42 protein-coding genes (1 of these 42 running past the window's edge) are annotated in these 57671 nt (G+C 72.5%); 19 read left to right on the forward strand and 23 right to left on the reverse strand.

Translation table 11 applies throughout. From position 1 onward, the window contains the following. Window positions 1-156 precede the first annotated feature (156 nt). A complete protein-coding gene (locus J5Y04_RS08910; protein ID WP_209411308.1) occupies window positions 157-1350 on the forward strand; it encodes an acetyl-CoA C-acetyltransferase in 1194 nt (397 codons plus the stop codon). 71 nt (window positions 1351-1421) lie between these two features. Further along, window positions 1422-2378: a methylmalonyl Co-A mutase-associated GTPase MeaB gene (meaB, locus tag J5Y04_RS08915; RefSeq protein ID WP_148642890.1), complete on the forward strand. Its 957-nt coding sequence runs from the start codon at window positions 1422-1424 to the stop codon at window positions 2376-2378. A gap of 120 nt (window positions 2379-2498) precedes the next feature. Here meaB and J5Y04_RS08920 read toward each other — a convergent pair whose 3' ends face one another. The 5 genes from J5Y04_RS08920 to J5Y04_RS08940 all read right to left on the reverse strand — a co-directional run bounded on the left by J5Y04_RS08920 (window position 2499) and on the right by J5Y04_RS08940 (window position 6414). After that, the gene (locus tag J5Y04_RS08920; RefSeq protein WP_148642889.1) at window positions 2499-3014 is read right to left on the reverse strand and encodes a MarR family winged helix-turn-helix transcriptional regulator; all 516 of its coding nucleotides are present in this window, start codon (window positions 3012-3014) and stop codon (window positions 2499-2501) included. Between the two features lie 166 nt (window positions 3015-3180). Then, the gene (locus tag J5Y04_RS08925) at window positions 3181-3963 is read right to left on the reverse strand and encodes an AIM24 family protein (protein ID WP_174315698.1); all 783 of its coding nucleotides are present in this window, start codon (window positions 3961-3963) and stop codon (window positions 3181-3183) included. Window positions 3964-4256: 293 nt separating this feature from the next. Continuing rightward, window positions 4257-4907 carry an AIM24 family protein gene (locus J5Y04_RS08930; RefSeq protein WP_148642887.1) on the reverse strand — a complete coding sequence of 217 codons (651 nt, stop codon included), beginning with the start codon at window positions 4905-4907 and terminating at the stop codon, window positions 4257-4259. Continuing rightward, window positions 4907-5545, reverse strand: a complete 639-nt coding sequence (locus J5Y04_RS08935; protein ID WP_209411310.1) for an AIM24 family protein — start codon at window positions 5543-5545, stop codon at window positions 4907-4909. Before J5Y04_RS08935 ends, J5Y04_RS08930 begins: the two co-directional genes overlap by 1 nt. A gap of 86 nt (window positions 5546-5631) precedes the next feature. After that, window positions 5632-6414 (reverse strand): DUF2127 domain-containing protein, encoded by a 783-nt coding sequence (locus J5Y04_RS08940; RefSeq protein ID WP_209411311.1) that lies wholly within the window; start codon window positions 6412-6414, stop codon window positions 5632-5634. A 358-nt stretch (window positions 6415-6772) separates the two neighbouring features. Here J5Y04_RS08940 and J5Y04_RS08945 point away from each other — a divergent pair, with 358 nt between their 5' ends. Next, a complete protein-coding gene (locus J5Y04_RS08945) occupies window positions 6773-7123 on the forward strand; it encodes a DUF3817 domain-containing protein (protein WP_209411312.1) in 351 nt (116 codons plus the stop codon). Window positions 7124-7231: 108 nt separating this feature from the next. Here the strand turns inward: J5Y04_RS08945 and J5Y04_RS08950 are convergent, their stop codons facing one another. Continuing rightward, on the reverse strand, window positions 7232-8845 hold the full coding sequence (locus J5Y04_RS08950; RefSeq protein WP_209411314.1) for a M4 family metallopeptidase: 1614 nt from the start codon (window positions 8843-8845) through the stop codon (window positions 7232-7234). A gap of 448 nt (window positions 8846-9293) precedes the next feature. Further along, window positions 9294-10931: a M4 family metallopeptidase gene (locus tag J5Y04_RS08955; protein ID WP_307853008.1), complete on the reverse strand. Its 1638-nt coding sequence runs from the start codon at window positions 10929-10931 to the stop codon at window positions 9294-9296. A 492-nt stretch (window positions 10932-11423) separates the two neighbouring features. Between J5Y04_RS08955 and J5Y04_RS08960 the strand changes: the two genes are divergently transcribed. The 3 genes from J5Y04_RS08960 to J5Y04_RS08970 all read left to right on the forward strand — a co-directional run bounded on the left by J5Y04_RS08960 (window position 11424) and on the right by J5Y04_RS08970 (window position 14295). Beyond that, the gene (locus J5Y04_RS08960) at window positions 11424-11951 is read left to right on the forward strand and encodes a MarR family winged helix-turn-helix transcriptional regulator (RefSeq protein WP_209411317.1); all 528 of its coding nucleotides are present in this window, start codon (window positions 11424-11426) and stop codon (window positions 11949-11951) included. A 122-nt stretch (window positions 11952-12073) separates the two neighbouring features. Then, the gene (locus J5Y04_RS08965) at window positions 12074-12415 is read left to right on the forward strand and encodes a DUF3817 domain-containing protein (RefSeq protein WP_209411319.1); all 342 of its coding nucleotides are present in this window, start codon (window positions 12074-12076) and stop codon (window positions 12413-12415) included. A gap of 194 nt (window positions 12416-12609) precedes the next feature. Then, window positions 12610-14295 (forward strand): methylmalonyl-CoA mutase, encoded by a 1686-nt coding sequence (locus tag J5Y04_RS08970; RefSeq protein WP_209411320.1) that lies wholly within the window; start codon window positions 12610-12612, stop codon window positions 14293-14295. A gap of 90 nt (window positions 14296-14385) precedes the next feature. On the opposite strand, the gene J5Y04_RS08975 is transcribed toward J5Y04_RS08970, so the two are convergent. Continuing rightward, entirely contained in the window at window positions 14386-15081 is a 696-nt protein-coding gene (locus tag J5Y04_RS08975) for a TetR/AcrR family transcriptional regulator (protein WP_307853009.1), read from the reverse strand. 366 nt (window positions 15082-15447) lie between these two features. Here J5Y04_RS08975 and J5Y04_RS08980 point away from each other — a divergent pair, with 366 nt between their 5' ends. The 4 genes from J5Y04_RS08980 (at window position 15448) to J5Y04_RS08995 (ending at window position 20021) form a co-directional block, all read left to right on the forward strand. Continuing rightward, entirely contained in the window at window positions 15448-16443 is a 996-nt protein-coding gene (locus J5Y04_RS08980) for a tetratricopeptide repeat protein (RefSeq protein ID WP_209411323.1), read from the forward strand. Window positions 16444-17213: 770 nt separating this feature from the next. Next, on the forward strand, window positions 17214-17879 hold the full coding sequence (locus J5Y04_RS08985; RefSeq protein ID WP_209411325.1) for a DUF6230 family protein: 666 nt from the start codon (window positions 17214-17216) through the stop codon (window positions 17877-17879). A 133-nt stretch (window positions 17880-18012) separates the two neighbouring features. Continuing rightward, the gene (locus tag J5Y04_RS08990) at window positions 18013-18627 is read left to right on the forward strand and encodes a DUF6114 domain-containing protein (RefSeq protein ID WP_209411326.1); all 615 of its coding nucleotides are present in this window, start codon (window positions 18013-18015) and stop codon (window positions 18625-18627) included. Further along, on the forward strand, window positions 18624-20021 hold the full coding sequence (locus J5Y04_RS08995) for a hypothetical protein (protein WP_209411327.1): 1398 nt from the start codon (window positions 18624-18626) through the stop codon (window positions 20019-20021). The genes J5Y04_RS08990 and J5Y04_RS08995 overlap by 4 nt, the downstream gene beginning before the upstream one ends. An 83-nt stretch (window positions 20022-20104) precedes the next feature. Here the strand turns inward: J5Y04_RS08995 and pyk are convergent, their stop codons facing one another. From pyk to J5Y04_RS09035, 8 genes are all read right to left on the reverse strand, one after another. Further along, window positions 20105-21532 carry a pyruvate kinase gene (pyk, locus tag J5Y04_RS09000; RefSeq protein ID WP_209411329.1) on the reverse strand — a complete coding sequence of 476 codons (1428 nt, stop codon included), beginning with the start codon at window positions 21530-21532 and terminating at the stop codon, window positions 20105-20107. Window positions 21533-21640: 108 nt separating this feature from the next. After that, a complete protein-coding gene (locus J5Y04_RS09005; protein ID WP_209411331.1) occupies window positions 21641-22855 on the reverse strand; it encodes an acetate kinase in 1215 nt (404 codons plus the stop codon). Then, entirely contained in the window at window positions 22852-24984 is a 2133-nt protein-coding gene (pta, locus tag J5Y04_RS09010) for a phosphate acetyltransferase (protein ID WP_209411333.1), read from the reverse strand. The genes J5Y04_RS09005 and pta overlap by 4 nt, the downstream gene beginning before the upstream one ends. Window positions 24985-25115: 131 nt before the next feature. Next, window positions 25116-25799, reverse strand: coding sequence for a hypothetical protein (locus J5Y04_RS09015; RefSeq protein WP_209411334.1), 684 nt, complete (start codon window positions 25797-25799; stop codon window positions 25116-25118). A 114-nt stretch (window positions 25800-25913) separates the two neighbouring features. Next, window positions 25914-28295 (reverse strand): 1,4-alpha-glucan branching enzyme, encoded by a 2382-nt coding sequence (glgB, locus tag J5Y04_RS09020; protein ID WP_307853010.1) that lies wholly within the window; start codon window positions 28293-28295, stop codon window positions 25914-25916. 226 nt (window positions 28296-28521) lie between these two features. Then, window positions 28522-30009 carry a phosphotransferase gene (locus J5Y04_RS09025; RefSeq protein WP_209411335.1) on the reverse strand — a complete coding sequence of 496 codons (1488 nt, stop codon included), beginning with the start codon at window positions 30007-30009 and terminating at the stop codon, window positions 28522-28524. A gap of 264 nt (window positions 30010-30273) precedes the next feature. Further along, the gene (gene treS, locus J5Y04_RS09030) at window positions 30274-31998 is read right to left on the reverse strand and encodes a maltose alpha-D-glucosyltransferase (protein ID WP_148642869.1); all 1725 of its coding nucleotides are present in this window, start codon (window positions 31996-31998) and stop codon (window positions 30274-30276) included. Beyond that, complete coding sequence (locus tag J5Y04_RS09035; protein WP_209411524.1) at window positions 31995-33950, reverse strand: alpha-1,4-glucan--maltose-1-phosphate maltosyltransferase; 1956 nt, start codon at window positions 33948-33950, stop codon at window positions 31995-31997. Before J5Y04_RS09035 ends, treS begins: the two co-directional genes overlap by 4 nt. Before the next feature lie 1088 nt (window positions 33951-35038). On the opposite strand from J5Y04_RS09035, the gene glgP reads away from it, so the two are divergent. Then, window positions 35039-37795, forward strand: a complete 2757-nt coding sequence (glgP, locus tag J5Y04_RS09040; protein WP_209411336.1) for an alpha-glucan family phosphorylase — start codon at window positions 35039-35041, stop codon at window positions 37793-37795. A 71-nt stretch (window positions 37796-37866) separates the two neighbouring features. On the opposite strand, the gene J5Y04_RS09045 is transcribed toward glgP, so the two are convergent. The 3 genes from J5Y04_RS09045 to glgX all read right to left on the reverse strand — a co-directional run bounded on the left by J5Y04_RS09045 (window position 37867) and on the right by glgX (window position 43863). Then, a complete protein-coding gene (locus J5Y04_RS09045; protein WP_209411337.1) occupies window positions 37867-39708 on the reverse strand; it encodes an ABC transporter ATP-binding protein in 1842 nt (613 codons plus the stop codon). After that, window positions 39705-41552, reverse strand: coding sequence for an ABC transporter ATP-binding protein (locus J5Y04_RS09050; protein WP_245204475.1), 1848 nt, complete (start codon window positions 41550-41552; stop codon window positions 39705-39707). Before J5Y04_RS09050 ends, J5Y04_RS09045 begins: the two co-directional genes overlap by 4 nt. A 97-nt stretch (window positions 41553-41649) precedes the next feature. Beyond that, on the reverse strand, window positions 41650-43863 hold the full coding sequence (glgX, locus tag J5Y04_RS09055; protein ID WP_209411341.1) for a glycogen debranching protein GlgX: 2214 nt from the start codon (window positions 43861-43863) through the stop codon (window positions 41650-41652). A 313-nt stretch (window positions 43864-44176) separates the two neighbouring features. Between glgX and J5Y04_RS09060 the strand changes: the two genes are divergently transcribed. The 4 genes from J5Y04_RS09060 (at window position 44177) to J5Y04_RS09075 (ending at window position 49059) form a co-directional block, all read left to right on the forward strand. Beyond that, window positions 44177-45415 (forward strand): Ig-like domain-containing protein, encoded by a 1239-nt coding sequence (locus tag J5Y04_RS09060; protein WP_209411342.1) that lies wholly within the window; start codon window positions 44177-44179, stop codon window positions 45413-45415. A 230-nt stretch (window positions 45416-45645) separates the two neighbouring features. Beyond that, window positions 45646-46923, forward strand: a complete 1278-nt coding sequence (locus J5Y04_RS09065; RefSeq protein ID WP_307853012.1) for an Ig-like domain-containing protein — start codon at window positions 45646-45648, stop codon at window positions 46921-46923. Between the two features lie 213 nt (window positions 46924-47136). Continuing rightward, on the forward strand, window positions 47137-48384 hold the full coding sequence (locus J5Y04_RS09070) for an Ig-like domain-containing protein (RefSeq protein ID WP_307853013.1): 1248 nt from the start codon (window positions 47137-47139) through the stop codon (window positions 48382-48384). A 117-nt stretch (window positions 48385-48501) separates the two neighbouring features. Beyond that, window positions 48502-49059: an ATP-binding protein gene (locus J5Y04_RS09075; RefSeq protein WP_374105972.1), complete on the forward strand. Its 558-nt coding sequence runs from the start codon at window positions 48502-48504 to the stop codon at window positions 49057-49059. A gap of 379 nt (window positions 49060-49438) precedes the next feature. On the opposite strand, the gene J5Y04_RS09080 is transcribed toward J5Y04_RS09075, so the two are convergent. Continuing rightward, window positions 49439-50167 (reverse strand): TetR/AcrR family transcriptional regulator, encoded by a 729-nt coding sequence (locus J5Y04_RS09080; RefSeq protein WP_209411346.1) that lies wholly within the window; start codon window positions 50165-50167, stop codon window positions 49439-49441. Between the two features lie 131 nt (window positions 50168-50298). Between J5Y04_RS09080 and J5Y04_RS09085 the strand changes: the two genes are divergently transcribed. Further along, complete coding sequence (locus J5Y04_RS09085) at window positions 50299-51798, forward strand: MFS transporter (protein WP_209411347.1); 1500 nt, start codon at window positions 50299-50301, stop codon at window positions 51796-51798. Window positions 51799-51873: 75 nt separating this feature from the next. Here J5Y04_RS09085 and J5Y04_RS09090 read toward each other — a convergent pair whose 3' ends face one another. Then, window positions 51874-53274: a helix-turn-helix transcriptional regulator gene (locus J5Y04_RS09090; protein WP_209411348.1), complete on the reverse strand. Its 1401-nt coding sequence runs from the start codon at window positions 53272-53274 to the stop codon at window positions 51874-51876. A gap of 207 nt (window positions 53275-53481) precedes the next feature. On the opposite strand from J5Y04_RS09090, the gene J5Y04_RS09095 reads away from it, so the two are divergent. From J5Y04_RS09095 to J5Y04_RS09105, 3 genes are all read left to right on the forward strand, one after another. After that, window positions 53482-54261, forward strand: coding sequence for a hypothetical protein (locus tag J5Y04_RS09095; protein WP_209411349.1), 780 nt, complete (start codon window positions 53482-53484; stop codon window positions 54259-54261). 113 nt (window positions 54262-54374) lie between these two features. Beyond that, the gene (locus tag J5Y04_RS09100) at window positions 54375-55106 is read left to right on the forward strand and encodes a trypsin-like serine protease (RefSeq protein ID WP_245204476.1); all 732 of its coding nucleotides are present in this window, start codon (window positions 54375-54377) and stop codon (window positions 55104-55106) included. 92 nt (window positions 55107-55198) lie between these two features. Continuing rightward, on the forward strand, window positions 55199-55405 hold the full coding sequence (locus J5Y04_RS09105) for a hypothetical protein (protein WP_245204477.1): 207 nt from the start codon (window positions 55199-55201) through the stop codon (window positions 55403-55405). A 71-nt stretch (window positions 55406-55476) separates the two neighbouring features. Here J5Y04_RS09105 and J5Y04_RS09110 read toward each other — a convergent pair whose 3' ends face one another. Further along, window positions 55477-56844, reverse strand: coding sequence for an L-serine ammonia-lyase (locus J5Y04_RS09110; RefSeq protein WP_209411351.1), 1368 nt, complete (start codon window positions 56842-56844; stop codon window positions 55477-55479). Window positions 56845-56989: 145 nt separating this feature from the next. Next, window positions 56990-57671, reverse strand: partial view of a serine hydroxymethyltransferase gene (glyA, locus tag J5Y04_RS09115; protein ID WP_209411352.1) — the 3' portion only. The gene runs 587 nt beyond the window's last position; only the last 682 of its 1269 coding nucleotides appear in the window; the start codon falls outside the window, past its right edge; it ends in the stop codon at window positions 56990-56992.

Consider the following 57671-nt stretch of genomic DNA (forward strand, 5'->3'; position numbering starts at 1 on the left):
GGTCGCGGCGGGGTTCACCCGGACCGGCTTGACACGGTGTTGACTGGACAGTGCCAGTGCGCTCGATCACACCGTCGCTCCGGTGACGGGCGGGTTACAGGTCAGTACATTGAGCGGCATCCACACCTGGCCACGACGTGCGAAGGGGCTCGTCCCATGACCAACACCACCTCTGTGATCGTTGCCGGTGCGCGGACCCCGATGGGTCGCCTGCTCGGTTCGCTCAAGGGCTTCTCCGGCGCCGACCTCGGCGGCTTCGCGATCAAGGCCGCCGTCGAGCGGGCCGGCATCGCGGGTGACCAGGTCCAGTACGTGATCATGGGCCAGGTGCTCCAGGCCGGCGCCGGCCAGATCCCGGCCCGCCAGGCCGCCGTCAAGGCCGGCATCCCGATGAACGTCCCGGCGCTCACCATCAACAAGGTGTGTCTCTCCGGCCTGGACGCCATCGCGCTGGCCGACCAGCTGATCCGCGCCGGCGAGTTCGACATCGTGGTGGCCGGTGGCCAGGAGTCGATGACCAACGCCCCGCACCTGCTGCCGAAGTCCCGCGAGGGCTACAAGTACGGCGCGATCGAGCTGCTGGACGCGATGGCCCACGACGGCCTGACCGACGCCTACGAGAACATCCCGATGGGCGAGTCCACCGAGAAGCACAACACCCGCCTGGGCATCCCGCGCGACGTCCAGGACGAGATCGCCGCCGCCTCGCACCAGCGGGCCGCCAAGGCGCAGCAGAACGGCGTCTTCGACGCCGAGATCGTCCCGGTCGAGATCCCGCAGCGCAAGGGCGAGCCGGTCGTCTTCAGCCAGGACGAGGGCATCCGCGCGGACACCACCGTCGAGGGCCTGGCCAAGCTGCGCCCGGCCTTCACCAAGGACGGCACGATCACCGCCGGCACCTCCTCGCAGATCTCCGACGGCGCCGCCGCCGTGGTCGTGATGAGCAAGGCCAAGGCCGAGGAGCTGGGCCTGACCTGGATCGCCGAGATCGGCGCGCACGGCAACGTCGCCGGCCCGGACAACTCGCTGCAGTCGCAGCCGTCCAACGCGATCAAGCACGCGCTGGCCAAGGAGGGCCTGACGGCCGCCGACCTCGACCTGATCGAGATCAACGAGGCCTTCGCGGCCGTCGCCCATCAGTCGACGAAGGACCTGGGCGTCTCCTCCGACATCGTCAACGTCAACGGCGGCGCGATCGCGCTCGGCCACCCGATCGGCATGTCCGGCGCCCGCGTGGTGCTGCACCTGGCGCTGGAGCTCCAGCGGCGCGGCGGCGGCGTCGGCGCGGCCGCCCTCTGCGGCGGTGGCGGCCAGGGTGACGCGCTGATCGTCAGGGTTCCGAAGGCCTGATCGTCCGACATATCTTCGGGGCTGCGGACCGCCACAAGCGGTCCGCAGCCCCGACTCGTAAGGAGATCCCGATGATCGATGTCGCGACGCTGGTCGAGCAGGCCCGGCAGGGCCGTCCGCGTGCCGTCGCCCGGCTGATCTCGCTGGTCGAGAACGCCGCCCCGCAGCTGCGCGAGGCGATGGCGGCGCTCGCGCCGTACACCGGCCGGGCCTACACCGTCGGGCTGACCGGGTCGCCGGGCGTGGGCAAGTCGACCTCCACCTCGGCGCTGGTCTCCGCCTACCGCCGGCTCGGCAAGCGCGTCGGGGTGCTGGCCGTCGACCCGTCCTCGCCGTTCTCCGGCGGTGCTCTCCTGGGCGACCGGGTCCGGATGCAGGACCACGCCACCGACCCGGAGGTCTTCATCCGTTCGATGGCCACCCGCGGCCACCTCGGCGGCCTCTCCTGGGCCGCCCCGCAGGCGCTGCGGGTGCTGGACGCGGCGGGCTGCGACGTGATCCTGGTCGAGACCGTCGGCGTCGGCCAGTCCGAGGTGGAGGTCGCCGCCCAGGCGGACACCACGGTGGTGCTGCTCGCCCCCGGGATGGGCGACGGCATCCAGGCCGCCAAGGCCGGGATCCTGGAGATCGGCGACCTCTTCGTGGTCAACAAGGCCGACCGGGACGGCGCCGACGCCACCGCCCGGGAGCTGAACCACATGCTCGGCCTGGGCGAGGCCCGCGAGGCGGGGGACTGGCGCCCGCCGATCGTCAAGACGGTCGCGGCCCGCGGCGAGGGCGTGGACGAGGTGGTCGAGGCGCTGGAGAAGCACCGCGCCTGGCTGGAGGAGCACGGCGAGCTGGCCGCGCGCCGACGCCGCCGGGCGGCCGACGAGGTCGAGGCGATCGCGCTGGCCGCACTGCGGGCCCGGATCGGCGACCTGCACGGCGACCGCCACCTGGTCACCCTGGCCGAGCGGGTGGTGGCCGGCGAGCTGGACCCGTACGGGGCCGCCGACGAGCTGGTCGCCGGGCTCACCCGGGGCTGAACGCACGCAGGAGGGCCGGTCCCCCGTCGGGTACGGGGGACCGGCCCCCAGGCGTTCCGGGCGTCCCCGGCCCCCGGCCCGGAGAGGGGCGGAAGGGGACGGAGAGGGACGGGGTGGCGGCTAGGAGCGGCCGCGCAGCCCGCGCAGGTGCTCGGCGACCGGGGCCAGCGCCTCGTACATCGCGTCCAGCTGCTCGGGCGTGAAGCGGTCGATGAAGTGCGCCCGGACGCTGCGCACGTGGTCCGGGGCGACCTTCTGCATGGTCGCCCAGCCCTGCTCGGTGAGGTGGGCGTAGAGGCCGCGCCGGTCGCCCGGGCACTCCTGCCGCAGGACCAGCCCGGCCGTCTCCATCCGGGTGATCTGGTGCGAGAGCCGGCTCTTGGACTGGAGCGTGGCGGTGGCCAGGTCGGTCATCCGCATCCGCCGCTCGGGCGCCTCGGAGAGCACGACCAGGATCTCGTAGTCGTTGATCGCGAGGCCGTGGGGCTGGAGTTCGCGGCCGAGCTGGTAGTCGAGCAGCTTGGCGACCTCCAGGTGGGCGCGCCACAGCCGCTGCTCCGTGGCGGTCAGCCAGGGAGTCTCCTCCTCGGGGCCCGGTGGGGAGACGTCCGCGGCGTCGGCTGTGTGCGTATCCATGGGAGACAGCATACCGCATTTAGTTAAATCTTGTACAACTTGCCGGGTCCGTCCGAGGCCGTCCGGGCTCGTCCGGCCCCACCGGCTCGTCCGGCCCGCGGACCCGTGGAGACCGGCGGACCCGTGGGGGCCACGGACCTGGACGGACCCGCGGGCCGGTGGAGGTTCACAGCCCGAAGCGCCGTCCGAGGTCGCCCAGGTTACCGAGACCCGGCACGTTGACGTTGGGCAGCTGGCTGCCGTGGCCGGATGCGTGCTGCGACGGCACCCCGCCCATCGGCACGCCCGCCTCGGCGTGCACCTGGCCGACCGCGCGCTCGGCCATCAGGACCTCGGTCGACTGCAGCAGCACCTGGCCGGCACCGATGAACTCGAACTGGTGCTCCTCGCCGGACGCCCCGCCCAGCCCGGTCAGCCGGCGGATGCCGCCGATCACCCCGTGCATGTAGTCGTGGTCGTAGTGGTGGCACGGCGCCGGGCAGTCGGCCCAGCCGACCAGTGCCTGCGGGTCGACCCGGATCGGCGGCTCGACGAAGTGCACCGGGCCGTTGGAGGCGGCCACGAACTTGCCGGTGCCGATCAGGGTCAGGAAGCCGGGGATGATCGACTGCTTGAGCCGCAGCGTCGGCTCGTACGCCAGCAGGTTGCCCGAACGGACGGTCAGGTTCCCCTCCTCCAGGTCGTAGGAGTTGAGGTCGAACGCCCGGTCGGCCAGCAGCAGCTTGCCCCGGCCCTCGGCGACCACCCAGTCCGCCGCGTGCATCGGCGAGTTGAAGTGCTGGCCGAGCATCCGGTCGATCGCGCCGGCGCCGACGCCCTTGAAGGAGATGTCGCCGTAGTAGGCGATCATCTTGCCCTTCTGCAGGAAGTACGACCCGTTCAGGTCCACCGAGAAGGCGTACGGGTTGACGTTGTCGTTGACCGGCAGGCTGTGCGCGTCGTGCACCACCGGACCGGAGCCGTCCTGCGCCTTGGGGAGCGGGGCCTGGGCGCCGCCGAACTGCTCCTGGGCGTACTGCTGCGGCGGCTGCGCCGGGTAGCCCTGCTGGGGATAGCCCTGCTGGGGGTGGCCCTGAGGCGGCGGCGGGTAGCCCTGGCCGGGCGGCGGGCCGTAGCCGGGCGGCGGGGCGGCCGGGAAGCCGGGCTGGGTGGGCTGGTTGTACGGCGACGGCTGGCCGTACGGCTGCTGCTGGCCGTACGGGTCGTTCGGCTGCCCGTACGGGGGCTGCGGCGGGTAGGACATCAGAGCTTCTCCTCGCTCGCCTGCACGAACACGGTGCCGTTGCCGGACAGCTCCAGCTGGAACGCCTCGCCGGAGCCGCGTCCGATCATGTCGCGCCACCCCAGCGCGGTGGACAGCTTGTTCTGGACCTGGCCGCGGTGCGCGACGTAGGCCTGGGGGTCGACGTGCACCGGCTGGTGCGGGGTGATGGGCAGCTCGAAGACGCCGCCGTGGGCCATCACCGCGACCGAACCGTGGCCGTCCAGCTTGGTGGTGAACAGGCCCTGGCCGGTCACCTGGCCGCGGACCATGCCCATCACACCGCCCTGCGAGCCCATGAACATGGTGGACTGCTGGAGCGACCCGTCGAAGGCCAGCAGCCGGTCCGCCTCGACGTACAGGGTGTCGCCGGCCAGCTCGATCACGTGCACGTGGTGGCCGCCGTGGCCGAACATCACGGTGCCCTGGCCCTCGACCGTCATCAGCGGGGTGTCCTCGTTGGCCACCCGGCGGCCGATCATCGACATGACCCCGCCCTGCCCGCCGGTGATGTTCGGCGTGAACCGGACCTCGCCGGTGTACGCGAGCATCGCGCCGCGCTGGCTGAACAGCCGCTGCCCGGGGACGACCCGGGCCTCGATCATCTTGTTGTTGATCCTGGTGAACGGCATCAGACGTCGCCCCCGACGGTCAGCTTCTCGGACGGCTGCACGTACACCAGGCCCTCGCCGGTGAACTCCACCTGGACGGCCTCGCCGCCGCCCTCGCCGATGAACGTCGTCCAGCCGGCCCCCGACTTGAGGCTGCGGCTCAGATTGCCGGTGTGCGCCACGTACGCCCCCGGGTCCACCCGCAGCGGCATGCCCTGGGTGACCCGCAGGATGATCGCCGGCCCCTTGGAGGTGACGGCGGCCCAGCCGCTGCCCTCGACCTTGGTGGTGAACAGGCCGTTGCCGGACGAGATGCCGTTCAGACCGGTGAAGGTGGTGCCGGTGCGCAGCGTGCCCTCGGTGCAGAGCAGGTTGTCCGACTCGACGTAGAGCGTCTCGCCGTTCAACCGGACGAGGTTGATCTCGGTGGCCTTGTCGGCGAAGTAGCAGGTGCCCTGCCCCTTCACCTCCATGACCGTCATCTGCTCGCCGGTCAGCCTGCGCGTGACCATGCCGCGCAGGCCGTCACCGCCGCCGCTGAGCTTCTTGAAGCTCATCTGGCCGCTGTACGCGACCATCGAGCCGTTTCTGGCTTTCACGCCGTCGCCCGTCATGTCGACGGCGAGCGTCTTGGACCCCTGGAGTCGAAACTGTGCCACCGCCGCAATGTAGCCGCATCGGGCGGCCGCCGGGGAGAGGGAGGCGGCGTTCTGGTACCGCTCTGCGACAAATGCCCGGATCGGGCTCAGGTGTGCGCACCGTGCGGGACCGCCCCGGCGGCCAGCTCCACCTCCAGCAGCGAGGCCGAGTGGCGTTCGGCCTCGAAGGCGACCACGCCGCCGCGCAGGCCGAACAGACGCTTGGAGAGCAGGATCCAGAGCACGGCGACGATGTTCAGCACCAGGGTGCCGATCTTCAGTGCGCTGACGTGCTCGGTCAGCTCGGACGCCTCCAGCGGGAGGAAGGCCGCGGTGGCCACCACCGTGAGGTACTCGGCCCAGCGCCTGCCGAGCCAGAGGCCGTACGCCTCGACGATCTCGATCAGCGCGTAGACCAGGAGCGCGCCCGCGACGATCAGCAGGGTGCTGTGCTTGTAGTCGAAGGTCTTGCGGATGGTGTCGGCTATCGGTGAGTGTTCGAGGTCCCAGTGGAAGTGCTCGGTCACCGGCCGGAACACCGTCAGGTTCTCGTCGAAGACCCGGCGCACCGCGTCCTGGCTGTTGGAGAACTTCCAGACGCCCCAGGCCACCACGACGATCAGCAGCCCGCGCAGCAGCCGTTCGACGGCCAGGAAGCGGAGGATGAAGAGGTCCCGCAGGGCCTTGCCGCGCGGCACGAGCGGCGCCTCCTCGGCCGGCCCGGAGCCGTGCGGGGCGCCGAGCGCGAAGTCGCCGCAGCGCAGGCAGCGCCAGGCGTCGCCGAGTGCGGTCGCCGCGTGCAGGCGGCGGTTCAGCTCGGGCTCGGCCGGCGCGTACGTGACGTGCCCGCGCCGGGCGCAGGTCCTTCGGTCCCAGTCCAGCTTGAACATCGGTGGTACCCCCGTGGTGCTGCGATGCGGACGGCTCCCGGATCGCCGGGGCGCGGCAGCAGGATAGGGGCGCCGACCGGCCCGGCGCCGCGACCGGGGGCGATCTGCTGCAGGGCTGTGACATCCGGGGTCGTGGCGCAGGGGGCCGTGAGGCCGTGGGCCGTGACGTCCGGGGCCGTGGCGCAGGGGGCCGTGAGGCCGTGGGCCGTGACGTCCGGGGCCGTGGCGCAGGGGGCCGTGACGTCCGGGGTGTGACGTCCGGCACGGGGGAGCACCCCGGCCGGGGGCTCGGACATGTGCTCGGTGATAATGGCGGGGATGCTTGTGAGCCGGTTCACAAGCGATCTTCGACTCCGGTATGAGGTACGCCATCGTGAACAGCAGTGCCGTCCACCGCCTGCGCCTGGTCTCCGCCCCCGAGGGCCTCTCCTTCCTCCTGCTCCTGGTCTGTTCCGTGCTCAAGCGCACCACCAGCTTCGACGCGGTCCCGGTGATGGGCATGGTCCACGGGATCCTGTTCATCCTCTACGTGGTGTTCTGGATCATGGCCTGGCAGGCGCAGAAGTGGGACGTGAAGCGTGGCGCCCTGCTCTTCGTCCTCTCGGTGCTGCCCACCGGCGGGTTCTTCGCCGAGCGTCTCCTCAAGGAGGAGGAGCTCGGCAAGGCGGTGCCGGCCCGCGAGCCCGCCGCGGCCCGACCCGCCGCCTGACCCGCGGCCCGGACCGCCGGACCGCCGGACGGCCGACAGGCTGCCGGGGCCTCCTCTCCCAGAGGGCCCCGGCAGCCTGCCGTCTTTTCCAGGGGTGGTCCGCCGGGGCTAGTTGACGTTGACCGCGCTCCAGGCCGCAGCCACCGTCTTGTACTCGGTGCTGGTGGCGCCGTACAGGTCGGAGGCCGCCTTCAGGGTCGCGGTGCGCGCGGCCTTGTAGTTGGTGGTCGAGGTGAAGTAGACGGTCAGGGCGCGGTACCAGATCGCGGCCGCCTTGTTCCGGCCGATGCCGGTGACCGTGGAGCCGTTGGAGGTCGGGCTGTTGTAGCTGACGCCGTTGATGGTCTTGGCGCCGCTGCCCTCGGCCAGCAGGTAGAAGAAGTGGTTGGCCACGCCCGAGGAGTAGTGGACGTCCACGTTGCCGACCCCGGAGTACCAGGAGTCCTTGGACGCGCCGTCCTTGGAGGGCTTGTCCATGTAGCGCAGCGGGGTGCCGTTGCCGTTGATGTTGAGCTTCTCGCCGATCAGGTAGTCGGGCACGTCCACCGGCAGGTTGGCGTACCACTCGACCATGGTGCCGAAGATGTCCGAGGTGGCCTCGTTGAGACCGCCGGACTCGCCGGAGTAGACCAGGCCGGCGGTGGCGGAGGTGACGCCGTGGGTCATCTCGTGGCCCGCCACGTCGATCGCGGTCAGCGGGTGGGTGTTGCCGGATCCGTCGCCGTAGGTCATGCAGAAGCAGGAGTCGTTCCAGAACGCGTTGACGTAGTTGGAGCCGTAGTGGACCCGGCTGCTCGCGCCGACGCCGTTGTTCTTGATGCCGCTGCGGCCGAAGGTGTTCTTGTAGTAGTCCCAGGTCGCACCGGCGCCGAACTGCGCGTCCACGGCGGCGGACTGGGTGTTGGAGGCGAGGCCGTTGCCCCAGACGTTGTCCGCGTCGGTGTACAGCGCGTTCGAGGACGCGGCGTTGCCGGTCCACTGGTTGCCCCGCGAGCCGTCCTTGAGCTGGTAGGTCGAGCCGCTCTGGGTGGTGGTCAGGGTGACCGAGCCGACGTTGACGCCCTTGCCGCTCCCGGTCGCGGTCTGGAACTCCTCGTGGGTGGAGAGCACCTCGCCGGTGGCCGCGTCGGTGACCAGCCGCTGGCTGCTCGGGGTGCCGTCGGCCCGCTGGCCCTGCACCACCGTCTGGTACGCCAGCCGCGGGCTGCCGTCGGCGGCCCAGACCACGAGGGTGGCCGCGCCCGCGCCGTCGACCCGGCTGATCGCCGCCTCGTCCTTGTCCGCCGCGATGCCGACGGTGGCCCGGACCGCGCCGAGCGCCTGGGCGGAGGCCTTGTCGGCGGAGAGCGCCGGGGTGAGGCTGGGCAGCGACAGCTGCCCGGTGAAGGCACGGTCCACCGAGGTGATCGAGCCGTTGGACTTCTGGTGCACCACCAGGTCGCCGCCGATCACCGGCAGGCCGCCGAGCGTCCGCTCGTAGCGCAGGTGGCGGTCGCCGTTGGCGTCCAGCACCGCGTCCTTGACGACGAGCCGCTCCTGGCCGCCGAGCGCGAGCGACTGCGCCACCGGCGCGGCCTCGCCGCCGGCCAGGGCGATCAGGGCGTCGCGCTGCTGGGCGACGGAGGGCGCGGAGGCCTGGGCGGGGGCCGCGGCGACCTGGATGGCGCCGGCCAGCAGGGCGGTGGCGGAGAGTACGGCGCCGGCTGTCAGCTTTCGCTTCACGTACGGGGTTCCTTCCACGAAACCGCGTGTGCGCGGTCACGCCGCATACCGGGGCGCCGGGGGTGGCGCCTTGGGGCGGTAGGGCGCTGACGTGCTGCTCCCGTGCGGTCCAGGACGGCTGGTCGGTGGGTGGGGGCGACGGCCGTCGAACGGGGCTTGGACGCAAGCATGACAACCCGACAGGGGGAAGGACAGGGCGCCGCCGGGGATTGGCCAGGTCTCGCCAGTCGCCGGTACGGGTGGTCCGGGTGCGGCGGATGCCCGGTTCGGGCGTTTCGCCCCGCTGGCGGGATCCCGCCAGCGGCCGGCCTTGCCTGGCCCGGCGGCCCTTGCTACGCGGGCCCGGGCGAGGGCGTCGGGGGCCCGCGGACGCGCGAGCGCCCGGGGCCTCCCCTCCCAGTGAGGGCCCCGGGCGCTCGCGGGGCCCTCAGGCCCCCGGCGGGTCACGTCAGTTGACGTTGACACCGCTCCACGCGGCCGCCACCGCGTTGTACTCGGCGCTGCCCGCGCCGTAGAGGTCCGCCGCCGCGCTCAGGGTGCCGGTGCGGGCGCCCTTGTAGTTGGTGGTGGAGGTCCAGTAGACGGTCAGGGCGCGGTACCAGATGGCCGCGGCCTTGTCCCGGCCGATGCCGGTGAGGGTCGAGCCGTTGGAGGTCGGGCTGTTGTAGCTGACGCCGTTGATGGTCTTGGCGCCGCTGCCCTCGGCCAGCAGGTAGAAGAAGTGGTTGGCCACGCCCGAGGAGTAGTGGACGTCCAGGTTGCCCACGCCGGAGGACCACGAGTCGGCCGAGCCGCCGTCCTTGGAGGGCTTGTCCATGTAGCGCAGCGGGGTGCCGTCGCCGTTGAGGTCGATCTCCTCGCCGATCAGGTAGTCCGGCTTGTCGGTGGCCAGGTTGGCGTAGAACTCGACCATGGTGCCGAAGATGTCCGAGGTGGCCTCGTTGAGACCGCCGGACTCGCCCGAGTAGTTGAGGCCCGCGGTGGCCGAGGTGACGCCGTGGGTCATCTCGTGGCCCGCCACGTCGATCTCGGTCAGCGGGTGGGTGTTGCCGGCGCCGTCACCGTACGACATGCAGAAGCAGGAGTCGCTCCAGAAGGCGTTGACGTAGTTCTTGCCGTAGTGGACCCGGCTGGTGGCGCCGACGCCGTTGTTCTTGATGCCGTTGCGGCCGAAGGTGTTCTTGTAGAAGTCCCAGGTGGCGGCCGCGCCGTACTGCGCGTCCACCGCGGCCGACTGGCCGCTGGAGACGGTGCCGTTGCCCCAGGCGTTGTCGGCGTCGGTGTACAGGGTGCCCGACCCGGAGGTGCGGCCCTTGTAGTCGACGGTGGACTGGCCGCCGCGGGAGGCGTCCTTCAGCTGGTAGGTCGAGCCGCTGAGCGTGGTGGTCAGCGGGACGTTGCCGACGAAGACGCCGTTGCCGCTGCCGGCCGCGGTCTGGACCTGCTCGTGGGTGGAGAGCACCTCGCCGCTGGCGGCGTCGGTGACGAGCAGCTGGCTGCTCGGGGTGCCGTCGGCACGGACGCCCTCGACGGTCGTGCGGTACGCCAGGCGCGGGTTGCCGTCCGCGGCCCAGACCACCAGCTCGGCGGCGCCGGTCTGGTGGACCTCCTTCAGCGGCGACTCGTCCTTGTCGGCGGTGATGCCGACGGTGGCCTGCACGGCGCCGGAGGCCTGTGCGGCCGCCTTGTCGGCGGGGATCGACGGGGTGAGGCTGGGCACGGAGATGGTCGCGCCGACGGCCTTGTCCACGGCCTTGACCGCACCGTCGGCGGCCTGGTGGACCACCAGGTCGCCGCCGAGGACGGGCAGGCCGGCGAAGGTGCGCTCGAAGCGGAGGTGACGGGTGCCGTTGGCGTCCACCACGGCGTCCTTGGCGACCAGCTTCTCCTGGCCGCCGAGCGCCAGCGCCTTGGCCAGCGGGTCGGCCTGACCCTTCGCCACGGCGAGGACGGCCTCGCGCTGCTGCGACGCCTGGGCCTGGGCCGAGGGGGCGGGGGTCGCCTGGGCGGCGGTGCTCACCTGGATGACGCCGGTGAGGAGTGCGGTGGCGGAGAGTACGGCGCCGGCTGCGAGCTTTCGCTTCACGTACAGGTCCTTCCGGAAAACCGCGTGTGCGCGGTCGCGCCTCGTCCCGGGGTGCCGGGGTTGGCACCTGAGGGGCGGAACGGGCGCTGACGGGCTGCTCCGTGCGGTCGAGCGGCGGGCCACCGGTGAGTGGGGCGGTGGCTGCCGGACGGGGCTGGCCGAAAGCATGACAATCCAACAAGTGAAATGACAGGTCTGGTTCACCAATTGGCCAGGTCTCGCCAGCCCGGCGGATTGTGAACAGAGTGACGAAAGGGGCGAATCACCCCGTCTTTCAGCGGGTTACCGCCCGAACCGAGGCCTGATAGCGGGCCGAACGCCTGGTCGGTGGTCAACGACCCGTGGGGCGCGTGGGGTTGGCTTCCGTTCACATCCCGGCAATGTCCTGGTACGGACCTGGCCGCCCCGCTGGCGGGATCCCGCCACGTGTTGCGCTTGTCCACCATCAGGACGCCTGATAGCGGCGTTCCCGACCGCCGGTACGGTTAGGAGGTGGCCAAGCCCCTCGCACTCGACTTCGACCCGATCGCCCGCGCCGACGAGCTCTGGACCCGTCGTTGGGGCGGAGCCCCCTCGATGGCGGCGATCACCTCGATCATGCGCGCCCACCAGATCCTGCTCTCGCGGGTGGACACGGTGCTCAAGCCGTACGGCCTGACCTTCGCCCGCTACGAGGCGCTGGTGCTGCTCACCTTCAGCCGGACCGGCGAGCTCTCGCTCTCCAAGATCGGCGAGCGGCTGATGGTCCACCCGACCAGCGTGACCAACACCGTCGACCGCCTGGAGCGGGCCGGCCTGGTCGCCCGCCGGCCCAACCCGCTGGACGGCCGGGGGGTGCTCGCCTCGATCACCGGCCGCGGCCGCGAGGTGGTGGAGGAGGCCACCCGGGAGCTGATGGCGATGGAGTTCGGCCTGGAGGAGTACGACGCCGCGCAGTGCCGCCAGGTCTTCGAACTGCTCCGCCCGCTGCGGGTGGCGGCCGGCGACTTCACCGGGCCGGACGCGGCCCCCGCCGGGTAGGGCGCGCCCGCGGCCGGGCAGGGCGCTGCGCGGCGCACCCGTAAGCGGCGGCTACCCTCGTGGGAGCGGTGCGCGGATCCGGGCGTGCCGGCCGATCCCTGCCGAGCGAGGCGATGAAGAGTATGAAGGCGAACCCCCTGCTGGGCTGGTACCGGGCCCTGGCCATTGCGACCGGTGTGGCGCTGCTGGTGTTCTGCGGCTTCATGGTCGCGAAGTACGGCTTCGACACCGCCGAGGACGTCACCACCTACGTCGCGATGCTGCACGGCTACCTGTACATCGGGTACTTCGTGGTCACCTTCCTGCTCGGCCAGAAGCTCAAGTGGCCGCTCGGCCGGATGATCCTGACGCTGGCCGCCGGCTGCATCCCGTTCGCCTCCTTCGTCGCCGAGCGCCGGGTGGTCCGCGAGGCCGCCGAGCGGCTCCCGGCCGGCGCCGCCGCCCGGCAGACCGCCGGCGTCTGACCGCGCCGGCCCCTGCGAGCGCCCCTCCCCGGTTCCGGGGAGGGGCGCTCGGCGTTTCGCCCCGCCCCTGCGGCCCGACCTGCGCGTACCGTCTCCATCGACAAGTACTAGGACGTCCGAGTAAATTAGTAGGACGTCCTAATAGCTGTGCCGCCCCGATGCCGTGGCGGCCGTACGGAGCGGAGTTCTTGGCCATGGACGCCGAGGAGATCGAGCGCGGGCGGCAGCGCTGGCAGCAGCGGTACGACAGCGCCCGCAAGCGGGACGCGGACTTCACCACCCTCTCCGGCGACGAGGTCGAGCCGGTCTACGGCCCGCCCGCCGGGCAGCCCGTCGAGGGCTTCGAGCGGATCGGCTGGCCGGGCGAGTACCCGTACACCCGCGGTCTGCACGCCACCGGTTACCGCGGCCGCACGTGGACCATCCGCCAGTTCGCCGGCTTCGGCAACGCGGAGCAGACCAACGAGCGCTACCGGATGATCCTGGAGGCGGGCGGCGGCGGCCTCTCGGTCGCCTTCGACATGCCGACCCTGATGGGTTACGACTCCGACGACGCCAAGTCGCTCGGCGAGGTCGGCCACTGCGGCGTGGCCATCGACTCGGCCGCCGACATGGAGGTCCTGTTCAAGGGCATCCCGCTCGGCGAGGTCACCACCTCGATGACGATCAGCGGCCCGGCCGTCCCGATCTTCTGCATGTACCTGGTCGCCGCCGAGCGCCAGGGCGTCGACCCGGCGGTGCTCAACGGCACCCTGCAGACGGACATCTTCAAGGAGTACATCGCCCAGAAGGAGTGGCTCTTCGCCCCCGAGCCGCACCTGCGCCTGATCGGCGACCTGATGGCGTACTGCGCCGAGGGCATCCCGGCGTACAAGCCGCTCTCCGTCTCCGGCTACCACATCCGCGAGGCCGGGGCGACGGCCGCGCAGGAGCTGGCGTACACGCTGGCGGACGGCTTCGCCTACGTGGAGCTCGGCCTCTCCCGCGGTCTGGACGTGGACGTCTTCGCGCCCGGCCTCTCCTTCTTCTTCGACGCGCACCTGGACTTCTTCGAGGAGATCGCCAAGTTCCGCGCCGCCCGCCGGATCTGGGCCCGCTGGATGCGCGACCGCTTCGGCGCCAAGACCGACAAGGCGCAGTGGCTGCGGTTCCACACCCAGACCGCGGGCGTCTCGCTGACCGCGCAGCAGCCGTACAACAACGTGGTCCGCACCGCCGTCGAGGCGCTGTCCGCGGTGCTCGGCGGCACCAACTCGCTGCACACCAACGCCCTGGACGAGACGCTCGCGCTGCCGTCCGAGCAGGCCGCCGAGATCGCCCTGCGCACCCAGCAGGTGCTGATGGAGGAGACCGGCGTCACCAACGTCGCGGACCCGCTGGGCGGCTCCTGGTACGTCGAGGCGCTCACCGACCGGATCGAGGAGCAGGCCGAGGCGATCTTCGAGCGGATCCTGGACAAGGGCCGCGAGGACCACGAGATCGGCCCGATCACCTCCGGCATCCTGCGCGGGATCGAGGACGGCTGGTTCACCGGGGAGATCGCCGAGGCGGCCTTCCAGTACCAGCAGTCGGTGGAGAAGGGCGAGAAGCGGGTCGTCGGCGTCAACTGCCACCCGCGCAGCGTCACCCCCGAGCTGGAGATCCTGCGGGTCAGCCACGAGGTCGAGCGCGAGCAGGTGCGCGTGCTGGCCGAGCGGAAGGCCGGCCGGGACGAGGCGGCGGTGCGCGCCGGCCTGGAGGCCATGCTGGCGGCCGCGCGCTCGGGCGAGTCGATGATCCCGCCGATGCTGGACGCGGTGCGGGCCGAGGCCACCCTGGGCGAGATCTGCAACGCCCTGCGCGAGGAGTGGGGGATCTACCGGGAGACGGCCCGCTTCTGAGGCCCTCCCGGCACACGGGAGCCGCCCCGCACGTACCGACGTGCGGGGCGGCTGCGTGCTGTCCGCCGCGGGCCCGGGGCAGGCGCGTGCTCAGCCCGCCAGCAGGCTCGGGAACGGTCCGAGCAGCAGGTTGGTGAAGCGCCGGGTCCAGTCGGCGGTGATCGGCTCGCCGCTGACCAGCACCCGGTGCTCGACCGTCCCGGCGATGGTGTCGAAGATGATGTCGATCTCCTCGCCGGCGGTCGCCTCGTCGGCGTCCGGGGCGAGCTCGCCGCGTGCCTGCGCGGCCGCCCGGCCCTGCCGGACGAGCCGCTTCTGCGGGTCGACGATCGCCTCCCGGATCCGCCGCCGCAGCTGACGGTCGCGGGTGCCCTCGGCGAACAGTGCGAGCAGCGCGGCCTGGGTCTCCGGCCGGGCCAGCAGGTCGGCGAACTGGGCGACCACCGCCTCGATGTCGGCCCGCAGGCTGCCGAGGTCGGGCATCACCAGCTCGTCGAAGAGGCTGGCGACGGCGTCCACCACCAGCTCGTTCTTGGACGGCCAGCGGCGGTACAGGGTGGTCTTGGCGACCTTGGCGCGGGTGGCCACGTGGCCCATGGTCAGCCCGCCCCAGCCGAGCTCGGCGAGGGCCTCGCGGGTGGCGTCCAGGATGGCGAGGTCGGCGGCGGCGCTGCGCGGTCTGCCCTTGGCCCGGGTGGTGGTGCCGTCGGTGCCCTCCGGGGCCTGTGGGGGGTCTTCCCGGAGGTCCGGGTGCGCCGGGGTCACGGGGGGCTGGGGGGCCGACACCGGGTCTCCTTGCGGTTTACTGGTAAGTAACATGGGTGGGACCGGTAACGGTAGCGACTCCCCGCCGTCCTGGTCAGCCAGGCCGCCCGGGAAAGTGGGGCAGCTCACGTCCCGGGAACGCCGGATGGGGTTGCGACAGGGGGCCTCGGTCCAGTTACGCTACGACTCGTAGCGAAAGCAGTGACGACCAGGCGCCGTGACCCGTGGGACGGGGCGGCGCGGGCGCGGGTGGGGATCCGCGCCGAACGGTTCAGGCTACCGGGGGACGGGCCGTCCGCCCGGGGATCGGGTGCCGCGCAGCCCGCGCGGGGCGACTTTCCCCGAGGTTGGTGCCCGTCGGCGGCGCGGACGGGGGAGGATAGTGCCATGCAGCCACGGAATTCGCGTCTCAACAGCTCCGCCCTGCGCGGTGCGGTCGACCTCGCCGCAGTGAAGGCAGCCGGCGAGGCTGCCCAGAAGGCCGAGCAGGCCCGGGCCGAGCGGGCCCGTCAGGCGGCCGCCGCCGAAGCGTCCGGTGTGGCGGCCCCCCAGGCCCCGTACGAGCTCGTCATCGACGTCACCGAGGACACCTTCGAGACCGAGGTCGTCCAGCGTTCCACCGAAGTGCCGGTGGTCATCGACTTCTGGGCCGAGTGGTGCGGGCCCTGCAAGCAGCTCAGCCCGATCCTGGAGCGCCTGGCCGAGGAGTACGCCGGCCGGATCGTGCTCGCCAAGATCGACGTCGAGGCCAACCAGCTGATCGCGCAGCAGTTCGGCATCCAGGGCATCCCGGCCGTGATGGCCGTGGTGGCCGGCCAGCTGGTGCCGCTGTTCCAGGGCGCCGAGAGCGAGGCCAACGTCCGCAAGGTGCTGGACCAGCTGATCCTGGTCGCCGAGCAGCGCTTCGGCGTGGCCGGCGGCGCCGGCGCGCCGGCCGGGGAGCCGGGCGAGGCCGCGCCGTACGTGCCGGAGGACCCGGCGCTGGCGGCCGCGCACGAGGCGCTCGACCGGGGGGACCTCGGCGGCGCGATCCAGGCCTACCAGAACGTGCTGGCCGACCAGCCGGGCAACACCGAGGCCCGGCTCGGCCTGGCCCAGGCGCAGCTGCTGCGCCGGGTGGAGGGGCTGGACCTGCAGGCCGTCCGGGCCGCGGCCGCGGCGAGCCCGAAGGACGTCGCGATCCAGCTCCAGGCGGCCGACCTGGACCTGGTCGGCGGGCACGTCGAGGACGCCTTCGGGCGCCTGGTGGACACCGTCGGACGGACCTTCGGCGAGGACCGCGACACCGCCCGGCTCCGGCTGCTGGAGCTGTTCGAGGTGATCGGCGCGGACGACCCGAGGGTGACGGCGGCGCGCACCGCGCTGGCCCGCGTCCTGTTCTGAGCCGGTTTCGGACTTCTGACCCGGTTTCGGGCTTCCGGCCCGGAGCGGACCGGTTTCGGATCACGGTCCGTAACCCTTTCGCCGGTCCGTACTGGCACGGCGGGTGACCTGCGGTGTCGCTGGAGATTTGGCGACAATCCGGTCATCGCGTCAGAGGTTTACCAAATCTTGACAACGCCCGTGGGTGGTCACTTCGCGTGACCACCCACGGGTGTTTCGCTGCTGTTTCCGGCGGATTTCGCCGTCACGATTCCTTCAATTCGTCACTCAGGGTGCACGAGCGGAAATTTTCATGATCGTCGGCACTGGATGTTGGATTACCCGTCAGTAATGAACCCCTTGTGCTTCGCCCGGGATTCAAGCAGCATCGGCGACGCCCGGTCCCAGACTCCACCCCGCCGACAGCCGGTCGGCGCGACGGAGCGAAGGATCCCCACCGGGTGAGCCGTCGGCCCTGGCCGGCGGCAGGGAGGGCAGGGGGGTATCCGCGGTCCCACGGCGGTTCCTGTCCTTCGATCCGGCCGCGCGGCCCGCGCGGTCGCTGGTTGTCGCTCGGGGGTGATCGCCGATGTCGTCGGTCCTGCCCGCCGCCCCGCAAGGGTGGCCGGTGAAGGGACGGGAGTGCCGCTGTGTGCCGGCCGCTCCCGCGTCCGACGACGCCGAAGGCGCTCTCCGCTACCGAGGACGTAGCTCTCTCCCATCCCAGGCCCCCACCGGTGCGGGACGCACCGCCGGGCGCCGGAGATGTACGTCCTAGAAGGAGGACTCGCATGTCCCAGACCTACGGCAAGACCCGCTGGAAGCGCTTCGCCCTCGTGATGGTGCCGGGCATCGCCGCCACCGCCGCGGTCGGCGTCGCGATGGCCAACAACGCGCTGGCGGCTTCGTTCAGCGTCTCCGGCCAGAACTTCAAGGTCACCGCGCAGGAGCTGCACGGCACGAACTTCGCGCAGTTCGGCTCGCTCGACGCCGAGACCAATGGCACGCCGCACCCGGTCGCCGTCTCGGCGTTCGACGACGCCACGATCAAGGGTCTCTGCCAGTCGGTGGTGACCGACCCGAACATCATCCCCGGCCTGCCGTGGAAGCTGCCCAAGATCACCCTGCGCCTCGAGGCCGGCCAGAGCGACGACGTCGCGAAGCAGGTCTCCGCGAAGAACCTGCTGATCGACCTCGACCAGCTGAGCGCGGACGCCACCTTCACCAACATCAACATCGGCCAGGACGCCTCCACCCTGAAGGGCACCGCCACCCAGGGCTGGAAGTCCAAGCTCGGCACCGGCCTGCCCTCGGGCGGCGTCGGCTTCGCCCAGGCCGCCGACAAGGCCGACCTGACCGACGTCAAGCAGACCGCGTGGGCCACCTCGGCCGGCACCTTCAAGCTCCAGGGCCTGAAGCTCCAGCTGCACACCGACGGCGGGCACGAGTGCTACTAGGCCGTTGACCGGAGGCGGGTCCGCGGACCCGCCTCCGACCACGGCACCCGGGGGGTCGGGGACGGCGCATGCGCCGCCCCCGGCCCTCCCCCTCCCGTTTTTCCCCTCGTTCACACCATCGAGGAGCTGCACCGTGTCCAGCGCCCTTGCCGAGCTGCGGCCCGCCGAGCACGAGAACACCGTCCACTGGGTGCTTCGGGTGTTCCGTCACTTCCGCCGGTCCCGCCCGTTCTGGGGCGGCCTGATGGCCATGATCGCCGGCGTCCCGATCATGTACTTCCCTTACGCCAAACTGTCGTTGAACGGCATGACGGTCACCATGGCGACGACGGCCGGTGCCGGGTCACTGATCATCGGGATCCTGCTGATCGTGCTGGGCCTGACCGCCTGGTTCCAGCCGGCCGTCCGCTTCTTCGCGGGCGTCGCCACCATGCTGCTGACGCTGGTCTCGATCCCGGTCTCCAACCTGTCCGGCTTCGGCATGTCGCTGCTGCCGGGCCTGATCGGCGGCGGGCTGATGCTCGCCTGGGCGCCGAACCCGGCCGAGGCGGCCGTCGCCGCCGAGGCCGTTGCCGCGCCCGTCGCCGCCGAGGCCACTGCCGAGGCCGTCGCCGCCCCCGCCGCCGAGGCCGCCACGGCTCCGCTGCCCGCCGTCCCGGGCCAGGCTCAGCCGCCGGTCCTGGACAAGGCTCCGGCCGCCGACGCCACCCTCCCGCAGCAGGCCGGCGGCCCCGAGGAGGCACGGTGACCTCGCAGGACCAGCAGGGCCGGCCCGTCCTGCCGGAGCAGCGCTCCGGCCGGCACGCGGCACCCCGGACGCCCGTCCGGGTCCGGCTGAGAGGACGCGCGCTGGCGATGGCCGCGGTGCCGACCGCGCTGCTGATGGCCGCCGCCTACACGCCGAACCCGGCGATAGCCGAGCCCGCCGCGGGCAAGCCGTGCGCCTCCGCGCCCGAGTCCGTCCCGGACGTGACGCCGGTGGAGGAGACGCCCGTTCCCAAGAGCGAGCTGACCCCGCCGCCCGGCCCGTCGACGGCGCCCACCGGGGCCGCCGCGACCGCGCCCACGACCGCACCGACCGGTGCGCCGACGGCCGGTGCGCCGACGACCGCTCCGACGGCGCCCGCCCCGACGACGCCCGCCGCCCCGGCCGCGACGACCGCGCCGGTGAAGCCGACCGGTGCCGCGACCCAGCCGCCCGCCGTCCGCTCCGGCGCCACCGGCGGCCAGGGGGGCGTGGTGCAGGCCGGGCTCATCGACGACCTGATCGGCGGCGTCACCAACCTGATCCACCCGAGTGCTTCGCCGAGCGCCTCGGCCGCGCCGTCGGCCGCCGCAGGCGCCCGTGCGGCCGCGCCGCAGGCCCCGGCCCCGCAGGCCGTCCAGACGCAGCCGGCACAGACCACGGCCGCGCCGCAGGCCCCCGCGCCGGGAGCCACCACGGCCGCGCAGCCCACGGGGACCGCGCAGAGCACGGGGGCCGGGCAGACGACGCCCTCCCCGAAGGCGTCCACCGGCGGCAGGGCGACCCCGAAGGCGACGCCGTCCGCGGGCGCCACCGCGACCCCGTCGGCCACCGGCACGCCGACCGCCAACCCGAACTGCGACGTGGACGCCCGCGGTCTGACCGCCGGGGCGGCCGCGCCCGGGCACGTCGTCCCGGAGCAGAACTGGACGCTGAAGAGCAGCCGCCTCGGCCTGCACGGCGCGGCCTTCCACGGCGTCTACGACGTGCGGACGCCCACCGGCACCAAGCGGGTGCTGAAGTTCGTGGTCAACAGCGTCGACATCGAGAACCTCGACATGTCGACACTGGAGGGCAACGGCAAGACCTTCCACGTCAAGGGCGCCCCGGGCTCGACCTCGACGATGCGCAACGGCCAGGTCACGATGTACGTGGAGCGGCTCTCCGGCCACCTCTCGAAGGTGCTCGGCCTGCCGGTCCCGATCGACCTGGGCGAGATCACCCTCACGCCGGACACCCTGCCGCGCTGGCTCTACGACCTGATCGGTGCGATCCCGATCCCGCTGGACCTGGAGCTCACCGGCGTCACGGCCAAGCAGGCCGGCCAGTTCGGCGGCACGCTCAAGATCCCCGGCATGAAGATGTACAACGACGACGAGCCGTACAGCGACAAGTAGGCGCGCCAGGCCGTGCAGACGCCCGTGGGGCGGCCCCTCCGGTGAGGAGGGACCGCCCCACGGGCGTCTTCCGGCGCGGGCGGTTACTCGCTCCGGGTGCCCAGGTGGTGCACCTGGACCATGTTGGTGTTGCCGGGGACGCCGGGCGGGGAGCCGGCGGTGACGATGACGGTGTCGCCCTCGTTCAGCTCGCCGATGCGCAGCAGCTCGCGGTCGACCTGGGCCACCATCGCGTCGGTGGAGCCGACCTGCTCGGTGACGTGCGCCTCGACGCCCCAGCTCAGCGAGAGCTGGTTGCGGGTGGCGTTGTCCGGGGTGAACGCGATCACCGGGATCGGCGAACGGTACCGGGAGAGGCGGCGCGCGGTGTCACCGGACTTGGTGAACGCGACCAGCGCCTTGCCGTTGAGGAAGTCACCCAGCTCGCACGCGGCGCGGGCGATGGAGCCGCCCTGGGTGCGCGGCTTGCGGCCCGGGTTCAGCGGCTGGAGGCCCTGGGAGAGCAGCTCCTCCTCGGCCTTCTCGGCGATCCGGCTCATGGTGCGCACGGTCTCGACCGGGTACTTGCCGACGCTGGACTCGGCGGAGAGCATCACCGCGTCGGTGCCGTCCAGGATGGCGTTGGCGACGTCGGAGACCTCGGCGCGGGTCGGGCGCGAGGCGTGGATCATCGACTCCATCATCTGGGTGGCGACGATGACCGGCTTCGCGTTGCGGCGGGCCAGGGTGATCAGCTGCTTCTGGACCAGCGGCACCCGCTCCAGCGGGTACTCGACGGCCAGGTCGCCACGGGCCACCATGATGGCGTCGAAGGCGAGGACGATCTCCTCCATGGCCTCGACGGCCTGCGGCTTCTCGATCTTGGCGATGACCGGCACGCGGATGCCGACCTCGTCCATGACCGCGTGGACGTCCTTGATGTCGGCCGCGTTGCGGACGAAGGAGAGGGCGACCATGTCGACGCCCAGGGCCAGCGCGAAGCGCAGGTCGTCCTTGTCCTTCTCGGACAGGGCGGGCACGTTCACGGCCGCGCCGGGGAGGTTGATGCCCTTGTTGTTCGAGAGCACGCCGCCCTCGACGACGACGGTCTTCACGCGGGGGCCGTCGACGCTGACGACCTCCAGGGCGATGACGCCGTCGTTGATCAGGATCGGGTCGCCGGGCTTGACGTCGCCGGGCAGGCCCTTGTAGGTGGTGCCGCAGATGTGCTGGTCACCGGGGACGTCCTCGGTGGTGATGGTGAACTCGTCGCCGTTGTCGACGGTCACCGGACCGTTGGCGAAGGTCGCCAGACGGATCTTGGGACCCTGGAGGTCGGCCAGGACGCCGATGGCCTTGCCGGTGTCCTCCGAGACCTGGCGGACCTTGCGGTACCGCTCCTCGTGGTCCGCGTGGGTGCCGTGGCTCATGTTCAGTCGGGCGACGTTCATGCCCGCCTCGACGATGGCCTTCAGCTGTTCGTAGGAGTCCGTCGCGGGACCCAGGGTGCAGACAATTTTCGCTCGGCGCATATGGATCAGTCTATCCGTTCGTGTTATAGGTGCATTCGGCACGAATCGAGAGGAATCGCCGACGAAGGATTCCGAGGGGCGAGACGACGGTGCGTCACTGCCCGGACTTCACCGGCCGGACTGCTGGTGCACCAGGGCGAAGGCCTGTCGCGCGATCTCCAGTTCCTCGTCGGTGGGCACCACGGCGACCGCCACCCGGGAGTAGGCGGGGGAGACGATCCGGGCCTCGCCGGAGCGCACCGAGTTCAGCTCGGGGTCCACCGCGATGCCCAGCGCCTCCAGTCCGGCCGTGGCCGCCGCCCGCACCGGCGCCGCGTTCTCGCCGACACCCGCCGTGAAGGCGATCGCGTCCACCCGGCCCAGGATCGCGTAGTAGCCGCCGATGTACTTGCGCAGCCGGTGGACGTAGGCGTCGAACGCCAGCCGGGCGTCGGCGTCGCCCTCGTCCGCCCGGCGCATGATCTCGCGCATGTCGTTGTCGCCGCACAGGCCCAGCAGGCCGCTGCGGCGGTTGAGCAGGTCGTCGATCTCGTCGACGGAGAGCCCGCCCACCCGGTGCAGGTGGAACACCACGCCCGCGTCGATGTCACCCGAACGAGTGCCCATGACCAGGCCCTCCAGCGGGGTGAGGCCCATCGAGGTGTCCACGCACCGGCCGCCGGCCACCGCGGAGGCCGAGGCGCCGTTGCCCAGGTGCAGCACGATCACGTTGACCTCGGCCGGGTCCTTGCCGAGCAGCCGGGCGGTGGCCCGCGAGACGTACTGGTGCGAGGTGCCGTGGAAGCCGTAGCGGCGCACCCGGTGCTCGTCCGCGACCGCCTTGTCCACCGCGTACCGGGCCGCGTGCTCGGGCATCGAGGCGTGGAAGGCGGTGTCGAAGACGGCCACCTGCGGCAGGTCCGGGCGCAGCGCGCGGGCCACCTCGATGCCGGTGATGTTGGCCGGGTTGTGCAGCGGGGCGACGGGGATCAGGCGGCGGATCTCCCGGAGCACCTCGTCGGTGATCACGGTCGGCTCGGTGAACCGCAGGCCGCCGTGGACCACCCGGTGGCCGATCGCGGCCAGCTCGGGGGAGTCCAGCCCGACGCCGTCGGCGGCCAGCTCCTCGGCGACGGCCTTCAGGGCGGCGGAGTGGTCGGCGAAGACCTGGACGGCCTCCCGCCGCTCCCCGCCGCGCGGCGCGTGCAGCAGCCGGCCGCCGGCCTCGCCGATCCGCTCGACCAGCCCGGAGGCCAGGCGGGTGCCGTCGAGCATGTCGATCAGCTGGTACTTCACCGAGGACGAGCCGGCGTTCAGGACCAGGACCCGCGTACCTTCGCTCATGCCTGCACTCCTTCGGCGCGTTCCTGGGACTGGATGGCGGTGATCGCGACCGTGTTGACGATGTCCTCGACCAGCGCGCCGCGCGACAGGTCGTTGACGGGCTTGCGCAGGCCCTGGAGGACCGGGCCGACCGCCACCGCGCCGGCCGAGCGCTGGACCGCCTTGTAGGTGTTGTTGCCGGTGTTGAGGTCCGGGAAGATCAGCACGGTGGCCCGGCCGGCCACCGGCGAGCCGGGCAGCTTGGCGGCCGCCACGTGGGCGTCCACCGCCGCGTCGTACTGGATCGGACCCTCGACCAGGATGTCGGGGCGCAGCTCGCGGACGATCTCGGTGGCCTTGCGGACCTTGTCGACGTCGGCGCCGGAGCCCGAGGTGCCGGTCGAGTAGGAGAGCATCGCGACCCGCGGCTCGACGCCGAACTGGGCGGCGGTGGCGGCGGACTGGATGGCGATGTCGGCGAGCTGCCGGGCGTCCGGGTCGGGGTTGACGGCGCAGTCGCCGTAGACCAGCACCCGGTCGGCGAGGCACATGAAGAAGACGCTCGACACGATGGCCGCGCCCGGCGAGGTCTTGATCACCTCGAAGGCGGGCCGGATGGTGGCGGCGGTGGAGTGCTGCGCGCCGGAGACCATGCCGTCGGCGATGCCCTCCTGGACCATCAGGGTGCCGAAGTAGCTGACGTCGGTCACCACGTCCAGCGCCCGCTCGACGGTCATCCCCTTGTGCGCGCGCAGGCGGGCGTACAGCTCGGCGAACTGGCGGCGCAGCGGGCTGGTGGCCGGGTCGACGATCCGGACCTGGGCGCGGTCGACGTCCGGCTCCTCTGCCGGCAGGCCGATGCCGAGCGCGGCGGCCTTGCGGCGTACGGCGTCCGCGTCCCCGAGCAGGGTGAGGTCGCAGATGTTGCGGCGGAGCAGGATCTCGGCGGCGCGCAGCACCCGTTCCTCGGTGCCCTCGGGCAGGACGACGTGCCGGCGCGACGAGCGGGCCCGTTCCAGCAGCTCGTGCTCGAACATCATCGGGGTCACCCGCTCGGACCGGCCGACCTCGATCCGGGTGGTCAACTCGGCGGTGTCCACGTGCAGTTCGAAGAGTCCGAGGGCTATCTCGGCCTTCCGGGGGCTGGCCGAGGAGAGCTTGCCCTCCAGATGGGTGAGGGTGGCGGCGGTGGGCCAGCTGCCCTCGGGGACGACCGCGACCGGCGTGCCCGGGGCGAGCCGGGCGGCCAGCGCCATCACGTTCGGGCCGGGGTGCTGGCCGAGCGTCAGCAGGACGCCGGCGATCGGCGGGGCGCCGGCGGCGTGCGCGGCCAGCGAGCCGATCACCAGGTCGGCACGGTCCCCGGGGGTGACGACGAGGGCGCCCTCGGTCAGCGCGTCGAGGAAGGTCGGCAGCATGGCGCCGCCGAAGACGAAGCCGCGGACGTCCCGGGCCAGGCCGGCCGCGTCGCCGATCAGCACCTCGGCCCCGGTCGCCTCGACCAGCTGGGCGACGGTCGGCGCGGCCAGCGCCGGCTCCTCGGGGATCACGTACGCGGGGACCGGCAGCTTCTCGGTGAGCGTGCGCTGGATCCGCTGCTTGGCGCCGGGAGCGACCCGGTTGGTGATCATCGCCAGGGTCGCGCAGCCGAGGTCGGTGTACGCGCGGTGGGCGTTGCGGACCTCGGCGATCACGGCCTGGGCGTCCTCGGCGTGCCCGCCGACCACGGGGAGGACGGCGGCGCCGAACTCGTTGGCGAGCCGGGCGTTGAAGGCCAGCTCGTCCGGGATGTTGGTGTCCGCGAAGTCGGTGCCGAGCACCAGGACCGCCTGGCAGCGCCGCTCCACCGCGCGGAACCGGTCGACCAGGACGGAGACCAGCTCGTCCTGCCCCTGGGCGGCCTGGAGGGCGGCGGCCTCCTCGTAGGTGAGGCCGTACAGTTCGGCGGGCCCGAGGTCCAGCCGGTAGCGGGTGCGGAGCAGCTCGACGACGTGGTCCGAGCCCGGTTCGCCCGGTGCGTGCGCGTGCACCAGGGGGCGGAACACCCCGACCCGGTCCACCTGGCGGGTGAGCAGTTCCATGACCCCGAGTTCGACCGCCTGCCGGCCGTCGCCCCGGTTGATCCCGGTCACGTACACGCTGCGCGCCACGTGGCTCTCTCCGTCCCGTCGTCTCAGAGGATGGTCATATCGACCATACCTTCGCACCGCGAATGCCCGTCCGCGAGCAGGAGGGCCCCGTCGGTGCAAGGGACGAAGGTCACCCCGGGAGGGGCGGGAGGTCAGGGTCGGATGTCCGCGTTGGTCGGCTCCGAACCGGCCAGCTCCACCGACACCCCGAGGGGGCTCTCGCTGATCCAGACCTCCGACAGCCGCGTGTCCACCAGCCAGCCGTGCCGGCGCAGAAGGGTGTTGCTGGGCCCGGGGCGCCAGCCGTCGGTGGCGAGGTGCCTCCGTAGGCGGTCGGCCACTTCGGCGGGCGGCAGGCCGGCGGTGCTGACGATCGTGAGAGTGCGGGAGCAGAAGTTGGAGCCGCAGTAGCCGTCGGTGCTCCGCGCGGTCAGTCCGGGCGGCATCGACACTTCCTCGGCACTCGGCAGGAAGGCCTCGTAGGAGAGGAAGGGGCCGCAGACGAAGCAGATGACGGTCCCGATCAGGGTATGGGCGCAGATCGCGACGGCCGCCCCGCCGGTGGGGTCGAAGGACTCCCCCTTCGGCCGGGGGCCCCGCAGTCGCCGCTCGACCAGCACGCCCACCAGGATCACCAGGCCGGCCGCGAACGGGTACCCGGCCTCGATCTCGGCCGTGGCGCGGGTGAAGTACCAGTCGCACTCCAGGCCGACCAGGACCATCGCCAGGCCCGCCAGGACGGTGAACACCGCCACTGCGACCACCCGGGTGCGCGTCACCACCGCCCAGCAGACCAGTGGCAGCAGGAGGTAGACCCACCCCAGAATCATCAACACGTGTCAGGCCCCCGCCTGCTGACGATCGATCTCGGGCGGCGAGCCTAGGGGCGGGCCGCGGCCGGACGCAATGGTCCGGCCGCGGCCGATCCGCCGCGGTGCCGGTCGGGCCGGTCAGGCCGGGCGGAGCCAGAGGGTGGCGAGCGGGGGGAGGACCAGCTCGGCGCTGCGCGGCTGGCCGTTCCACTGGACGGGCTCGGCCTTCACGGGGCGGGAGTTGCCGATGCCGGCGCCGCCGTAGGTCTCGGCGTCGGTGTTCAGCACCTCCTCCCAGAGCTGTTCGCGGCCGTCGAGGGCGGGCAGGCCGACCCGGTGGCCGTGGCGGACGACGGGGGAGAAGTTGCAGACGGCGACCAGCGGGGTGCCGTCGGCGGCGTACCGGACGAAGGAGAGCAGGTTGTCCTCGGCGGCGCCGCCGTCGAGCCAGCGGAAGCCGTCCGGGGTGGTGTCCTGCTCCCAGAGGGCGGGGGCGTCGAGGTACTGCCGGTTGAGGTCGCGCACGAGGCGGCGCACGCCGAGGTGGTCGCCGGCCGCCGGCCACTGCTCGTCGAGCACCCACCACTGCGGGCCGCTCTCGTGGTCCCACTCCGCGCCCTGGGCGAACTCCTGCCCCATGAAGAGGAGTTGCTTGCCGGGGTGGGCCCACATGAAGCCGAGGTAGGCGCGGTGGTTGGCGCGCTGCTGCCACCAGTCGCCGGGCATCTTGGAGACCAGCGCCTGCTTGCCGTGCACCACCTCGTCGTGCGAGATCGGCAGGACGTAGTTCTCCGAGTACGCGTACACCATCGAGAAGGTGATCTCGTTGTGGTGGTACTTGCGGTGCACCGGCTCCTTGGACATGTAGACCAGCGAGTCGTGCATCCAGCCCATGTTCCACTTCAGCCCGAAGCCGAGGCCGCCGCTGTCGGTGGGCCGGGTGACGCCGTCCCAGGCGGTGGACTCCTCGGCGATGGTGACCACACCGGGGCAGCGGCGGTAGACGGTGGCGTTCATCTCCTGGAGGAACGCGGCGGCGTCCAGGTTCTCCCGGCCGCCGTACCGGTTGGGCGTCCAGTCGCCGCCCTCGCGCGAGTAGTCGAGGTAGAGCATCGAGGCGACGGCGTCCACCCGCAGGCCGTCGATGTGGAACTCCTCGCACCAGTACACCGCGTTGGCGACCAGGAAGTTGCGCACCTCGGTGCGGCCGTAGTCGAACTCCAGGGTGCCCCAGTCGGGGTGTTCGGCGCGCAGCGGGTCGGCGGGCTCGTACAGCGGCTCGCCGTCGAAGCGGGCGAGCGCGAAGTCGTCCTTGGGGAAGTGCGCGGGCACCCAGTCGACGATCACGCCGATGCCGTGCCGGTGCAGGGTGTCGACCAGGTACCGGAAGTCGTCGGGGCTGCCGAGCCGGGCGGTGGGGGCGTAGTAGCCGGAGACCTGGTAGCCCCAGGAGCCGCCGAAGGGGTGCTCCATGACCGGCATGAACTCCACGTGGGTGAAGTTCAACCCCTTGAGGTAGCCGGGGAGTTCCTCGGCGATCGCGCGGTAGGAGGTGAGGTCGGGCCGCCAGGACGGCAGGTGCAGCTCGTACACCGACATCGGTGCCCGGTGGTGCGAGGTGCGGGCCCGGCGGGCCATCCACTCGTCGTCCTCCCAGCGGTACGAGGAGGAGGTGACCACCGAGGCGGTGCCGGGCGGGCACTGGGCGGCCCGGGCCAGCGGGTCGGCCTTGTCGAGCACCCAGCCCTGCCGGGTGTGGATCTCGTACTTGTACTGGGTGCCCTCGGCCAGGCCCGGGACGAACAGCTCCCAGATGCCGGACGAGCCGAGCGAGCGCATCGGGTGGCCGGTGCCGTCCCAGTGGTTGAAGTCGCCGATCAGCCGGACGCCGGCCGCGTTGGGCGCCCAGACCGCGAAGGCGGTGCCGCTCACCCCGTCGACGGTGCGCACGTGGGAGCCGAGCGCCTGCCAGAGCTGCTCGTGCCGCCCCTCGGAGATCAGGTGGAGGTCCAGCTCACCGAGGGTGGGCGGGGTGCGGTAGCCGTCGTACTGGGCGACCGGTTCGCCGCCGGCGTACGTCACCAGCAGCCGGTAGTCGGCCGGGCCGCTCTGGTAGAGCTCGGCGCCGGCCAGCAGGCCGGTGAACAGGCCGCCCTGCTGGTGGGTGAGTTCGGCGGGGCCGTGCGCGGTCTCCACCACGACCCGCTCGGCGAACGGGCGCAGCACCCGGATCGCGGTGCCGCCGTGCACCGGGTGCGCGCCGAGGAGGGCGTGCGGGTCGTGGTGCTGCCCGCCGACGAGCCGGTCCACCTCGGACGGCGGCAGCGGCGCCTCGGGCAGCCGCAGGACGCCGCCGGGCACCCCGCCGGGCTCGCCGCCCGGGGCGGGGGCGGGTTGCGCCGCCGTACGCGGCGCGGCCCGGCGGGGCGACGCGGGCTCGCGCCGGGGGGAGTCCGCGTCCGCGAGGAAGGTGGCGGGCACGGTGCGGGTGGTGCGGCCGGGCGGGTCGAGCGGCGTCACGGCTGGTCCTCCTGCGGATTCGGGGTGGCCGCGGATCGTCGGCGGCGGGGTGGGTCCGCTCCGGGGCGGGAGCGGGGCAGGGCGGGAGCGGGGCGGGCGGGGCGGAGCAGGGTGGAGCGGGTCGGACGAGGAGTGGCGGGCGGAGCCCGCCGGGGGACGGGCCGGAGGGGGATCGAGGAGCGGGAGCCGGGGAACCGGGGAGCAGGGGGACAGGCGGCGGACGGGGTCAGACGGTGAGCGCGAGCCGGTTGATCGCGGCCAGCGGGATCGGCAGCCAGCCGGGCCGGTGCCGGGCCTCGTACACCACCTCGTAGACCGCCTTGTCGATCTCCAGCGCGCGCATCAGCTCCGGCGAGGCCGCCGGGTCGGTGCCGCCGCCGGCGGTGTAGCCGGCGCAGAAGGCGGTGCGGTTGCGCTGTGCCCAGGCGGCGGCCAGGTGGGCCAGCTCCGGGTCGTGCGGGCCGCCGGCCAGCAGGTGGGCGGCGGCGTAGTCGAAGGAGCGGAGCATCGCGGCGACGTCCCGCAGCGCGGTCTGCGGTTCGCGCCGTTCGGCGACGGACTTGGCCGGCTCGCCCTCGAAGTCCAGCAGCACCCAGCCGTGCGGGGTGCGCATGGCCTGGCCGAGGTGCAGGTCGCCGTGGATCCGCTGGACCGGCATGCCGTCCGGGTGGGCGTCGGCGAGCTGCTGGAAGGCGGTGCGCAGCGCGGCCCGGTAGCGCATCAGCCCGGGGACGACGGCCACCGCGCTGTCGAGCCGGTCGGCCATCGCGGTGGCCAGCTGCCGGGTCTGGGTGCGGTCCAGCCGGGCGACCGGCATCGAGCGGGCCAGGACCCGGTGCACCTCGGCGGTGGCCCGGCCGAGCCGGTGGGCCTCGATGGCGAAGTTGCCGGGCGACGGGTCGCCCTTGAGCCGGCCGACCTGGTCGAGCGCCAGCTCCCAGCCGTCCTCGGCCTCCGGCAGGTAGCGCTGGAGCAGTCCGAGGGTGGCCGGCTCGGCGCGCTCCAGCCGGCTCTCGAACCAGGCCGCGACCCGGGGGATCCGGGTGGAGCCGGCGCGGGAGAGCGCCAGGGAGAGTTCCAGGTCGGGGTTGGTGCCGGGGTGGATGCGGCGGAAGAGCTTGAGGATGTACGAGGTGCCGTAGATGACCGAGCTGTTGGACTGCTCGGCGGTGGAGGCGCGCCCGGGCAGGTTGGCGGGGAGCCCGGAGCCGGGGGTGCGGCGGAACGACAGGGAGCCGAACCGGTCGCCGGTGGCCAGGTGCTCCAGCAGCCGCCCGGTGAGCTCGGGGTCGTGCACCGCGTCGTAGAGCGCGGCGCCGTCGTACGGGCCCTGGGTGAGCCGGCCGAGGACCGCGGTGGGCTCGATGCCGGCGGGCCCCTGGGAGCGGATGCCGAGCAGCAGTTGGTAGATGTCCCCGTGCGGCGCGCCGGCGGTGGTGGCGTGTTCGACCCGCAGCAGCAGGTGGAGCAGGGCGGGGTCGCCGACCTGGAGCGGGGTGCCGACCACCGGGGTGAGGCCGGTGATGGGCCGCCCCTTGCCGGCGTACCAGCGCTGGGTGGGGAGCCACTCGGCGATGAGCGGCAGGGCCGCCTGGACGAGTTCGCTGACCCCCAGAGCGGTTCTCCGGGCCCCGGCACCGCGGGTGCCCACCGGCACGGGGCCGGCAGGGGTGTCGCGGTGCACGTGGGCTTGAGAACGGGAGGTTTCGGACATGACTCCCTTTCCCCGGAAGCGGGCGGGTGCCCGACGGGTCTGGCCGGGTCCGTCAGTCTTCCGGATTTCGGCGGCGCGGCGGCGACGGCACGCGAGCGGTGCTCAGGTGTCACGCCTTCGTGTGGGTGGCCGTTGGGCTGTTCTCCGTACGCGGTGGTGCAGAGACCTCCGGGGGCGCGTGGGGTTCAACTCGCGCCCCCGGAGGGTTTGGTGGTGCGGGTGGCGCCGGAGCACCCGGGTACGGGGGCGGCGCCTGATGGATCGTTACTTCGATCGCCTGGTTCCGCTCAGCCGCGGGGGCTGGCGGAGCTGGAACCAGTAGAAGCCGTGCCCGGCGAGCGTGAGCAGGTACGGCCACTCGCCGATCGAGGGGAAGCGCACCCCGCCGATCAGCTCCACCGGATACCGCCCGCCGTACTGCCGCAGGTCCAGTTCGGTCGGCTGCGCGAACCGGGAGAAGTTGTTCACGCACATGACCAGGTCGCCCTCGTGCTCGCGCACGAAGGCCAGCACCGCGGGGTTGCTGGAGGGCAGTTCGGTGTACGTGCCCAGGCCGAAGGCCGGGTTGAGCTTTCGGATCTCGATCATGCGACGCGTCCAGTGCAGCAGCGAACTCGAACTGCTCTGCTGCGCCTCGACGTTGGTCACCTGGTAGCCGTACACCGGATCCATGATGGGCGGCAGACTGAGCCTGCCCGGGTCGGCGGAGGAGAAACCCGCGTTGCGGTCCGGGGTCCACTGCATCGGCGTGCGCACGCCGTCCCGGTCGCCCAGCCAGATGTTGTCGCCCATGCCGATCTCGTCCCCGTAGTAGAGCACCGGCGAGCCGGGGAGGGAGAGCAGCAGGGCGGTGAACAGCTCGATCTGGTTGCGGTCGTTCTCCAGCAGCGGGGCGAGCCGGCGGCGGATGCCCACGTTGGCGCGCATCCTCGGGTCCTTGGCGTACTCCGCGTACATGTAGTCGCGCTCCTCGTCGGTGACCATCTCCAGGGTCAGCTCGTCGTGGTTGCGCAGGAAGATGCCCCACTGGCAGCCGCCGGGGATCTTCGGGGTCTTGGCGAGGATCTCGGAGACGGGGTAGCGGGACTCCCGCCGGACCGCCATGAAGATCCTCGGCATCACCGGGAAGTGGAACGCCATGTGGCACTCGTCGCCGCCCGAGGCGAAGTCGCCGAAGTAGTCGACGACGTCCTCCGGCCACTGGTTGGCCTCGGCGAGCAGCACGGTGTCGGGGTAGTCGGCGTCGATCTCCTTGCGGACCCGCTGGAGGAACTCGTGCGTCTCCGGCAGGTTCTCGCAGTTGGTGCCCTCGCGGGCGAACAGGTACGGCACGGCGTCCAGCCGGAAGCCGTCGATGCCGAGGTCGAGCCAGAAGCGGAGTCCGGCGATCATCTCGTCCTGGACCCGGGGGTTGTCGTAGTTGAGGTCCGGCTGGTGGGAGAAGAACCGGTGCCAGTAGTACTGCTTGCGCACCGGGTCGTACGTCCAGTTGGAGGTCTCGGTGTCGACGAAGATGATCCGGGCGTCGGGGTACTGCTTGTCGTCGTCGGCCCACATGTAGAAGTCGCCGTACGGGCCGTCCGGGTCCTCCCGGGAGGCCTGGAACCACGGGTGCTGGTCGCTGGTGTGGTTCATGACGAAGTCGATGATCACGCGCATGCCGCGGGCGTGCGCGGCGTCCACGAACTCCATGAAGTCGGCGAGGTCGCCGAACTCCGGCAGGACCGACTTGTAGTCGGCCACGTCGTAACCGCCGTCGCGCAGGGGTGAGGCGAAGAACGGCGGCAGCCAGAGGCAGTCGACCCCGAGCCACTGGAGGTAGTCGAGTTTGGACGTGAGCCCCCTGAGGTCCCCGACCCCGTCGCCGTTGCTGTCCTGGAAGGACCGCACCAGCACCTCGTAGAAGACCGCACGCTTGAACCACTCGGGGTCAAGGTTCTTCTTCGAGGTCTCGGGGAAGGTGTCGGGCACGGGCTCGTTCACTGTCACGCTGGGTTCCTCCGAACCGTGAGGAGGTGAGCCGGCTCGGCTGAGGGATCGAGCCGGACGTAGTTGTGCCGGCCCCAGGTGTAGGCGGCGCCGGTGAGCTCGTCGTGCACCGCGAACGGCCCGTCCCCGTCGAGGGTGACGGTGGCCTCCTGCACGTGGTGCGGGTCCAGGTTGACCACCGTGAGGACGTGGTCGGTGAGGCCCTCGGCCGTGGTGGCCGTCTTGGAGAAGGCGAGCACCTGGTCGTTGTCGGTGGCGTGGAAGCGCAGGCCGCGCAGCTGCTGGAGGGCCGGGTGCCGGCGGCGCAGCCGGTTCAGCACGGTGAGCAGCGGGGCCAGGGTGTCGGTGCGGCTCCAGTCGCGCGGGCGCAGCTCGTACTTCTCGGAGTGCAGGTACTCCTCGGACCCCGGGTGGGCCGGCTCGTTCTCGCACAGCTCGTAGCCGGCGTAGACGCCGTAGCTGGGGGAGAGGGTGGCGGCCAGGACCGCGCGGATCGCGAACGCGGCCCGGCCGCCGGTCTGCAGGTAGCCGTGCAGGATGTCCGGGGTGTTGGCGAAGAAGTTGGGCCGCATGTACGCGGCGGCGTCACCACTGAGTTCGGTGAGGTAGTCGGTGAGTTCCTGCTTGGTGGTGCGCCAGGTGAAGTACGTGTACGACTGGTGGAAACCGATCTTCCCCAGGGTGTGCATCATCGCGGGGCGGGTGAACGCCTCTGCCAGGAACACGACATCGGGGTCGGTGCGGGCGATGTCGCCGAGCACCTTCTCCCAGAACAGCACTGGTTTGGTGTGCGGGTTGTCGACCCGGAAGATCCGCACGCCGTGGGACATCCAGAACCGGAGGATACGGATGGTTTCCTTGACGATTCCGTCCATGTCCTGGTCGAAGTTGATCGGATAGATGTCCTGGTACTTCTTCGGCGGGTTCTCGGCATAGGCGATGGAGCCGTCGGCGCGGTGGCTGAACCATTCCGGGTGCTTGTTCACCCACGGGTGGTCCGGCGAACACTGCAGCGCGAAGTCCAGCGCCACCTCCAGGTGCAGCGCCCCGGCCTCGGCGACGAAGTGGTCGAAGTCCTCGATGGTGCCGAGGTCGGGGTGGACCGCGTCGTGGCCGCCCTCGGGCGAGCCGATCGCCCACGGCGAGCCGACGTCGTGCGGGCCGGCCGTCAGGGTGTTGTCCGGGCCCTTGCGGTAGGCGCGGCCGATCGGGTGGACGGGTGGCAGGTAGACCACGTCGAAGCCCATCGCCGCGACGGCCGGCAGCCGCTCGGCGGCGGTGCGCAGGGTGCCCGAACGCGGCGGCTCGACGCCGGACGGGTCGACCACCGCGCCCTCCGAGCGGGGGAAGAACTCGTACCAGGAGCCGTACAGCGCCCGCTCGCGGTCCACCTGGAGCGGCAGCGGTCGGGAGGCGCTGACCAGCTCGCGCAGCGGGTAGCGGGCCAGCAGGTCCAGCACCTCGGGGGCGAGCGCGGCCGCGAGCCGGGAGAGCGGCGGCAGGCCGGTGTCGCGCAGCGCGTCCACCGCGGCCAGGACGTGCGCCCGGCCCTCCTTCTTGGGCACGCCGCCGGCGGCCCGCTCCAGCAGCAGCGCGCCCTCCTCCAGGACCAGCGCGGTGTCGATCCCGGCGGGCAGCTTCACCGCGGCGGTCCTGCGCCAGGTGGCCAGCGGGTCGCTCCACGCCTCCACCAGGTAGGACCAGCGGCCGGGCGCGGTCGGGGTGACGAGGGCGCCCCAGCGGTCGGTGCCCTCGGCGAGTTCGCGCATCGGCGTCCACGGGCCGCTGCGGCCGCGCGGGTCGCGCAGCACCACGTTGGCGTTCACCGCGTCGTGGCCCTCGCGGAACACGGTGGCGGTGACCAGGAAGGCCTCGCCGGTCACGGCCTTGGCCGGGCGGCGGCCGGCGTCGACGAGGGGGCTGACGTCCAGGACGGGGATGCGGCCGATCACGGTGTCGCTCTCTGTCGTCTTGCGGGCGGAGGGCTTGCGGGTGGTCGCGGCCCGGGGGGTCGCGGTCCGGTTGGCCGCGGTCCGGGCGGGAGCGTTGCGGGAGGCGGTGCCGGCCCCGGCGGCGTCGGCTCCGGCCACGGCGGTGGCCGTGGTGGCGGCCTTCGCGGTGGCGGCGGCCGTGGTGGCGGCCTTGCCGGTGGTGGCGGCGGTCGCGCTGCGCCGGGTGGTGGTGCGCTTGCGCGGTGCCGCGGGGCGGGTCTCCTCGGCCCCGGGTTGTCGGGCCGGTTCGCTCTGCTGCTCCGTACGGATAGCCCCGGCACCCCGGGGTGCCGGCATCGGCGCGTCTGTCCGGGTGTCAGAATCCATCCGTCCGGCGGATTCCGCGACCCCCGCGTCGACGGTGTCGGCCACCGGTGTGGACTGGTCCCGCGTGTCGCCGTGCATGCCAAACTCCTGCCCGAGATCGGCGGCAGCTCCCGCGGGCCGCACGGGCCGGGGGGAGTACCGGGAGGACTGCTGGGTGGGGAGGCCGTGCGACCGGAAGCCTGCCCGCGCCGCCGTCCCCGGCAACCTGCCCCGCGCCCGCCGAGCCCGTGGCGGGGAGCCCGAGAGCCCGCGCGCGTCCCGGCGCACGCCTCTCGGGGCACGCCCCTGGGCGACCCAACCCACCCGTGAACGAGCAGGCCGAGTTCGAGGACACGCATCGGTGCGCCGTGGGCGCCGAATGGGCTAAGGAGGTTGAGGAACGATCAACGCGAAAAGGATTCGGACGTGCTGCTTCAAGGGGGCGCCACCCGTCGCCGCACTCCCCACAGCATCAACGACCTTGGTTCATAGTCGCACCGGGGACAAGACTTTCGCAGCGGTACGACAGTAGTTTCGGGCCATTGCGGGGACGGAGCCACGGCTGGAAATGGAGCTGTTCCGCGATGTTCACGTATTGGTAGCGCGGCCCCCGGGAAAGTGCGCCTCGCGCGCCCCCTGTGCAGTCCAATGCGCCGAATGCGATCTCACCAATAGGCCGAACGGAGGCCCAATAGCCCACTTGACGCACCATCATGACAGTCGCCGGGGCTACGCTTCACGCCGTGAAGGCAATCCGCAGATTCACCGTCCGCACCGTCCTGCCCGAACAACTCCAGCCGTTGCACGAGCTGGCCCTCAACCTGCGCTGGTCCTGGCACCCCGAGACCAGGGACCTCTTCCGGTCCGTGGACCCGGACGTCTGGGCCGCGACCGGGGAGGACCCGGTGCGCCTGCTGGGGGAGGTCCCGGCCGCCCGGCTCGCCGCGCTCGCCGGGGACCGGCGGTTCCTGCGCAGACTCGGCGACCTCGCCGACGACCTGCGGGAGTACCTCTCCGGCCCGCGCTGGTACCAGGCCGCCCCGCACGGCCCCGACCAGCAGGCCGCCGTCGCCCCGCAGCCCGCCGCCATCGCCTACTTCTCGCCCGAGTACGGCATCGCCGCGGCGCTGCCCCAGTACTCCGGCGGGCTCGGCATCCTGGCCGGCGACCACCTCAAGGCCGCCAGCGACCTCGGGGTCCCGATCATCGGCGTGGGGCTGTTCTACCGGCACGGCTACTTCCGGCAGTCCCTCGGCAGGGACGGCTGGCAGCAGGAGCGCTACCCGCTCCTCGACCCGGACGAACTGGCCGTCACCCTGCTCCGGGAGGGTGACGGCACGCCCTGCCGGATCGACCTCGCGCTGCCCGGCGGCCGCACCCTGAGCGCCCACATCTGGCGGGCCCAGGTCGGGCGCGTCCCGCTGCTGCTGCTCGACTCCGACATCGAGGCCAACTCGCCGGCCGAGCGCGACGTCACCGACCGCCTCTACGGCGGCGGCAGCGAGCACCGGCTGCTCCAGGAGATGCTGCTCGGGATCGGCGGCGTCCGCGCGGTGCGCGCCTACAGCCGGCTCACCGGCCACGCCGCCCCCGAGGTCTTCCACACCAACGAGGGCCACGCCGGCTTCCTCGGCGTCGAGCGGATCCGCGAGCTGATCGCCGACGGCGCGGCCGGCCCCGGCCTCGACTTCGCCGCCGCCCTGGAGGCGGTCCGGGCCGGCACCCTCTTCACCACCCACACCCCCGTCCCGGCCGGCATCGACCGCTTCGACCGGGACCTGGTCGCCCGGCACTTCGGCGGCGACGCCGCACTGCCCGGCGTCCCGGTCGAACAGGTGCTCGCGCTCGGGGCCGAGACCTGGCGCGGCGGGGACCCGAAGCTGTTCAACATGGCCGCCATGGGCCTGCGCCTCGCCCAGCGCGCCAACGGCGTCTCCACCCTGCACGGCGAGGTCAGCCGGTCGATGTTCAACGGCCTCTGGCCGGGCTTCGACTCCGCGGACGTGCCGATCACCTCCGTCACCAACGGCGTGCACGCCGCCACCTGGATCGACCCGGCGGTCGTCCGGCTCGGCGCCGCGGAGATCGGCGCCGACCGCGCCGAGGACGCAATGACCACCGGTGACGCCAAGCGCTGGACGGGCCTGGAACGGATCGGCAACGCCGAGATCTGGGAGCTGCGCCGCACCCTGCGCGCCCAGCTGGTGGACGAGGCCCGCCGCCGGCTGCGCGCCTCATGGCGCCAGCGCGGCGCCGGCGAGGCCGAGCTGGGCTGGGTCTCCTCGGTGCTCGACCCGGACGTGCTGACCATCGGCTTCGCCCGCAGGGTCCCCTCCTACAAGCGGCTCACCCTGATGCTGCGCGACCAGGAGCGGTTGCGCGCCCTGCTGCTGCACCCCACCCGGCCGGTGCAGATCGTGGTCGCCGGCAAGGCCCACCCGGCCGACGACGGCGGCAAGCGGCTCATCCAGCAGATGGTCGCCTTCGCCGACGACCCGGCCGTCCGGCACCGGATCGTCTTCCTGCCGGACTACGACATGGCGATGGCCCGGCACCTCTACCCGGGCTGCGACGTCTGGCTGAACAACCCGCTCCGCCCGCTGGAGGCCTGCGGTACCTCGGGGATGAAGGCCGCGCTCAACGGCTGCCTCAACCTGTCCGTCCTCGACGGCTGGTGGGACGAGTGGTACGACGGCCAGAACGGCTGGGCGATCCCCACCGCCGACGAGAGCGGCGGCGTCCTCGACCCGGAGAGCGGCGAGGCCGAACGGCGGGACGACATCGAGTCCGCCGCGCTGTACGACCTGATCGAGCACCAGGTGGCCGCCCGGTTCTACGACCGGGGCGCGGACGGCCTGCCGCACCGCTGGATCGCCATGGTCCGGCACACCCTGGTGACCCTCGGGCCCAAGGTGCTGGCCGGGCGGATGGTCCGCGAGTACGTGGAGCGGCTGTACACGCCCGCCGCGCAGGCCCAGCGGGAGCTGGCGGCCGCGGTGCCGGGCCCGGTGCGGGCCGACGGGCGCGCCGGGGCCGGGAGCGACGAGGGGCAGCGCGTGACGGGCCCCTACGCCGGGGCGCGAGAGCTGGCGGCCTGGAAGACCCGGGTGCGGGAGGCCTGGCCGGCCGTCCGGGTCGAGCACGTCGAGGCGGACTGCCCGGACGAGGCGCAGGAGCTGGGCAGCTCACTGGCACTTCGGGTGCAGGTCGCGCTCGGCACGCTGGAGCCCGGCGACGTCGAGGTGCAGGCGGTCTCCGGCCGGGTGGACGAGGCGGACGGCATCTCGGACGCCTGCGTGCTCGCCCTGAAGCCGGTCGGCGGGCCGGACCTCGACGGGCGCACCCGGTACGAGGGATCGCTGGAGCTCTGCCGGACGGGCCCGTTCGGCTACACCGTCCGGGTGCTGCCGGCCCATCCGCGGCTGGCCTCGCCGGCCGAGCTGGGCCTGGTCGCGCTGCCGGCCGAGTCGGCGGGGATGGACGCGGGGATGCTGCGCTGAGCGGCCGGTGAGGTGGGGAGGGCCGGCCGGGCCGGCCCTCCCCACCCGTGCGCCACGGGCGGCGGCCGCGGTCAGACCAGGCTGTCCCGCCACGCCTGGTGCAGCTCGGCGAACCGCCCGGAGCCCGCGATCAGCTCCTCCGGGGTGCCGTCCTCGACGATCCGGCCCTGGTCCATCACCAGCACCCGGTCGGCGATCTCCACGGTGGAGAGGCGGTGGGCGATGATCACCGCCGTCCGCCCGGCCAGGACCGTCCGCATCGCCCGCTGGACGGCCTGCTCGCCCGGCACGTCGAGCGAGCTGGTCGCCTCGTCCAGGATCAGCACCGCCGGGTCGGCCAGCAGGGCGCGGGCGAAGGCGACCAGTTGGCGCTGGCCGGCCGAGATCCGGCCGCCGCGCTTGCGCACGTCGGTGTCGAAGCCCTCGGGCAGTGCGGCGACGAACTCGTGCGCTCCGATCGCCCGGGCGGCCTCCTCGACCTCCTCGCGGGTGGCGCCGGGCCGGCCGAGCGCGATGTTCTCGGCGACGGTGCCGGAGAACAGGAAGGACTCCTGGGTCACCATCACCACCCCGCGCCGCAGCTCGGGGGTGGCGAGGTCGCGCAGGTCGATCCCGTCGAGGGAGATCCGCCCGCCGGTCGGGTCGTAGAAGCGGGCCAGCAGCTTGGCGACGGTCGACTTGCCCGCGCCGGTCGCACCGACCACGGCCACGGTCTGCCCGGCGGGCAGCACCAGGTCGAAGGCGGGGAGCACCTCCTTCCCCGTGCGGTAGCCGAACCGGGCCTTCTCGAAGTGCACCTCCCGCCCCTTGGTGAGGGACTTCGGCAGCTCCTTCGGCTCGGCCGGTTCGGCGACGGTCGGCTCGTGGGCGAGCAGGCCGGCGATCTTCTCCAGGGCGGCGGCGGCCGACTGGTAGCTGTTCAGGAACATCGCCAGCTGGTCGATCGGGTCGTACAGCCGGCGCAGGTAGAGCACGAAGCCGGTGAGCACGCCCAGCTCCACCGCGCCGTCGGTGACCAGGAAGGCGCCGAGCAGCACGACGCCGGCCGTCCAGACGTTGGCGGTGGTGCGGGAGAGGCCGACGTACCGGGCGATCTCCAGCAGGCCGTCCGCCATGGCGGTGGCGGACTGCCGGTTCACCACGCCGAACGCGGCGTCGTTGGCCCGCTCGCGGCGGAACGCCTGGACCGGGCGGATGCCGTTCATGGTCTCGGTGAACCGGACGATCAGTGACGCGGCCGAGGTGCGCGAGCGGCGGTAGACCAGGCGCGAGCGCCGCCGGAACGAGCGGGCGATCAGGAAGAGCGGCACGAAGGAGCCCAGCGAGACCAGGCCGAGCCGCCAGTCCATCACCAGCAGCAGCACCGAGATGTAACAGACCGAGAGGAAGACGGTCAGCAGTTCCTGGAGGCCCTCGGAGAGCAGCTCGCGCAGCGCGTCCACGTCACTGGTGGCGCGGGAGATGATCCGGCCCGAGGTGTAGCGCTCGTGGAAGTCCAGGCTGAGCCGCTGGGCGTGCCGGAAGATCCGGCCGCGCAGCTCGAGCAGGATGTCCTGGTTGATCCGGGCGCTGATCTTGATGAACGTCCACTGCAGGACGGTGCTCAGCAGCGCGAAGGACAGGTAGGCCGAGATCACCGCGATCAGCGGGCCGGCGTCGTGGTCGCGCAGGGCCGGGATGCCCCGGTCCATCGCGATCGCCACCAGCAGCGGGCCGGACTGCAGCGCCGCCTGCTGGACCAGGATCACCACCATCGCGATCGTGATGCGGGTCCGGTGCGGGCCGAGCAGCGCACGCAGCAGCGCGCGGGGGGCGCCGGGCGGGACGGGGATGTCCTCCTCGTCGGCCGGCGGGGGCGGCAGATCGTCCTCGGGCTCCGCGGCCTTCTCACCGGGCTCGATCGTGGTGGTCATCGGGCGGGGCTCCCCTCCGGTACGAGGGCGGCCTCGCCCGACATCAGTTCGCGGTAGCGCGTCGAGGTGCGCAGCAGGTCCTGGTGGGTGCCGACGGCCTCGATCCGGCCGTCCGCCAGCACGGCGACCCGGTCGGCGAGCAGCACGGTGCTCGGCCGGTGGGCCACCACCAGGGCGGTGGTGGAGCCGAGCACCTGCCGCAGCGCCTGTTCGACCAGCGCCTCGGTGTGCACGTCCAGGGCGGAGAGCGGGTCGTCCAGCACCAGGAAGGCCGGGTCGCCGACCACCGCGCGGGCCAGGGCGAGCCGCTGGCGCTGGCCGCCGGAGAGGCTGAGGCCCTGCTCGCCGACCTCCGTCTCGACGCCGTCGGGCAGCTTCTCGACGAAGCCGGCCTGGGCGGTGGCGAGGGCGGTGGCGAGTTGCCCGGCGTCGGCGCCGGGTGCGCCCATCAGGACGTTCTCCCGGACGGTGGCCGAGAACAGCGTGGGCTCCTCGAAGGCGACGGCGACCAGCTCGCGCAGCCGCTCCCGGGACAGCTCGCGGATGTCCCGCCCGTCCAGGGTGATGCTGCCGGCGGTGGCCTCGTAGAGCCGCGGGAGCAGGGCGGTGAGCGTGGTCTTGCCGCTGCCGGTGGCGCCGACCAGGGCCATCGTCTCGCCGCTGCGGATGTGCAGGTCGATGCCGCGGAGCAGGTCGGGGGTGTCGGACGGGGCGTCGGGGTAGCGGAAGCGCACGCCGGTGAGGCGGATGCCGTCGGGGGAGCCCCCGGGAAGGGGCGCCCGCTCGCCCGTCGCCCGCTCGTCCGGCACCTTCTCGCCCGGCGCCTCGTCCACCTTCTCGTCCGGCAGCTCTGCGTCGAGCACCTCGAAGTAGCGGTCGGTGGCGGTGGCGGCCTCGTTGGCGTAGGCGAGCAGCCAGCCGAGCGACTCGACGGGCCAGCGCAGTGCCAGCGCGGTGGAGAGGAAGGCGACCAGGGTGCCGGTGGTCAGCTCGTCGTGCGCGACCAGGTAGCAGCCGGCCGCGAGTGCGCAGCCGAGCGCCAGCTCGGGCAGGCCGACGATCACCGCCCAGAGGTTGGCCAGCAGGCCGGCCTTGCGCAGTTCGGTGCGGCGCAGCCGGTGTGCCTGCCCGCGGAACCGCTCGGCCATCGAGCGGTGGCGGCCGAAGGCCTTGAGGATGCGGATGCCGAGGATGGACTCCTCGATCACGGTGGCGAGGTCGCCGTTCTGGTCCTGGGCGCGGCGGGCGGCGTCCGAGTAGCCGGTCTCGAAGCGCCGGGTCAGCAGCAGCAGCGGCCCGGCGGGGAGCAGCACGATCAGTGCGAGCCGCCAGTCCTGGGTGAACATCAGCGCGGTGCCGGCCAGGAACGTCACCGAGTTGACGATCAGGAAGACCAGCGGGAAGGTCAGGAACAGCCGCATGGTGAACATGTCGGAGGTGGCCCGGGAGAGCAACTGGCCGGAGCCCCAACGGTCGTGGAAGGCGACCGGCAGCCGCTGGAGCCTGGCGAAGAGGTCGCCGCGCATCGCGGTCTCCACCCGGGCGAGCGGTCTGGCCAGAATCACCCGCCGGGTGTAGAACAGGCCCGCCTCGAAGAGGCCGAGGGCCAGCAGCAGGGCGATCAGCGGCCAGAGCGCGTCGAGGTCGTGGTCGGCGATCGGTCCGTCGACGATCCGGCCGAGCACGATCGGTACCAGCAGCAGGCTGAGCGCGGCGAGCAGGGCGGAGCCGACCGAGGCGGCCAGCCGCCAGCGGATCGGGCGGACGTACGGCCACAGGCGCAGCAGCGAGCGGACCGTCGACCGTCGGGCGGGCGCGGGCGTGGGGGCTTGGTTCTCGGCCATCGCCGTGAGCGTAGGTCGTGACCGCGTCATTTCTCATCCGGTTTTTCGGACCTGTCGGCGAGAACCGGCCACGTGCGCGGGGGCGCTCCGGCGGATGTCAGGCGGCGGGTGTGCGCAGGAGGCGCAGGGAGCGCCCGCCCAGGGTGACGGCGTCCTGCGGGTGGTGGGTGTGGGTGCCGTTGCCGGTCTCGTCCGCGGCGGTGTCGAGGACGGTCGTGTACTGCGCGTCGGGTGCGGCCCAGGGTTCGCCGGGGAGGGTGAACGGGACGGCCTCGGGGCCGGCGTTGAGCAGCAGCAGGAAGCTGTCGTCGCGCAACGGGCTGCCGTACTGGTCGCGTTCGGACATCGCGGCGCCGGAGAGCAGCATGCCGAGGCAGGCCGTCGGGCCGAACCAGTCGGCCTCGGTCATCTCCTTCCCGCGCGGCGTGAACCAGGCGAGGTCGGGCTGGCCGCCGGGCACCGCGGCCCGGCCGGAGAAGAACGCCCGCTGGCGCAGCACCGGGTGGGTGCGGCGGAGCCGGACGAGGCGGGCGGTGAGATCGCGCAGCCCGGCCCAGCGCCGGTCCTCCAGCAGGGACCAGTCCAGCCAGCTGACCTCGCCGTCCTGGCAGTAGGCGTTGTTGTTGCCGCCCTGGGTGCGGCCGAACTCGTCCCCGGCGGTGATCATCGGCACGCCGGTGGAGAGCAGCAGGGTGGCCATCAGGTTGCGGAGCTGGCGCAGCCGCAGCGCGTTGACGGCCGGGTCGGCGGTCTCGCCCTCGGCGCCGTGGTTCCAGGACCGGTTGTCGTCGGTGCCGTCCCGGTTGGCCTCGCCGTTGGCCTCGTTGTGCTTGCGGTTGTAGGAGACCAGGTCGCGCAGGGTGAAGCCGTCGTGCGCGGTGACGAAGTTGACGGAGGCGTACGGGCGCCGGCCGCCGCGCTGGTAGAGGTCGGAGGAGCCGGAGAGCCGGTAGCCCAGCTCGCGCACGTCGGGGCGGGCTCCGCGCCAGAAGTCCCGCACGGTGTCGCGGTACTTGTCGTTCCACTCGGCCCAGAGCGGCGGGAAGCCGCCCACCTGGTAGCCGCCGGCGCCGACGTCCCACGGCTCGGCGATGAGCTTGACCCGGCTGAGCACCGGGTCCTGCGAGACGGCGGCGAGGAACGGGTGGTCCATGTCGACGCCGTCGTTGCCCCGGGCGAGGGCGGCGGCGAGGTCGAAGCGGAAGCCGTCCACGCCCATCTCGGTCACCCAGTACCGCAGCGAGTCGGTGACCAGCCGGACGACGTGCGGCCGGCGGGTGTCCAGGGTGTTGCCGCAGCCGGTGTAGTCGGCGTAGCCGCGCGGGCGGTTCAGCGGGAGGCGGTAGTAGCCGGCGTTGTCGATGCCGCGCAGGGAGAGGGAGGGGCCGAGTTCGGCGGCCTCGGCGGTGTGGTTGTAGACCACGTCGAGGATCACCTCGATCCCGGCGGCGTGCAGCGCGCGCACCATCCGCTTGAACTCGCCGACCTGGCCGCCGAGACCGCCCGAGGAGGAGTAGCCGGCGTGCGGGGCGAAGTAGCCGATCGTGTTGTAGCCCCAGTAGTTGACCAGCCCGCGCGCCTGGAGGTGGTCCTCGCTGGCGTGCTGGTGGACGGGCAGCAGCTCGACGGCGGTGACGCCGAGCGCGGTGAGGTGGGCGACGGCGGCGGGGTGCGCGAGGCCGGCGTAGGTGCCGCGCAGGTGCGGCGGGACGTCCGGGTGGCGCATGGTGAAGCCGCGCACGTGCAGCTCGTAGAGGACGGTCTCGGCCCACGGGGTCTTGGGGCGGTGGTCGTCGTACCAGTCGTCGTCGTCGTGGACGACCACGGACCTGGGCACGTACCGGGCCGAGTCGCGGTTGTCCCGGACGGTGTCGGCGACGTCCGCCTCGGGCCAGTTGCGGACGGCGGCGCAGACCGCGTCGTGGGAGGTGTAACAGCCGTCGATGGCGCGGGCGTACGGGTCGAGCAGCAGCTTGGCCGGGTTCCAGCGGGCGCCCGTCCACGGGTCCCAGCGGCCGTGGACGCGGAAGCCGTAGCGGGTGCCCGGGCGGACGCCGGGCAGGAAGCCGTGCCAGGTCTGGAAGTCCTGCTCGGTGAGGCGGTGTCTGCTCTCCTGCCCGTCCTCGTCGAACAGGCAGAGGTCGACGGCCTCGGCGCCGGCCGCCCAGAGCGCGAAGTTGGTGCCCTGGCGCCCCTGGGCGTCGGTCCGGAAGCGGGCGCCGAGCGGCTGCCAGCTGCCGGGCCACGGCTGTTCGGCGGCCGCCCCGCCGCGCGGCCGCACTCCGGCTTCCAGCTCCTGCCCTGACGCCATGGCCGTACCCTCCCTGAACCGGGGTGTCCCGGACCCCGTTCACCTTCTCTTTCCCTGATCCCACGGAGCGGAAGCCCGCTGAACGGAGGCTTACGCCGGCCCGAACTCCCGGCCCTCCCGTGCCCGGGCGCCGCCGGGGCCCGCACGGCGGCGCGCACGGGAAGTCGGACCGGCCGACTTCCCGTGCGGAGCGCGTCAGGGCACCCGGCCCGCGATTGCTCCTCCGGTGTGCGGTTTCCGGGGTTTGGGCGTGTCCTGTCGTGCTCGCCCTCGTTGTGGGGGGTATCGGACGGAAGAGGCGGGAGGCCCCGGAATGCGGCCCCGAGGACGGGTTTGGGCACGGCGCGCGGGGGCCTTGGCCTGGTGCCTGGCGGTGCTGACGGGCTGCGCCGGCGGGGGCGGTACCCCGGTCGGCGGCGCGGCGTCGTCGGGCCCGGCCCACGCCGCGCCGCCCGTCTCGCGGGCGGCCATCACCGCGCTGCCCGCCGACGGCACGCAGGACGTCCCGCCGGAGGGCCCCGTCCGGGTCACGGTGGCCGAGGGGCGGCTGGTCTCCGTCCGGCTGGCCGACTCCAAGGGCGCCGAGGTGTCCGGGACGATCTCCGAGGACGGCTCGACCTGGATGCCGGACGGCCTGCTCCCGCTGGGCACCGCCTACACCCTGGACTCGGTGGCCGAGGACGAGCAGGGGCAGAAGGCGGCCCAGCACACGGACTTCTCGACGGCGGCGCGGGCCCACACCTTCGTGGCCTTCTTCACCCCGGAGGACGGCTCCACGGTCGGCGTCGGCATGCCGGTCTCGCTGCGCTTCAGCCGGCCGGTCGCCGACCGGGCGGCCGTGGAGAAGGCCGTCGCGGTGACCGCCGACCCGCCGGTCGAGGTGGCCGCGCACTGGTTCGGCAACCAGCGGCTGGACATCCGGCCGCAGAAGTACTGGGCGGCGGGCACCAGGGTGGAGGTGGCGCTGCGGCTGAAGGGCGTCCAGGGCGCGCCGGGCGAGTTCGGCACCCAGGTGAAGGACGTCCGCTTCACGGTGGGCCGGGCCCAGGTCTCCACGGTGGACCTGGACGCCCACACCCTGACCGTCCGGGCCGGGCAGGGCGGCAGGGTGGTGAAGGTGCTGAAGGTGTCCGGCGGCGACCCGAAGCACTCGACGTACCGGGGCGTCCTGGTGGTCTCCGAGAAGTACAAGGTGACCAGGATGAACTCGCAGACCGTCGGGATGGGCGACGAGTACGACATCAAGGACGTCCCGCACGCGATGCGGCTGACCAACTCGGGCACGTTCATCCACGGCAACTACTGGGCCGACCCGGAGGTGTTCGGCACCGCCAACACCAGCCACGGCTGCATCGGCCTGGCCGACGCCAAGGGCGGGACGAGCACGGAGACCCCGGCGGGCTGGCTCTTCGAGCACACCGTCCCGGGGGACGTGCTGGAGGTGAAGGCCTCCGCGGGGGAGGTCGTCCCGCCGAACAACGGCCTGAACGGCTGGAACCTGCCCTGGGGCCAGTGGCTGGCCGGCAGCGCCGTCCCGCACGAGGCGCACTGACCCGGCGGGCCCCCGCCGGCCGGGCGGGGAGGGCGGCCCGGCAGGCGTTCGAGGCCCCGTCTTCACCCCGGGTCCACCCCCGGTCCACGGACCTCCCCCCAGGATTCACTCATTCGGCTTAGCTATCCTGCTTCCGCGCCGGAAGCCCGGCGCAGAAAGATCGCCGGTCAGGTGCAACCCGTCCGGGTCGATGCGCGTCCATCAGGGTGGACACCGGGAGGGGAGAAACCGTGAAGCCGGTTTGGGCGGCCGAGGCCGCAATACGCACCACCAACCGTCGCAACCGTGGCCTGCGCCGCAGTGCGGTGGCACTGGCGATGGGTGGGGTGCTGCTGTTCACCGCAGCCTGCAACGACGACAAGGGCGGTGACAGCAAAACCGGCGGCGGTGACGCGGCCGCGACGGCGGGGGCCAGTGGCGCCCCGGCGGCCGGCCAGAGCCAGGGGACGCCGAAGACGTCGGCCGCGGTGCTGACCGTCGACCCGAAGGACGGCGCCCAGGACGTCGCGCCGACCAACGGGCTGAACGTGTCGGTGGCCAACGGCAAGCTCACCACGGTCGAGGTGACCGACAAGGAGGGCAAGCCGGTCGCTGGGGCGATCTCGGCGGACGGCACCGGCTGGAAGCCGAGCGGTGCGCTGGCCGTCGGCATGGCGTACAAGGTGAGCGCGCAGGCCCAGGACGCCGAGGGCCTGGTGGCCGCGTCGACGACCTCGTTCACCACGCTGACGCCGGCGAAGACGATCTCCACCAACGACAACATCGCCGACAACGCCACCTACGGCGTCGGCATGATCGTCTCGGTGGTCTTCAACAAGGACGTCAAGAACAAGGACGCCGTGCTCAAGGGCATCACGTTCGAGACCAGCGACGGTGCCGCCACCGAGGTGAAGGGCCACTGGTTCGGCGCCCGCCGGCTGGACTTCCGCCCGGCCGAGTACTGGAAGCCGGACACCAAGGTCACCATCAAGTACCGCCTGAAGAACGTCGAGGTCGCGCCCGGCATCTACGGTGACGTGGACAAGGACGAGCCGTTCACCATCGGCCGCTCGCAGGTCTCCACCGCGGACGCGGCGGCGCACAAGATGACGATCGTCCGGGGCGGCCAGAGCACGACCGTGCCGGTCACCCTCGGGGCGGACGCGACGCCTTCCTGGGGCGGCACCATGGTGATCATGTCCAAGGAGAAGGTCACCCGGATGAACTCGCAGACCGTCGGTCTCGGCGGCGAGTACGACATCCAGGACGTGCCGCACGCGATGCGGCTGACCACCTCGGGCACCTTCGTGCACGGCAACTACTGGGCCAACCCCTTCGGCAAGACCAACGCGAGCCACGGCTGCGTCTCGATGCAGGACGAGAAGGGCGGCAGCGACTCCTCGGTGGCGGGCAAGTTCTTCAACGACTCGCTGGTCGGCGACGTCGTCAAGATCGTGAACACCAAGGAGAAGACGGTCGCGCCCGACAACGGGCTCGGCGGCTGGAACATCGCCTGGGCGAACTGGTAGACCGGCCGGCCGTCCCGGGGAGGCGCTTTACCCCGCTGACGGCCCTGGTAGTCCCGGTTGGGTAACGACCGGCCCGATCCTCACTCGTTGGGGTCGGGCCGGTCCTCGTTCGTGGGGTAATTGCCCCTCGAATGGCGCAACCTTTCCGTTGGCTGCGGCGTGTATCTGTCGGATCCCGCGGGATCAGGGACGGGATCGAGGGAGGGAGTCGACGTGAGGTCGATACGCAGGATGGTGGCCGCCGGCTGTCTCGGTGGCGTGATGGTGCTGACCAGCGCCTGTGGCGGCGGTGGCGGCAGCGGGAGCGCGGCCAAGGCCGAGCTGGGGGGCGGCGCGGCCGCGGGGGCCGCGCCGACCGCCTCGGCGACCGCCGCCGGCTCCGCCACGGCCCCGGCGGCCGCGACGCCGAAGACCTCGGCCGCGGTGGTGGACATCCAGCCGAAGAGCGGCGCGGTGGACGTGGCGCCCAGCGGCGCGCTGAAGGTCGCGGTGGCGGGCGGCAAGCTCACCACCGTCAAGGTGAGCGACAAGACCGGCAAGGAGGTGGCCGGCACGATCGCCGCCGACGGGAGCAGTTGGACCCCGTCCGCCGGTCTCGCGGTCGGCACCGCCTACCAGGTGAGCGCGATGGCGGCGGACGCCAACGGCGTGGTCGCCACGGCGGACAGCAGCTTCACCACGCTGACGCCCGAGCGCGAGGCGAAGGCGAGCGACAACGTCGAGGACAACGCCACGTACGGCGTCGGCATGATCGTCTCGGTCGACTTCGACAAGGACGTGAAGAACAAGGACGCCGTCGCCCAGGGCATCGCCGTCAAGACCGACAACGGCACGGTCGTGAAGGGCCACTGGTTCGGCGACCGCCGGCTGGACTTCCGCCCGGAGGCGTACTGGAAGCCCGGTACCAAGGTCACCGTCCAGTACCGCCTGAAGAGCGTGGAGATCGCCCCCGGCGTGTACGGCGGCGTGGACCGGGACGAGCCCTTCACGATCGGGCGATCGCAGGTCTCGACGGTTGACGCCAAGAGCCACCGGATGACGGTGGTCCGCGACGGGGCGACCTCCACCATCGACATCACCTCCGGCTCGCCGGAGCACCCGACCTGGAACGGCACCATGGTCGTCATGTCGAAGGAGGGCGTGGTGCGGATGCAGTCCAGCAGCATGCCCGGCATGACCGGTGCGCCCTACGACCTTCAGGTGCCGCACTCGATGCGGCTGACCACGTCCGGCACGTACGTGCACGGAAACTACTGGAGCAACGCCTTCGGCGAGGACAACGTCAGCCACGGCTGCGTCGGCCTCAAGGACGTCAAGGGCGGCGGCGACGCCACCTCGGCGGGCAAGTTCTACGACGACTCGCTGATCGGCGACATCGTGACCGTGCAGAATTCCTCGCGCGGCCAGGTGGAGCCGGACAACGGCCTCAGCGGCTGGAACCTGGCCTGGAGTGCCTGGTAGGAGCCGGTTCGCGGCAACCCGGGCTTGACGGCGCGCGGGTCCGGGTTGCACGCGGCATATGCCGATCGAGTGGTGATCGTTTGCTCATTGTCCGTACGCGGCCGCTTGCGTTCCGCAATGATGGTCCGCATGGCGGGTTGGGGCGAAACAGATCAGTCATCACTTCCTGGGTCCAGCTTGGTTGCTGACGCGTCGTGGATGTGCTTCCAGGACACTCTCGCGGCCCTGGAACGACTCAGCTCCGAGGAGCTGGAACACATGTACTCCGGCAGGCTGTGCGACCAGACGGACCCAGGGGAGGTGCGGCTGCCGTCCCGGCCGGAGTCCGGTCCGGTGGCCCGCCGGCTGGTGCTCTCCGTCCTCGAATCCTGGGACCTCCACCAGCAGCTGGAGGTCGGCGAGTTGCTGACCAGCGAGCTGGTGGCCAACGCGGTGCGGCACGCGGCCGGGCGGACCATCGGCCTCCAGGTGTCGCGCAAGCCGGGCTGGCTCCGGGTCGAGGTGCGGGACTCCTCGCGGGCGATGCCCTGCCTGATCCTGGCCGAGCCGCTGCCGGTCAACGAGCGCGGGCGCGGCCTCAAGGTCGTCGACGACCTGGCGGACCGCTGGGGCGCGGACCTGCTGCCCCGCGGCAAGGGCGTCTGGTTCGAGCTGAAGGTGCGCGAGCGGCACTGAGGGTGCCGGTGCGCCGGCGTGTGCGGGGGCCCGGTGGGCGTGCGCGGCGCATGCTGCGGGCCCGGAAAACACGCAGGGCCCCCGACGCGCCGTGGTCCGGCAGCTGGGGGCCCCTGCAAGTCATCGCGCCGGCCAAGGGGGTGCGTGCCGCGCGATGGACGACGGCCGTGCCAGGTCGGGCCGGCCGTAGTTCCGGTGCCCACGGCGGATTCTCTGGCGTCCGCCCTTGGACACCTCGACTATCGCACGGATCTCAGCATGTGGGCAAACCGAGCGTCTTTGATTGCAAGGTTTGTAACCTGGTTCACCTTTGGAATTTGCATAGGTTAACGCTGTGGCCTGAGATTATTCATGATCGATGCAAAGTGCGGGGTGCCCGCTACGCACTGGGCAGGCGCAGCGCGAGTCCGTCGAGGATGACGTCCAGGCCGTAGGTGAACTTGGAGTTGCGCAGGGCCACCGGGTCGGCACCCACCACGGCGTCGTACGAGGAGGCGAGGTGTTCGCTGCCGGCCACCGCCTCCTGCGCCGCGGGAATCAGACGGGCGATGAAAGCGGTCTCGGTCTCGCCCGAGCGGGCGACCGTGGTCAGCCAGGCGGCCTCCGTCGTACTCATGCCGATCGCGTACGAGAGCACGGTGTCGATCGCGCGTGACGGCTCGGGGAAGCCGGCGGCGGTGAACAGGGCGGCCACCTGCTCGGCGTAGGCCATCAGGTTGGGGCCCAGGTAGGCGAGCCCGGCCTGGCCGAGGACCGAGGCCAGCCAGGGGTGGCGCAGCGTCGTCGCGCGGAAGGACTCGGCGGCCAGGGTGACCGCCGCCCGCCAGTCCGGGCTGTCGGCCGCCGGGACGTCGATCTCGCCGAAGACCTCGTCCACCGCGAGCTCCATCAGCTCCTCCTTGGTGGCCACGTGCCGGTAGAGCGAGGTCGCGCCGGCGTTCAGGCGGGCGCCGAGCTTGCGCATGCTGAGCGCCTCGACGCCGTCCGCGTCCAGCATGACGACGGCCTCCCTGACGATCGCCGCCCGGCTCAGTGCGGGCTGGTCGGGCTCGCGCTGCTGCCGCGCCCACACGGACGGGATCGGCTTCTGCTGCGCCTTTGCGGGCATGGTCGTCCTCCACTCTTCTGCGTACACCGTGCGCATCCAGCGTACATGTGCAAGGGGTTGCGCACACTGTTCCGCCGTGCGTACAGTGTTCGCAACGAAGGAACAGCGTGCGCAGCTCGGAAGGAAGAACCATGGAAACCCGCAACCCACGTCGTTGGTGGATCCTCGTCGTGCTCTGCCTCAGCACGCTGGTCCTGGTGATCGACAGCATGGCGCTGACCGTCGCCGTCCCGTCCATGACGGAGGACATCAAGGCGAGCGCCCAGGACACCCAGTGGATCCTCGACTCCTACATCCTGGTGTTCGCCGGACTCCTGCTCACCTCGGGCAGCCTCGGGGACCGGTTCGGCCGCCGGAAGGTGATGGTGATCGGCCTGCTGCTCTTCGGAGCCGCCTCACTGGGCGCCACCCTCTGCACCAACCCGGGCGAGGTCGTCGCCGCCCGGATCGCGATGGGCGTCGGCGGCGCGCTGATCATGCCGTCCACCCTCTCGATCCTGATCACCGTCTTCGAGGAGGACGAGCGCAGCAAGGCGATGGCGGCGTGGGGGTCGGTGTCGATGCTCGGCCTGGTCGGCAGCCCGGTGCTCGGCGGCGTCCTGATCGACCACTTCTCGTGGCACTCGATCTTCTTCATCAACGTCCCGGTCGTCGTCCTGGCCGTGCTCGCCGCCCTCACCCTGATGCCGGAGTCCAAGGGCCCGTGGCAGAAGGCCGACCCGCTGGGCGCGGTCCTCTCCGCCGCCGGCATGACCGCACTGGTCTGGTGGATCATCGAGATCCCGCAGCACGGCGCCTTCGAGGGCAGGTCGCTGATCACCCTGGCCGTGGCCGTGGTCGCCCTCGGCGGGTTCGTGATCTGGGAGAACGTCACCGAGTCCCCGATGGTCCCGCTCGTCCTCTTCAAGCACCGCAACTTCAGCGGCGGCTCGCTTTCCCTCACCCTGGTCCAGATCGGCAACGGCGGTCTGCTGCTCGTCCTCACCCAGTACCTGCAGTTCGTCCTCGGCTACTCGCCCGTCAAGGCCGGCCTCGCGTTCGTCCCGCTCGCCGTCGCCGCGCTGATCGGCAACGGCGCCGGTGCCGGGCTCGCCGCGAAGACCGGCCACCGGCTCCTGATCCTGGCCGGCATGCTGGTCATGGCCAGCTCGTTCGGCCTGCTCACCACCGTCTCCGCCGACAGCGGCTTCGCCCTCCCGGCCGTCGCCCTCGGTCTGCTCGGCCTCGGCGCCGGCCTCGCGATGCCGGCCGCCGTCGGCGCCCTGATGGGCACCATCCCCGCCGAGCGGGCCGGCGTCGGCTCCGCCCTCAACGACACCATCCAGCAGGCCGGCACCGCGCTCGGCATCGCCATCCTCGGCTCGCTGCTCTCCAGCCGCTTCGCCCACGAGATGCCCGCCGGCTCGTCCGAGCAGGCCAAGCGCTCCATCGGCGACGCGCTGGCCGCCGCCAACGGCGACGCGGGTCTCGTCCACGCCGCCCGGGAGGCCTTCACCTCCTCGATGTCCACCACCTTCACCATCAGCGCGGTCAGCATCCTGGCCGCGGCCGTCCTGGCCGCCCTGGTGATGCGGGACAAGAAGCCCGAGGCCGCGGAGGCCGGGGCGGAGGAGGCGGAGCTGGTCGCCTGAGCCCCAGCCCAAGGAAGGCCGGCACCCCGGGGAGGGGTGCCGGCCTTCCGTCGTCCGCCGGGCCGACCGCCCGGATCACCGGTCGGTGATGGTGGTGGGGGACCAGCCGGCGTGGTCGTCCTTGTAGAAGTAGGCCGGGGCGCCCTTCAGGGCGGCGGTGCGGAAGGGCTTGTCCTGGCGGTCGCCGATCCGGAGCTTCCCCTGGCGGTCGCCGCTGGTCCAGGCCACGTCCAGGTACCAGGAGACGTCCTGGGAGACGGTGCCGGCGTCGATGTTCAGCACCTGGGGGTCGGTGGCCGAGACGGTGTAGGGGAAGTTGGTGGTCCTGCCCTTGACGTTGCCCTCCATGGCCGGGACGGGCACCGGCCGAGGGGCCGACGCGTCGAGGTCGACGGCGAAGGCCGCCGGGGTCAGCTCGCCGCCGCAGCCCGAGCCCATCATGTAGGCGTTCCACTTCGGGGCCGGCTTCACGTCGACCACGTGCACGTACAGGGCCTGGAGGACGACCGGCTTGGCCTCGGAGCCCTGTGCGGTCAGTTGCAGGCGCAGGTGCCCGCCGGGGAGGGCGTTCTGCGCGGCGGCCCAGCTGTCCGTCTGCTGGTTCTCCGGGGGAGCGGGCACGGAGCGCGGGGACTTCGGGCTGAGGAACCACTGACCGCAGACGCTGCCCCAGTTGTCCGTCAGGACGCTGACGTGGAAGGGCGGCTTGTCGTCCTCGGGGGCCGACGTCGCCGAGGGGGTGGGCGTCGCCGAGGTGGCCGACGTCGCCGATGGGGCGGGAGCGGACGGGGACGCGGTGGCCTCCGCGGCCGGGGCGGTGGCCGCGGCCGTGGGGGTGGGAGCCGGCGACGGCGTGAGTGCGGGCACGGGCCCGGTGGCCGACGGCGGGGGGCTCGCGACCGGGGTGCCGGTGCCGGTGTTCAGGGCGACCACGGGGATCACCGCGGCGGCCACGGCGGCGACGGCGGCCGCGCTCAGCAGGACGCGGACGTTGGGCCGCCGACGGGGCCGCTCCGGGCCGGCCGGGCCGTCGACGGGCGAGGGCTCCGGCCCGACGACGGGCTCGGTCTCGGGCACGCCCTCCGGTTCGGGCGCCGCCGGAGGGGTCGGTGCCGTCGGTGCCGGAGCCGCCGCCGGAGTCGTCGGTCCCGGAGTCGGTGCTGGAGCCGCCGACGGGGCCGTCGGTGCCGGTGCCGTGACGGGTGTCGCCGCCGGCGTGGACGGCTCCCTGCGGCGGGACGCGTCCGCGAGGATCCAGCGGCGGTGCAGCTCGACGAGCTCGTCGGGGCCCGCCCCGCAGACCCGCGCGAGCCGCTCCACCGGCGCGTACTCGTTCGGGACGGCGGCGCCGTTGCAGTAGCGGTGCAGCGTGGAGGTGCTGACGTGCAGCCGGGCCGCGAGCGTTCCGTAACTGCGGCCCGAACGGTCCTTCAGCGCACGCAGCATCGCCGCGAACTCGTCCGTCTCCACGCTCATGTCGGCATCCCCCTCGTTCCGGTCCGGCGTTCCAGGCTTCCCCGAATCCGCAGCTCACGGTACCTGTCGCCGTTCCAGCGTCCCGAACTGCCCGGCAGGGCTGGCGGCCGGGACGGACCGGGAGCCAGTGTTCGGTCAGCGGCAGCCCGTGACCCCGACGGCGCGGTGCCCGAACCGACCACGCCCTCGGCGGAGGAGAGAAGACCCATGTCCGTGAAGCGAATCCTGATCCCCGGTGCACTGCTCGTGCTCGGCGCGGCCGCCCTCACCGGGTGCTCCGGCGGCCCGGTCGCCGCCACGCCGGCGCCGAAGGCCGTCGCGGCGGTGCCGAGCGCGGTGTCGAGTGCGGTGCCGAGCGCCGCGCCGAGTGCCGTGCCGTCCGTGGCCCCGGCCGCCGCGGCCTCCCCGGCGCCGGCGGGTGCCCCCGCCGAGACGCCGACGGGGGCACCCGCCGCGGCACCCGTGAAGGCCCCCGCCGCGGCACCCACGAAGGCGCCGGTGGCAAGGCCGACGGCGGCCCCCGCCGGCACGGGCTCGCAGGGCGGGGCGTCCCGGCCCGGCAAGCCCGCGGCCCCGGCGGCCCCCGCCGGCGCGCCCGCCCCCGGCCCGACGCCGTACTGCACCGCTGCGCAGCTCGCCGTCACCGCGACCCCCGCCCCGGCGGGCCGGCTGCTGCTCACCGCCCGCAACGCCTCCACGAGCCCGTGCGACCTCGGGTTGATCGGGCTGGTCACCTTCGACGGCGGGACGAAGGCGGCCGTCCCGGACGGTCTCGGCGGCGGGCCCAACATCCTCAAGCCGGGGGAGTCCGGCTACGAGGCGGTCGAGCTGGTCCGGCCCGGTGCACCCGGAAGCGGCGCCAACGCGTTGAAGCTCATGGTCACGTTCGACGGCGGCGCCACGGTGACCGTCGACGCCAAGGCCTTCGTCCACGGCCCCTCGGTCGACACGTGGCGGCCCACCGCGGCCGACGCCGTCCGGCCGTGACCCCCGGGCCCCCGGTGACCCCGGGACCCCGGAACCCCCGACAGTCATCCGAATCGAAGAACCGAAACCGAGAAGGCGAGTCCGTCCGCATGCGCAAGCCGAAGCGAATCCACATGAGCATCCCACTGGTCGCCGCCGGTCTGGTGGCCGCCGCCGCCTCGCCGGCCGCCGCCGTGCACGGCGGTTCCGACACCACCACCGCGGCCAACCCGTTCGTCGTGGCGCTGGAGACCCCGGCCGGCGAGCAGTGGTGCACGGGGGCCCTGATCGCGCCCACCAAGGTGCTCACCGCCGGCCACTGCATCGCCGAGGCGGGCGACCCGGCCGGGCTGCGGGTGATCGCCGGCCGGACCGACCTGACGAGCTCCGCCGGGCAGGTGCGGCACGTGAAGAGCTACAAGCTCGACCCCCGCTACACCGACGGCCTCCAGCACGACTCGGCCGTCATCACCCTGGACCGGCCGCTTCCCCACCGCACGGTCCGGGTGGCGCGGCAGCGCGACGAGGGGCTGTACCGGTACGGCGCCACGGCCACCGTCTACGGCTTCGGCCGCACCGGCACCGACGGGCCGGGCGCGCGTCTCAAGCAGGCGACGCTCACCCTCGCGCCGCTCGCCGACTGCGACCCCTACACCTGGCCCGGCGACACCCCGGCCCTCAAGGCCTGCGGCGCGCCCAAGCCGGGGAAGACCGACAGCGTCTGCAAGGGCGACTCGGGCGGGCCGCTGGTCGCGAACGGCGTGGTGATCGGCATCGTCTCGACCGGCAACCACTACTGCGACGACCAGCAGCCGCTCTCCGTCTTCACCAGGGCCACCGACGTCCCGGCGGAGATCCTGCGCTAGGGCGAGGACCTGGCACGGGACGGGCGCGTGATCGGTGCCACGGCGGTTCGGCTCCGGCCGTCGACGCCGTGGACCGTCTCAGACAATCTCCGGTGGAGGACTACACGCCCGACACGGCCCGCATCCACGCGAGGCTGATGGCGTACGTCCGACGACAGGGCAAGCCCCGGGGCGCGCACGATCTGATCATCGCGGCAACGGCGGTGGCCACCGCGCGAACCGTGGTGACGGCCGATCCGTCCGCCGCGTTCGCCGACCTGCCGGGTGTGCAGGCGATCACGCTGCGCCCGTCCGGCTGAGGCCCCGCAACGACGCCCGGGCCCCCGGAGCGGTCGCGTTCCGGGGGCCCGGGCGTGGGCGGAGGGGGGGATCAGCACTCGATGACGTTGACGGCGAGGCCGCCGCGGCTCGTCTCCTTGTACTTGATCTTCATGTCGGCGCCGGTCTCCTTCATGGTCTTGATCGCCTTGTCGAGGGATACGTGGTGGCGGCCGTCGCCGCGCAGGGCCATCCGGGCGGCGGTGACGGCCTTGACGGACGCCATGCCGTTGCGCTCGATGCAGGGGATCTGGACCAGGCCGCCGACCGGGTCGCAGGTGAGGCCGAGGTTGTGCTCGATGCCGATCTCGGCGGCGTTCTCGACCTGCTCGGGGCTGCCGCCGAGGACCTCCGCGAGACCGCCGGCCGCCATCGAGCAGGCGGAGCCGACCTCGCCCTGGCAGCCGACCTCGGCGCCGGAGATGGAGGCGTTCTCCTTGAAGAGCATGCCGATCGCTCCGGCGGCGAGGAGGAAGCGGACGATGCCGTCCTCGTCCGCGCCCGGGATGAAGTTCAGGTAGTAGTGCAGGACGGCGGGGATGATGCCGGCCGCACCGTTGGTCGGGGCGGTGACGACGCGGCGGCCGGAGGCGTTCTCCTCGTTGACGGCCATCGCGTAGAGGGTGACCCACTCCATCGCGTTGGCCGGACCGATGCCCTCGGCGCGCAGGGCGCGGGCGCCCGAGGCGGCGCGCCGGCGGACCTTGAGGCCGCCGGGGAGGATGCCCTCGCGGGACATGCCGGCCCGGACGCATTCCTGCATGACCCGCCAGATCTCCAGCAGGCCGGCCCGGATCTCCTCCTCCGTCCGCCAGGCCTTCTCGTTCTCCAGCATCAGGCCGGAGATGGACAGGCCGGTCTCGCGGGTGAGGCGCAGCAGCTCCTCGCCGGTGCGGAAGGGGTACTTCAGCGCGGTGTCGTCGGGCTTGACCCGGTCGGCGCCGATCGCGTCCTCGTCGACGACGAACCCGCCGCCGACCGAGTAGTAGGTCTTCTCCAGCAGGGCCGAGCCGTCGGCGGCGTAGGCCCAGAGGGTCATGCCGTTGGCGTGGTACGGCAGCGAGCGGCGCCGGTGCAGCACGAGCTGGCTGCCGGGGTCGAAGTCGATGGCGTGGACGCCGAGCAGGTTCAGCCGCTTCTCGGCGGTGATCCGCTCGACGTCGGCGTCGGCCCGGTCGACGTCGACGGTGCGCGGGGAGTTGTTCTCCAGGCCCAGCAGGACGGCCTTGGGCGTCCCGTGGCCGTGGCCGGTGGCGCCGAGCGAGCCGAACAGCTCGGCGCGCACGCTCGCCACGTCGGTCAGCAGGCCCTCGGACTTCAGGCGGCGGGCGAACATCCGGGCGGCGCGCATCGGGCCGACGGTGTGGGAGCTCGACGGGCCGATGCCGATGGAGAAGAGGTCGAAGACGCTGATGGCCACGGAGGACGTCCTTGTCTGGTCTCGTGGAAGGTGGAGCAGGCGGGGTACCGGCACGGAACGGGGCACCGCGCGCCCTGTCCAGTGTGCGCGGTGCCCCGGAATCCGAGGTGGACCGGCGGGGTGAGGCCGGTCACCTACGGCCGAACTACAGGTTGGGGTAGAGCGGGTACTTCTCGGCGAGGGCGGTGACCCGGGCCTTCAGCGCGGCGGCGACGGTCTCGTCGAAGGCGGGCTTGAGCGCCTCGGCGATGATGTCGGCGACCTCGCGGAAGTCCTCGGCCTGGAAGCCGCGGGTGGCGAGGGCCGGGGTGCCGATCCGCAGGCCGGAGGTGACCATCGGCGGGCGCGGGTCGTTCGGGATCGCGTTGCGGTTGACCGTGATGCCGACCTCGTGGAGGCGGTCCTCGGCCTGCTGGCCGTCGAGCTGGCTGTTGCGCAGGTCGACCAGGACCAGGTGGACGTCGGTGCCGCCGGAGAGCACGGAGGCGCCGGCCTCGGCGACGTCGGCCTGGAGCAGGCGCTCGGCGAGGATCCGGGCGCCGTCCAGGGTGCGCTGCTGGCGCTCCTTGAACTCCTCGGACGCGGCGACCTTGAAGGCGACGGCCTTGCCCGCGATCACGTGCTCCAGCGGGCCGCCCTGCTGGCCGGGGAAGACCGCGGAGTTGATCTTCTTGGCCCACTCGGCCTTGGAGAGGATGACGCCGCCGCGCGGGCCGCCCAGGGTCTTGTGGGTGGTGGTGGTGACCACGTCCGCGTACGGCACCGGGTTGGGGTGCAGGCCCGCGGCGACCAGGCCGGCGAAGTGCGCCATGTCGACCATCAGCAGG

Origin of the sequence: Kitasatospora sp. RG8 (assembly GCF_017813315.1) — a bacterium.
GTDB lineage: Bacteria > Actinomycetota > Actinomycetes > Streptomycetales > Streptomycetaceae > Kitasatospora.

What these genes read in the sequence shown, in the direction of transcription:
- J5Y04_RS08910 (WP_209411308.1), top strand. Translation starts at nt 157, where the DNA reads ATGACCAACACCACCTCTGTGATCGTTGCCGGTGCGCGGACCCCGATG.
- meaB (WP_148642890.1), top strand. Translation starts at nt 1,422, where the DNA reads ATGATCGATGTCGCGACGCTGGTCGAGCAGGCCCGGCAGGGCCGTCCG.
- J5Y04_RS08920 (WP_148642889.1), bottom strand. Translation starts at nt 3,014, where the DNA reads ATGGATACGCACACAGCCGACGCCGCGGACGTCTCCCCACCGGGCCCC.
- J5Y04_RS08930 (WP_148642887.1), bottom strand. Translation starts at nt 4,907, where the DNA reads ATGCCGTTCACCAGGATCAACAACAAGATGATCGAGGCCCGGGTCGTC.
- J5Y04_RS08940 (WP_209411311.1), bottom strand. Translation starts at nt 6,414, where the DNA reads ATGTTCAAGCTGGACTGGGACCGAAGGACCTGCGCCCGGCGCGGGCAC.
- J5Y04_RS08945 (WP_209411312.1), top strand. Translation starts at nt 6,773, where the DNA reads ATGAGGTACGCCATCGTGAACAGCAGTGCCGTCCACCGCCTGCGCCTG.
- J5Y04_RS08965 (WP_209411319.1), top strand. Translation starts at nt 12,074, where the DNA reads ATGAAGGCGAACCCCCTGCTGGGCTGGTACCGGGCCCTGGCCATTGCG.
- J5Y04_RS08970 (WP_209411320.1), top strand. Translation starts at nt 12,610, where the DNA reads ATGGACGCCGAGGAGATCGAGCGCGGGCGGCAGCGCTGGCAGCAGCGG.
- J5Y04_RS08980 (WP_209411323.1), top strand. Translation starts at nt 15,448, where the DNA reads ATGCAGCCACGGAATTCGCGTCTCAACAGCTCCGCCCTGCGCGGTGCG.
- J5Y04_RS08985 (WP_209411325.1), top strand. Translation starts at nt 17,214, where the DNA reads ATGTCCCAGACCTACGGCAAGACCCGCTGGAAGCGCTTCGCCCTCGTG.
- pyk (WP_209411329.1), bottom strand. Translation starts at nt 21,532, where the DNA reads ATGCGCCGAGCGAAAATTGTCTGCACCCTGGGTCCCGCGACGGACTCC.
- J5Y04_RS09005 (WP_209411331.1), bottom strand. Translation starts at nt 22,855, where the DNA reads ATGAGCGAAGGTACGCGGGTCCTGGTCCTGAACGCCGGCTCGTCCTCG.
- J5Y04_RS09025 (WP_209411335.1), bottom strand. Translation starts at nt 30,009, where the DNA reads ATGTCCGAAACCTCCCGTTCTCAAGCCCACGTGCACCGCGACACCCCT.
- J5Y04_RS09045 (WP_209411337.1), bottom strand. Translation starts at nt 39,708, where the DNA reads ATGACCACCACGATCGAGCCCGGTGAGAAGGCCGCGGAGCCCGAGGAC.
- J5Y04_RS09050 (WP_245204475.1), bottom strand. Translation starts at nt 41,552, where the DNA reads ATGGCCGAGAACCAAGCCCCCACGCCCGCGCCCGCCCGACGGTCGACG.
- glgX (WP_209411341.1), bottom strand. Translation starts at nt 43,863, where the DNA reads ATGGCGTCAGGGCAGGAGCTGGAAGCCGGAGTGCGGCCGCGCGGCGGG.
- J5Y04_RS09060 (WP_209411342.1), top strand. Translation starts at nt 44,177, where the DNA reads ATGCGGCCCCGAGGACGGGTTTGGGCACGGCGCGCGGGGGCCTTGGCC.
- J5Y04_RS09075 (WP_374105972.1), top strand. Translation starts at nt 48,502, where the DNA reads ATGATGGTCCGCATGGCGGGTTGGGGCGAAACAGATCAGTCATCACTT.
- J5Y04_RS09080 (WP_209411346.1), bottom strand. Translation starts at nt 50,167, where the DNA reads ATGCCCGCAAAGGCGCAGCAGAAGCCGATCCCGTCCGTGTGGGCGCGG.
- J5Y04_RS09085 (WP_209411347.1), top strand. Translation starts at nt 50,299, where the DNA reads ATGGAAACCCGCAACCCACGTCGTTGGTGGATCCTCGTCGTGCTCTGC.
- J5Y04_RS09090 (WP_209411348.1), bottom strand. Translation starts at nt 53,274, where the DNA reads ATGAGCGTGGAGACGGACGAGTTCGCGGCGATGCTGCGTGCGCTGAAG.
- J5Y04_RS09095 (WP_209411349.1), top strand. Translation starts at nt 53,482, where the DNA reads ATGTCCGTGAAGCGAATCCTGATCCCCGGTGCACTGCTCGTGCTCGGC.
- J5Y04_RS09100 (WP_245204476.1), top strand. Translation starts at nt 54,375, where the DNA reads ATGAGCATCCCACTGGTCGCCGCCGGTCTGGTGGCCGCCGCCGCCTCG.